The sequence below is a fragment of the Nocardia lijiangensis NBRC 108240 genome, assembly GCF_001613045.1.
GTDB classification, from domain to species: Bacteria; Actinomycetota; Actinomycetes; order Mycobacteriales; family Mycobacteriaceae; genus Nocardia; species Nocardia lijiangensis.
The window spans coordinates 1-51,871 of the sequence record NZ_BDBP01000075.1; the positions used below are offsets into that span (position 1 = coordinate 1).

The 51,871-nt window shown below is 67.4% G+C and carries 32 protein-coding genes; 27 read left to right on the forward strand and 5 right to left on the reverse strand.

Going from position 1 to position 51,871, the window contains the following annotated elements:
- From NL1_RS38245 to NL1_RS25905, 14 genes are all read left to right on the forward strand, one after another.
- Positions 1-698 (forward strand): hypothetical protein (locus NL1_RS38245; protein WP_218024489.1); only part of this gene is annotated, 698 nt, incomplete at its 5' end.
- Positions 698-1,525 (forward strand): ESX secretion-associated protein EspG, encoded by an 828-nt coding sequence (locus NL1_RS25845; protein ID WP_067844521.1) that lies wholly within the window; start codon positions 698-700, stop codon positions 1,523-1,525. The genes NL1_RS38245 and NL1_RS25845, both read left to right, overlap by 1 nt.
- A 54-nt stretch (positions 1,526-1,579) precedes the next feature.
- Complete coding sequence (locus tag NL1_RS25850) at positions 1,580-2,287, forward strand: YbaB/EbfC family nucleoid-associated protein (protein WP_156095048.1); 708 nt, start codon at positions 1,580-1,582, stop codon at positions 2,285-2,287.
- 13 nt (positions 2,288-2,300) lie between these two features.
- On the forward strand, positions 2,301-3,953 hold the full coding sequence (locus NL1_RS25855; protein WP_156095049.1) for a WXG100 family type VII secretion target: 1,653 nt from the start codon (positions 2,301-2,303) through the stop codon (positions 3,951-3,953).
- Entirely contained in the window at positions 3,950-4,735 is a 786-nt protein-coding gene (locus NL1_RS25860) for an ESX secretion-associated protein EspG (protein ID WP_067844526.1), read from the forward strand. Before NL1_RS25855 ends, NL1_RS25860 begins: the two co-directional genes overlap by 4 nt.
- Positions 4,736-4,796: 61 nt before the next feature.
- Positions 4,797-5,186: a hypothetical protein gene (locus NL1_RS25865; protein ID WP_245673528.1), complete on the forward strand. Its 390-nt coding sequence runs from the start codon at positions 4,797-4,799 to the stop codon at positions 5,184-5,186.
- Positions 5,180-5,497 carry a YbaB/EbfC family nucleoid-associated protein gene (locus NL1_RS25870; protein WP_067844527.1) on the forward strand — a complete coding sequence of 106 codons (318 nt, stop codon included), beginning with the start codon at positions 5,180-5,182 and terminating at the stop codon, positions 5,495-5,497. The genes NL1_RS25865 and NL1_RS25870 overlap by 7 nt, the downstream gene beginning before the upstream one ends.
- A gap of 54 nt (positions 5,498-5,551) precedes the next feature.
- Positions 5,552-5,923, forward strand: coding sequence for a type VII secretion target (locus tag NL1_RS25875; protein ID WP_245673529.1), 372 nt, complete (start codon positions 5,552-5,554; stop codon positions 5,921-5,923).
- Complete coding sequence (locus NL1_RS25880) at positions 5,920-7,278, forward strand: hypothetical protein (protein ID WP_067844529.1); 1,359 nt, start codon at positions 5,920-5,922, stop codon at positions 7,276-7,278. Before NL1_RS25875 ends, NL1_RS25880 begins: the two co-directional genes overlap by 4 nt.
- A gap of 14 nt (positions 7,279-7,292) precedes the next feature.
- On the forward strand, positions 7,293-7,598 hold the full coding sequence (locus NL1_RS25885) for a PE domain-containing protein (RefSeq protein ID WP_067844531.1): 306 nt from the start codon (positions 7,293-7,295) through the stop codon (positions 7,596-7,598).
- Positions 7,599-7,602: 4 nt separating this feature from the next.
- Positions 7,603-8,616: a PPE domain-containing protein gene (locus tag NL1_RS25890; RefSeq protein ID WP_067844533.1), complete on the forward strand. Its 1,014-nt coding sequence runs from the start codon at positions 7,603-7,605 to the stop codon at positions 8,614-8,616.
- A complete protein-coding gene (locus NL1_RS25895) occupies positions 8,613-9,398 on the forward strand; it encodes an ESX secretion-associated protein EspG (RefSeq protein WP_067844535.1) in 786 nt (261 codons plus the stop codon). Before NL1_RS25890 ends, NL1_RS25895 begins: the two co-directional genes overlap by 4 nt.
- A 74-nt stretch (positions 9,399-9,472) precedes the next feature.
- A complete protein-coding gene (locus NL1_RS25900) occupies positions 9,473-9,784 on the forward strand; it encodes a WXG100 family type VII secretion target (protein WP_067844537.1) in 312 nt (103 codons plus the stop codon).
- A gap of 41 nt (positions 9,785-9,825) precedes the next feature.
- Positions 9,826-10,119, forward strand: a complete 294-nt coding sequence (locus NL1_RS25905) for a hypothetical protein (protein ID WP_067844539.1) — start codon at positions 9,826-9,828, stop codon at positions 10,117-10,119.
- A 51-nt stretch (positions 10,120-10,170) separates the two neighbouring features.
- Here the strand turns inward: NL1_RS25905 and eccE are convergent, their stop codons facing one another.
- Positions 10,171-11,811, reverse strand: a complete 1,641-nt coding sequence (gene eccE / locus NL1_RS25910) for a type VII secretion protein EccE (protein ID WP_162272770.1) — start codon at positions 11,809-11,811, stop codon at positions 10,171-10,173.
- 177 nt (positions 11,812-11,988) lie between these two features.
- Here eccE and eccB point away from each other — a divergent pair, with 177 nt between their 5' ends.
- The 4 genes from eccB to NL1_RS25930 are packed head-to-tail and all read left to right on the forward strand — an operon-like array spanning position 11,989 to position 15,368.
- The gene (gene eccB / locus NL1_RS25915; RefSeq protein ID WP_067844571.1) at positions 11,989-13,392 is read left to right on the forward strand and encodes a type VII secretion protein EccB; all 1,404 of its coding nucleotides are present in this window, start codon (positions 11,989-11,991) and stop codon (positions 13,390-13,392) included.
- A gap of 30 nt (positions 13,393-13,422) precedes the next feature.
- Entirely contained in the window at positions 13,423-14,514 is a 1,092-nt protein-coding gene (locus NL1_RS25920) for a hypothetical protein (protein WP_156095050.1), read from the forward strand.
- On the forward strand, positions 14,511-14,975 hold the full coding sequence (locus NL1_RS25925; protein WP_067844545.1) for a hypothetical protein: 465 nt from the start codon (positions 14,511-14,513) through the stop codon (positions 14,973-14,975). Before NL1_RS25920 ends, NL1_RS25925 begins: the two co-directional genes overlap by 4 nt.
- Before the next feature lie 36 nt (positions 14,976-15,011).
- Complete coding sequence (locus NL1_RS25930; protein ID WP_156095051.1) at positions 15,012-15,368, forward strand: YbaB/EbfC family nucleoid-associated protein; 357 nt, start codon at positions 15,012-15,014, stop codon at positions 15,366-15,368.
- A gap of 41 nt (positions 15,369-15,409) precedes the next feature.
- Here NL1_RS25930 and NL1_RS25935 read toward each other — a convergent pair whose 3' ends face one another.
- From NL1_RS25935 to NL1_RS25950, 4 genes are all read right to left on the reverse strand, one after another.
- Positions 15,410-16,666, reverse strand: coding sequence for a hypothetical protein (locus NL1_RS25935; protein WP_067844549.1), 1,257 nt, complete (start codon positions 16,664-16,666; stop codon positions 15,410-15,412).
- Positions 16,647-19,502, reverse strand: a complete 2,856-nt coding sequence (locus tag NL1_RS25940; RefSeq protein WP_067844551.1) for a WXG100-like domain-containing protein — start codon at positions 19,500-19,502, stop codon at positions 16,647-16,649. Before NL1_RS25940 ends, NL1_RS25935 begins: the two co-directional genes overlap by 20 nt.
- 9 nt (positions 19,503-19,511) lie before the next feature.
- The gene (locus NL1_RS25945; protein ID WP_156095052.1) at positions 19,512-19,826 is read right to left on the reverse strand and encodes a hypothetical protein; all 315 of its coding nucleotides are present in this window, start codon (positions 19,824-19,826) and stop codon (positions 19,512-19,514) included.
- A 122-nt stretch (positions 19,827-19,948) separates the two neighbouring features.
- Complete coding sequence (locus NL1_RS25950) at positions 19,949-20,695, reverse strand: MerR family transcriptional regulator (protein WP_067844555.1); 747 nt, start codon at positions 20,693-20,695, stop codon at positions 19,949-19,951.
- Positions 20,696-20,895: 200 nt separating this feature from the next.
- Between NL1_RS25950 and NL1_RS25955 the strand changes: the two genes are divergently transcribed.
- The 9 genes from NL1_RS25955 to NL1_RS25995 form a co-directional block, all read left to right on the forward strand.
- Positions 20,896-22,389, forward strand: coding sequence for an amino acid permease (locus tag NL1_RS25955; RefSeq protein WP_067844573.1), 1,494 nt, complete (start codon positions 20,896-20,898; stop codon positions 22,387-22,389).
- Between the two features lie 4 nt (positions 22,390-22,393).
- Complete coding sequence (locus tag NL1_RS25960) at positions 22,394-24,202, forward strand: serine/threonine-protein kinase (protein WP_067844557.1); 1,809 nt, start codon at positions 22,394-22,396, stop codon at positions 24,200-24,202.
- A 37-nt stretch (positions 24,203-24,239) separates the two neighbouring features.
- Positions 24,240-25,673: an aspartate ammonia-lyase gene (locus NL1_RS25965; RefSeq protein WP_067844575.1), complete on the forward strand. Its 1,434-nt coding sequence runs from the start codon at positions 24,240-24,242 to the stop codon at positions 25,671-25,673.
- 48 nt (positions 25,674-25,721) lie between these two features.
- A complete protein-coding gene (locus tag NL1_RS25970; protein ID WP_067844559.1) occupies positions 25,722-27,317 on the forward strand; it encodes an MFS transporter in 1,596 nt (531 codons plus the stop codon).
- A 316-nt stretch (positions 27,318-27,633) separates the two neighbouring features.
- Complete coding sequence (locus NL1_RS25975; RefSeq protein WP_067844561.1) at positions 27,634-27,993, forward strand: hypothetical protein; 360 nt, start codon at positions 27,634-27,636, stop codon at positions 27,991-27,993.
- A gap of 84 nt (positions 27,994-28,077) precedes the next feature.
- Positions 28,078-28,737, forward strand: coding sequence for a response regulator transcription factor (locus NL1_RS25980; RefSeq protein WP_067844577.1), 660 nt, complete (start codon positions 28,078-28,080; stop codon positions 28,735-28,737).
- Between the two features lie 12 nt (positions 28,738-28,749).
- Positions 28,750-30,147, forward strand: coding sequence for a sensor histidine kinase (locus tag NL1_RS25985; protein ID WP_067844563.1), 1,398 nt, complete (start codon positions 28,750-28,752; stop codon positions 30,145-30,147).
- Between the two features lie 199 nt (positions 30,148-30,346).
- The gene (locus NL1_RS25990; protein ID WP_067844565.1) at positions 30,347-31,543 is read left to right on the forward strand and encodes a hypothetical protein; all 1,197 of its coding nucleotides are present in this window, start codon (positions 30,347-30,349) and stop codon (positions 31,541-31,543) included.
- 3 nt (positions 31,544-31,546) lie between these two features.
- Positions 31,547-51,871: WXG100-like domain-containing protein (locus NL1_RS25995; RefSeq protein ID WP_156095053.1), on the forward strand; the 20,325-nt coding region annotated here is incomplete at its 3' end.

The following is a 51,871-nucleotide window of genomic DNA, read 5'->3' on the forward strand; positions in this document are numbered from 1 at the left end:
CCGGTAGCGGTGGTAGTGGTGGCGGCAAGTCCGGCGGTAGCGGAAGCGGCGGTAAAGGTAGCGGCGAGGGGGGTGGATCCGGTAGCGGCGGCGGCAAATCCGGTGGCGGCAGCGGTGGCGGGACCGGTTCCGGCGGCGGCAGTGGTTCCGGTGGCGGCAGTGGTGGCGGCTCGAACCACTCGGGCAATCCGGGGCAGGGCAGCGGCCCGGCGGGTCCGAGCGGTCCCATCGGGATCGGCGGCGGCGGAGCCAGCGGCGGCCGGTCCGGCGCCGACCTGATGAGTCTGTTCTCCGAAGTGCTGCAACTGATCTCGTCGGCGATCCCAACGCTCGTGCAGCTCGGCAATCAGCTCGCCGCCCAGCTCGGTCCCGGTCTGCAGGCGCTGGCGAAGGCCGTGGAGAACGGCACCATGACGGTGAAGCAGGCGCTGGACGAGGCGGCGGAGCGGATCGAGCGGCAGGTCGAAGACATCGAGACGCAGCTGTTCCCGCCCGGGGCGACCGGGCCGGTCGACGTGTCCTTCGCGCTGTTCCCCGGCGGCGGCGCACCGGAGGTGCGGCTCGGGTTCCCCGGCCGGGCCGGAGGCCACCAGCCGGAGGTCTTCCAGGACTTCACGGCTACCAGGTCGACCACCGAGGTGGCAGGCGAAACGGCGACGACCGGGAATCCCGGCAGCACGATGGAGGAGAGACCATAGTGGAACGCACTTGGCGCCTGAGCGGCCTCGAATATCTGGTGCTGCGCGAACGACTCGTCGATCGCAAGCAGAGCTGGCCGTTCACCTACATCACCGATATCCGCGGCTATTACGACTTTCAATTCGCCAAGGCGCGGGTCTGGGGTGAACTGCAGGCCGCGTGGGATCCGGCGCTGGCCGACGTGCTGGTGAAGTCGCTGCAGGCCGATATCCGGATGGTCGTCCGTGCCGAGGACCGCAGTGCCGCGCGACGGATCGACGGGCAAATCGTCATGGTGGGCAAGAAGTTCGGTGACCGGGCGGTACTGATCCAGGGTTTCAGCTCGACCACGACGGAAAGTCACGACGAGCTGGAGATCACCGAGTGTGATGCGGCGTCGCTGACCCGCCTGCTGGTGGACAAACTGCCGCCGATGGAGGCGGGCAGCCAGCCTCGGGTGGAATTGCTGGGTACTGGCGGGGAGCAGGCGGAATTCGATCACTGGCACGGCCGCGGCTCGCTGTACGACGAAGGCGACCGCGATGTCGATGCGCGGTGCAGGCAGTGGCAGGCGGCGCCGAAGGCCACTGTGGGTCAGATCGTGATCACCCAGGGGCACTCGCACTTCGGCCCCCGCGGTCAAGTGACGAAATGGCTTGTCTGGGAGGACCATCCGGGCGACGGCCGCTACGTGATCGGAATGGAACCGCCCCCGGCCGCCGTCGCGGCCGATGCCGCGCGGCTGCGCGCACTGGTCGACCGGCACTGCGACGAACTGATGCTGGTCCGTGACGACGAGTCGCGCGGCGGGCTGGTCAGAGCCAGCGTCTATGACGACGGCCGATGAGACGGAGGCGACGTGCACGGTCGGAATGATCGGCTGAGAACAGAAGTGGCCCAGGTGATCGATGATGTTCACCAGCTCATCTCCGGAATCGCCGAGGCCAAGCGTGTGCACCAGGCGGTGACGGCGTCGGCGACCGCCGAGCGGGAGCGAATTGTCGTGGTGGCGGACGTTTCCGGTGCTCTGACGGAGGTCTACTTCACCGACGATATCGAGCAGCTCGGCTATCACCGGATCGCCCGCGGTGTCGTGCAGGCGGCGCAGCGTGCGGCGTCGGCAGTGAAAAGCAAAGCCGACGACATACTTTCGGCACAGCGGGCCGCGATGCTGCGATTGCCGAAGTTGTCGGATCTGGTCGACTGGATGCCCGACGAGGCGCGCCTTGCGCCACCGCCACCAGCCCTGCTGACGCCACCCGCCGAGCGTGAGCCGGTTGTCGATCCCGGTGAGCAGGCCGACCTGATCGCCCGGCAAGAACACCGGGCCCGGCTGTTCGCCACCGCGTCCGCCGAGGGCCGCCGGGTGGCCGTCACGGTGAACGCCGACGGCGTACTGATCGACCTGCGATTCTCCGGCGCCGTCGGCGACCTCGACTACGAGGAGATCGCCGAGGCCATCACGGCGGCGTCGCGTGCGGCGGTGGCGAGCGTGGCACGCAAGGTCGCCGACCTGTATGCGCCGACCGCCGAGGCCGGCCAGCCGCGCTTTCCCGGCCCGGATGTCGTGCTGGCCGGCCTCGAACGCCTCCGCGATCAACTGCGATGAATCGGAGAAACACATGGCATCTGACCCGAGAGTCTCCAACGGCACGCTCTGGGCCGACCTGCGCGATTCGGCGAACAACGGGCACTTGAAACTCGAGCCCGGCACGGCCCAACAGTGCGCGCAGCGCGTCGCGGACATGCTCGAAGTGGTTGTGGGCGTGCAGAACTGGATCGGCCAGAACACCGCGCTGGCGAGCCCGATAATCGCCGAGTCGGGGTCGGGCAGGCTGCTGTGGACGGTGTTCAGCATGAAGTTCGGCACCGAACTGCGTGAGCGCGTCGACCGGCATCGCCAGATCCTGGTCGATATGGGCAACACCTTCGTGACCGCGGGTAAACGGTACGGCCGCACCGAGGACGAGTCGGCGGCGAGCTTCGAAGACATCTCCTTCACCCCGTCGGGCACTCCGCCGAGCGGCGCCCCGCCCAAGGGCACGGTCCCCGAGCATCCACGCAAACCGGATTCGGTGACGAAGTACGACTCGTTCGGGTTCGGTCCCGAGATGGGTCGCCAGCTGGGGTGGGAAACGCTCTACATAATCTGCAATTCGATGAACCCGCAGGCCGTCGCCGACGCGGGGCAGGCCTGGTACTGGCTGTCCACGACCTTGGAGAACGGTTTCACCACCCTGCGCACCACGATCTCGTCCATCGGCTCTCGGTGGGAGGGCATCGGTTCGCAGTCCGCGATCGCGGCAACGAACGATTACACCGCCGCTTCGAGGCAACTCACCGGCGATATGCAGCGCCTGGGCGACACGCTGATCTTCACCTCGGGCTGGCTGCAGCAGACCAAGCAGAACGCGATGCCGCCGACACCGTCACCGCCACCACCGGGCGACAGCATCAGCCAGCGCATGGCGAACGAGGTCAATCTGATTCGGTACCAGGAGAACTTTCAGCTCTACTACTCCGACAATTACACCCATACGACCACTCGAATCGTGACCTTGCCGACGCCGGACCCGGTGACGGGCCCCCAGGCCTCCGTCGGCAGCGATCCGGTGGGGGCGCCGATGACCGAGCCGGTGTCACTGAAGAACGACGAGATACCCGACCCGGAAAACAATTCCGGGAGCGAGCCACCGACCGAAGGCGGCGGCGAAGAGGGTGGTGGCGAAGGCGGCGGCAGTGGTGGCGGATCCGGCGGGACCAAGCCGCCAGGGGACGGCGGTACCGAAACCGGGACGAAACCGCCGTCCCCCCCGGGATGGTCGGCCAAGACACCGAAGTCGCCTGAGGGAATCGATGAGACTCTGCTGTCGCCATTGAACAAACTGCCGGGTGCCCTCTCCACCGAGCCATCGCGAAACCCGGAAATTCTCGCAAGCGCGGTGCCGCCGGTCGGCTTGCAGACCGGAATTCCACTCGGCACGAGCGGGGGCGGCCCCGGCGGCAAGGGTGTGACCGGCCGCGGCCCGGTGGCACTGGGGACATCGGAGTCCAAGCTGTTCCCCCGCGCGGTCGTGCAGGCGGAGCCGAGGGTGATCGGCCGGGCGGGCCCAGCCGGCGGGGTGCACCCTGGCACGCCGTACGGTGGCGCCCCCGGCCGGCCGAACTCGGACGAGGAGCGGAAGAAGCGTTCGGAATACCTGAATTCCGCCGAGCATCTCGACGAGGCGCTCGGCGAGCACGGTCGCGGCGTCCGGCCGGTACTCGACCGGTGAGCCGCACCTGGCAGCTCACCGACGTGGAGCTCATCGAACTATGGGACAGCATGTTTCAGGATCGGCTGCCCGCTCCGTTGTTCGCGCTCTATCGTGGCGAGAACGCCGAGGAGTGGTCGCGGTTGCGCGCCGAGGCGAGGGCGGGCACGACCGACACCGATGACGGCGGCCTGCGTGCCGCGCTCACCCGGATCGCACATGCCGACGTCCTGGTATCGGCCCACGGCTTCGATCCACGGAACCTGGACGGCCCCGACGGTTTGGTTCGTGTGCTCGGGGGGCGGCAGGGGGTGTCGGCCACGCTGATCACCCAGCTGCCGGGCGAAAGTATCTGGCACAGTGGTGGTTACGTGATCAGCGCCGGTGACGCGGAGCGGCTGGCCGGTGCTGTCGCCGGGGCGCTGCCCGAGCGAGCCGCGGGACGGCTGCCCGATACGCCGCTGGTGACCGCGCCGGGTGACGGCGGCACCGATCACTATTACGGCCGGTCGAAGGTGCGGGAAAGCTATTCCGATGGTGACCGGCTCAGCGCCGAATGGCTGGGGAAGCGGGCCGAGTGCGTCGGTGTCATCGAAATACGGTTGGGTAGCTCCATTTTCGGTCCGAGAGGGATCACCCGCTACCGCATCGAATGGCGCGACCTGGTGGACGACGGCCGTTACGCCGTCACCGAATCGGCCGGGCACGTCGCGACGGCAGTCGACCGGGCCCGGCTGGCGAATCTGATCACCGCCCACATCGCCACCGTGTTGCAGACCCTGGAGGACGAGCGCCGTGCCTGAACACTCCCGAAACACCGGCTTGTACACGGATTCGGTTCACTCGAGCGGATACGACAACCCGGTGTACGCCGATCCCGATCCCGAGCCGGATCCGCCCGCCTCGCTGGACTTCGAAACATATTCGCTCGGCGAAGCGTCGCTGCGCGGTGGAGACATCGTGGTGACCGCAACAGATTCCGGACTCCCGACCATGGTCCGCGTCACGCCGGAACAACTGCGTCGTGACCCAGGCGATCTCGCCGCGGAGGTCCTGCGGCTGTGCCGCCTCGCCGCCGACCGCGCGGGCCTGCGGCGCAGGGAGTACCTGACCGGCCTCGGCCTCGGCGAGGACGCGCTGCGTCTGCTCGACCTGCCCACACCGCAGGCCATCGAGCAGTCCGAACTCGCCGATGAGGCCCAGCACGAATACGAGCCGCGCAGCTGGCTCGAACAGGGCGGGAGCACATGGTGACAGATTTCGCCGCACTCGAAGCGGGCGCGACCGCGCAATTGGACCGGATGCGTCGGCTCGCCGACGACATCGCCGCGATCCGGGGCGAACACACCACCGACGACGGGACGGTCACGGCCGTCGTAGACGCCGCGGGCCGACTCCTCGACCTCCGCCTGGCCGAGGGAATATCCCGGATGTCGCCCGCCGAATTCGACGGGGCGGTAGTGGCCGCGGCGGCCGCCGCCGCGCAGCGGGCACTGGCCGTCCGCGGCGGGCTGGTCGAGGACTTCAACAATCAGGTGAACAACCGACGGCAAGGTGAACAGTAGGGCCCGCGACCCGCGAAGCGGTTGCGAAAGGCCGTGCGCTCATTAGATTTCCGGATGAGCCGCCCAGGTATCGAGTTCGCAGATCAGCACCAGGAGGGTACCGCGATGAATGTTGTGAATGTGCAGCCGCAGGCATTTCGTCAGTATGCCGAAGTTTCCGACGGAATGGCCGCGGCGGTCGCCGTCGCCGGTGCCGTCGATCAGGCCGCGGTCATTTCCGCCGCCATTCCGGTATTCGGGCTGATCGGGCAAGAATTCTTGCTGAGTTTCGCTTATGCGCAGGCCAATCACTTCACCGCACTGGGCGAGCTGGTGGCCAATTACGCCGGGACCGCCCACGCCGCACGCGTCGCCGCGCAGTCCTATGAGTCGACCGACCGAATCAGTGCGGAGTCCTTCGTCCCGCCCGTCGGCGCGCAGGCATGACGGCGCAACATCTCGCCGCGCCACTGTCGCCGACCGTTCTCGACGCGATCCGCAACACCCCGGTCGCGCCCTTCCTCGATCGGCCGACCGAACAGGTGCTGGCACAGATAGGGCTGCCGGCGCTGCCGCAACTGCCCGCGCTACCGCCGCTGCCCGGCCTGCCGCCGCTGCCGACGATCGATCCGGCGGCCCTGATCAAGCCGGTCACCGACCTGTTCAGCGGCTTCGGGAACGGCGACCTGGGCGCCAACGGTGCGCACGACCCGCAGGCGGTACTGCAGAAGGTCAGCCAATCGATCGGTACCGCACTGCAATTGGCGACGACCGGTCTCCAGCTGTTGCAGTCGATGCAGAGCGCGGGTAGCCGGGCCGCGACCACGGCCGCGGTGGAGACGGCCGCGACGTCGACCGCGATCTCGGGGCAAGCGACGCAGATGAACGCGATCACGGCGGGCGCCGCAGGCACGGTGGCCACCGGGTACCTGCAAATGGCCGCGGTGGCAACCCGATTCGCGCTGACCACCGCCGCGCTCGGCCCGACCCTGGTGACCCCGGCCGGGCAGGGCGCCCTGCTGGCCACGGCGATCGAAGCGGGCGCCGAGGCGGTGGCGATCACCGCGCACACCAAGGCACAGCTGGCCGGGCAGTCCGCGCAGATGACTCGAGCGGGGACGCCGGTGTCGGTGCGCAAGCCGACCATCCCGAAGCCGGCCGGTCTGGGTAAGGCGCCGCAGTCGCTGGCCAAGGGCCTGATATCGGGGAAGCCGAGCCCGGTCACCCCGGGGCATGCCCCGGGCGGGCTGTCGGCGAAATCCGCGCCGACCGCTACGACGAAATCCGCCGACTCGAGCCAGCAGGTCATCCAGCAATTGGTGCAGCTGGTACAGCCACTGATCACGGCGGCGCGCCAGATGGGCCACCAGGTCACCGCACAGGTGCCGGCGAAACCGGCGACGGACACCACCGCACCGGTTCCGAACCGGACCGGAACCGGTGGCGTAGTGGGCCCGCCGAGCGGGCATCTGGTTGCTGCCGCGCCGGTCGCCAGCGCGGCGGCGCCGCTGGGTGGCTGGCAGACGGAGAGCGTCGTCGCCACCACCTCACCGGGAACGTCATCGGGTCCGGCCACCGTGGCCACCGCCAGGGTGACGGGAGAGGTGCTGCCGCCCCTCGTGCCCGGCACGGGGGCGCTGGCAACCGCGAGTGCGCGGTCGAGGGCGATCGACGCAGAGGTGAACGCGATGGTGGACGCCTGCCACGTCGACGAGCTCGTCGACGGCTCGCCCGCCGAGACCACGGCTCCGGTCATCGGCGTGGCGCCGTCCAGCACAAAAGACAACCCATACAGCTTGTAGCAGAGGAGATTTCGATGGGTCAGATCACATTCGACGGTGAACTCGCCCGGCTGGCGGCGAGCCGCCTCGATAGCTTGGCGGACGGCCTGGAGGGCACGCTGCGCAGGCGCGGTGACGCGCTCGGCCCGGCCGCGGCGGGCCTCGACCCGGTGTCGCGGCAGACGGCGCAGACCATGGGCGCAGTCGGCGGATCGTTCCAGGAGTCGTACCTGAGCGGGGTCGGCGAACTGCGCAAGATCGCCGCCAACTTGCGCTCGCACGCCGACTTCGCCGTCGTGGCCGACGACGACGTGGTCGATTCGTTCAAACCACTGATGTAGCGCGATGGTCGAGCCACCGCAGGCCGGGTTCACCGGCACGAACTGGGAAGCCGTTCCCGCCGAGCAGTTGGCGCACGAGCTGACCACCGGCCCCGGCGGGGCCCCGATGGCCGACGCCGGGGCGGCCTACGCCGAGTTCGCCGCCGGACTCGGCGCGGCCGGCGTCGAATTTCGCGCCATCCTGTCGATCGTGGGTGGCGCATGGGGATCCGATTCCAGCGAGGACGGCCTGGCGCAGTTGGCCGGGTTGTCCACGTGGTTCGACGCCATCACCGCCGCGGCGACGGACAATGCCGCTGTCGCCGCCCAGCAGGCGGCGTCGTACGAGCTGGCGAGACTCGGCATGCCGCCCGTGGGTGAGCTGAGCGCGGCCGTGCGATCGGCCGAAGATCTGCTGTGCGGCAGCCTGCTCGGCGCACCGCTGGCCGGGCTGCTCGACCTGGCCGAACGCCAAGTCGACTCGCTGCGCGAGCAGGCCGCCCAGGTGATGCGCACCTACGAGGCGGCAGGGGAGAGACTGGCGGTGCCGTGGGTACAGCAGCCTGCGCCGGCGGTGTCGGCGGGCGCCAACCTGCTCGCCGAACAGAAACGCAGCCGCGCCGCACCGGAGCCCCCCGCGGCGGTGCCGGTGCCTGCCGAGGTCGTGCAGGCACCGGCCGTGACGGTCGATCTGTCCGCGCTCGACCTCACGCCACCGCCGACGGTGCCGGTCGGCGCCGAATCGCTGGTGCTCAGCCCGCTACCGCAGCCCGGTTCGATCATCGCGCCGTTACCCGCGCCAGCCGCGATGCCGGTCACCACGGCCCACACGGCGCCGTCCGCACCGCCGGTCGTGCCGCCCCCCGCGCCGCAGGCCACTTCGCCCGCGCCGCAGGCGGGAGCACGCGCCGGGGCCGCCGATGCGAGCGACATCGGCGAGCGGATCGTGGTCGACGCCGGATTCGCCACCGCGCCTGCGGTATTGGGTGGCAGTGCCACAGTGCAGGGCAGTGCGATCCCGGGTGCGGAGGGCCGATGATCTCCTTGACCACCGACGGCGCGCTCGTCATCGCGGAGGCGCTCGGAGTGCAGACTCTCCCTTCGGTACTCGCGCTGCGCTCACGTCATATCGACCACGAGGACGCGGCCATGGCTCGCTCGGCCGCGGCGCTCGATCTGCGTGAGCGCGGTGTGCTCGACCACGACGGGGACGTCCGCGACGACGAGCTCGCCGCCGCACTACTCGCGCTCGCGCGGCCGGAGCGCGAGCTGGTCTTGCGGATCCGGCGCGGTGCGGCGTTGCACCGTGTGTGCCTGGTGCGACGTGGGCTCCACCATGCCGTCGCGGTCCGCGTCGGCGATGCCCTCGACATCCGCACCGTGTGGGGTGACGAGGATCCGGAATTGCTGGCCCGGCCGCTGCTCGACGCACTCGGGCCGGCACAGCCCGCCGACATACCGGCTTTCCGTGCGCCCACCGACGAGTTGTGCGAGCGACTCGATGATGCGGGAACTAGTGCGACGAACGCCGTCTACCAGCTCGGTATGCCGGAGGCGGAGGCGATCACACTGGGGCTGGCCCTGCGGCAATGGACTTCGCTCGCCGAGCTGGTCTGCTATGCCCACGCCGACGGGACAGCCGTTCGTTCGCCTGCCACCGCCGCCGTATACGACACGGCGGCGGGCCGCATTATCGCCGGCGGCAGTATCGCCGCTGACGGACGTGCCTGGACCACCCTCGCCGCCGGCAGCGACCGCAGGCTGGCCCATGTGGTCGCGGCCCAGATCGAAGCGCTGCCGCAGAGCCGCTGGATGCCGTAGCCACCGATTTCCCGATCGTCCGGAGTGATCGCTCCGGCAGTTTCAACAGATCCATTCATCCGAGAGGACATGTCATGGCCGGTGCACTCCACCTTGATTTCGCCACATTCCAGAAGTACGCGAACGAATATGCCGCAACAATCCCCCCGATCGACAAGACCGTCGACAATCTGGGTGTCGCGGTGGAAAGCGCGAAAAGTGGCTGGGAAGGCGAGGCGTACGCCGCCTTCAACAAGTTCGCCACCGAACTTCAGGGAAAGATCCGGGCGGTGAACGTCGATCTGGGCCTGGTTTCCGAAGCGCTCAATACCGGTGAGAAGAAGGTGGCGTCAGCGGAGGACGAGAGCATGTCCGGATTCACCACGCTGAACACCAATTACCTCTGAATCACCCCGAATACCACTACAGAGAACGGGACTCCACCACCATGCTGTACGACCCCGCCAAAATCAACGCGCTGATAACGGACCTGGAATCGTACCAGACGGCTATCACCACGGAACGGAACAATGCCGACGACGCGTCGAAAAGGCTGCTCGGCCAGGCGTGGCAGAGCGGCGACGCGGGGGCTTCCGCGGCGTTCAGTCAGAAGCACAAGACCCTGATGACGGATATGGACGATCTGCTGCATATCCTCGGCAAGGGCATCAACAATGTTCGGGTGGCGCTGGAGAAGGCGCAGGCGACCGACCAGAATGTCGCCGACGATTTCGTCTGGTAACCAGCTGATCCGGGAGGGGCCCGCCGCCGACGACGGCGACGGGCCCCTTACTCATGCTGTCGGAACCAGCGCTCGCGCTTCTGCCGCGGTGGCGCCGAGATACTCGAACTCCTCCGAGATGGAGACCAGTCGAACAGTCAGGTCATCGCCCGCGGTGCGCAGCACCACCCGGCCGGGGGAATCGGCGGATTCGATGAGCACCACGTCGGCGTCGAGGACGGCGGCTTGGCCCTCCTCCGGTTCGCGGACATAGACCGCGGTCGCGTCCGATACCTGGCCGGCGGAGGTCACGCCGTCGTAGATGATCATCGTGGCCGCCGCCGCATGGTGCGAGCCACCCGCCGACGATATTGATAGCGCGGCGGGGGCACCGACCTCGTCGACCAGGTGCTCCCACGCCGCGGGCCGGACGCTGTGCACGATCACCTTGGCTCCGACCGCCACCGAGCGCAGCACCATCAGCTGGGTGAATCGCAGCGATCCGATGATCTCCACTCGGCGGACGAAGGAGCCGAACAGTGGAACGGCGACGCCTGAGCCGTCTTCCGTCGCGCCGATCACCTGACCGCACCCGCCGACCGGCACGGTGAACCGGGCCATCGCCGCGGGCGGCCCGCTCAGCGCGGCGGATGGATCGAGGTGACCGCCGTCGAGCAGCAACCGCCGCTGGTTGCCGGGCAGCGGAAGCAGGCCGAGATCGGCAGTGGCGGAGTCGGGTTCGATGTCGTCCCTTCCCGTGATGTCCCGGCGGACCAGTGCGGTCACGGCCACCGCGCTACCGCGGCGCCCAGGTATCTTCGATTCCGGCTCCAGGGTCAGGCGCAGCCTCGTGAGCACGGAGGTGCCCGGCAGCGCCCAGACCGCCGAGAGGACACCGGAATCGAGCCTGTCCGAGGGAATCGCGTAGCCGGCCAGTTCGATGCTGTTGCTGCGCAGTACGCGCCAGTCCTCGGACCACTGCTCCATATCGGTGTCGTGCAAAGCGGCTGCCTCCGCCGCGGCCAGCTCCTCGGCGGCCAGCACCGAAACGCGGACCCGGCGTGTGGTGAGGCGGCTCGCGACGCGGCGCGTGGCGACGAGCGCCGTCCGGATCATGCCCTCCTGGCCGCCGCCCCGGTTGTCGATGGCGCCGGCGTTGTCCAGTGGATCGAAGCGCAGGACCAGCCAGACCGTTCGCGATGCCGCGGCGGGCAACGGGCCGAGCAGCTTCGCGTAGGGGCCGACCACATTGTGCGGGCCCTGGGTGCGGACCCCGAGGGTGATCACGTCGACCGACGCCAGCCGGATGTCGAACTGGGCGAGGCAGCGCGCCACGTCGGCAAGGGATACCCCCGAGCTCGAGCGGATGCCGGCCGTATCGAGCAGGGTGGGCGTCACCTCGGTGCGATCGAGCGCCAGCATGGTGATCAGGTGGCTTCCGTCCCAGCGCATTCCGCATCGGCCGCCGGATTCGGGCATCGGGACATCGAACGGTTCGGTATGTGACGGGCCAGCATGCTCGCCGCGATTGCGCCACCACAGCGCGACGCGCAGACCCAGAATTCGCCAAATGTTCGTTCTCCGCGCCCTGGCCGCGCCGAGCGCGGATACGGCGATACCCGCTCCCGTCGTCGCCCATAGCGGTGCGTCCAGCGCGATCGCCGAGGTCGCGGCGACGGCGCCCGCCGCGGCGCACGGCAAAACGATGGTCAACGGCACTATGTCGAATGGCGTGCGCCGCCGCCGAGCCGGTGCCGGAATTGTGGCCGCATCCGATGCGGTATGTCCTGGAATTTGTTCGCTATTCACTCGGCCTGTCTCCATTCAGCACAAACCCTCCATGATGCGCTAGCGTCTCACACGTCGGCCGGAATTGCGTAAGGAGTTGTGGTGCCTGCCCAGTTGACTACCCGCGCGCAGGTGAATGGGTATCGATTTCTGCTGCAGCGTTATGGGCATGCGATAGTGCGCCGTGATGTGCGCATGTTGCACGATCCCATGCGTATTCAATTCCGGTCGTTGATCACCGGTGTCGTGCTCGCGGTATTGGTCACCGCGGGCTGCGCAATATTGTCGTTTCTGCGTCCGCAAGGGCAGGTCGGCGACGCCAAAATCGTGATGGGCTCCGGCAGTGGCGCCCTGTACGCGGTGGTGGACGGAACCCTGCACCCTGCACTCAATCTCGCATCGGCCCGGCTGATCACCGGCAGCGGCGAATCGCCCACCTCGGTCAAGGACGGGAAGCTGTCGTCGCTGCCCCGCGGACCGCTGCTCGGCATTCCCGGCGCACCGGCGGCGCTCCCTGGCCCGGCGGACAGCGGCCGCTCGGAGTGGACGCTGTGTGAGGATGCGACCGCCGGGCTGCGCAGCACTGTGCTGGCCGGTGCCGCGCGGCTCGGGCCGCAGGTGCGCCCCGCGGCGCGGGGCGAAGCGGTGCTGGCCACCCACGACGGTGCGACGTACCTGATCTACGACGGCAAGCACGCGCGGGTGGACAAGAACAACGAGGCGATCGTGTCGGCGCTTCCGCAGCTGCGTGCCCTGCGCCCGCGACCGATCGGGACGGGTCTGCTCAACGCCAGCGTGGCCGCCCCCGACATCGCGGTGCCGGTGATCCCGAGGGCGGGAGAGCCGAGTGCGGTGCGCGGTGGGGAGTTCGCCATCGGTTCGGTGATCAGGGTCCAGGGCGCCGACGGTTCGACTTCGTACGTGGTACTCGCCGACGGCGTGCAGCAGATCTCAGAGTTCACCACGCAGGTGCTGCGCACCTCGAATTCCATGGGGCTGACGTCGATTCCGACGCTCTCACCGGACGCGATCAGGGGTATTCCGGTGGTCGATACCTTGCCGGTCGACGAATTTCCCGACGGTGACCTGACCGTCGTCTCCGCCGACACCGATCCGGTGGCGTGCGTCTCGTGGGCACGCGGGGACGGTGATCAGACCGCGCGATTGCAGGTGCTGCTCGGCAGCGGGCTGCCGCTGGCCGACGGGGTCGCGCCGATGAAGTTCGTGGCGAGCACAGGCGCCGATGCCGCCTACGTCCCGGCGTCCACCGGTGAATTCATTCAGGTGACCGGGATAGAGCCGGACAGCACCCGGCGTGATGCGCTGTTCTACGTCACCGATACCGGCGTCCGGTTCGGCATCCCCGACACCGCGACGGCCACCGTTCTCGGACTCACGAAGCCGAAATTGGCGCCGTGGCAGATCGTCAGCCGGCTGCCGGGAGGGCCGATGCTCGACCGGCAGTCGGCCTTGATCGCCAGGGACATCGTCGCCACTGGGCGATAGCAGGTGCGGAAAAAGGGAAGGGAAGTGCTGATGCCGCGGATTGTGGGCAGGCATGCCGATGGTGCGGTGGTGGTAGCGGTCGGCGGGGTCTGTGTGCTCGTCGGGCCGGACATGGTCGATGACACCGGCTACTGTGTGACGGCGCCGGAGGACTTACGGGTGACCCTGGTGAGTGCTGCCGCGGAGGACGCCGGGTTCGCCGCCGCCGACGAGCCGATGCCGGATGGACTGCTGTCGGCGGATCAGATCGCGGCGATGCTGCAGTGGGAGGTCGGGTACGTCGACGGCGTGCAGGGGGACGATGACCGCCCTGGTCTCAGCGGTGCCGAGGTCGAGCTGTATCTGCGCTATCGGCCCGACACCGGTGACGCCTACCCCGGCGGTGCCGCTCCGGCCAGGGTGGACCGCCCGTTCTCACTGGACAGCCTCACCATCGACCAGCACGGTCCAGAGTCCGAGATCGGCGGGGACACGCCTGAGTTCGACGAGGAGCCGGCCGAGCCGCAGCTGGTCGTCCAGCTCTGCGCGTCCATGGCGCACGTGGACGATCTGTCCGGTGCGGAGATCGTCGCCGACGCGGCAACGGATCTGATCGACCGGATCAGCTATATCGAGACAGTGGACGAGTTCTATCCAGCGCTGGCGCAGGCCGTCGCGGCGGAAACGGTGCCCGAGCTGGCGATCGATCTCGCCGGCGGGTTCCCTGAGGAGCAGATCCTGGACTTCCTTCGACGTCTGGTCGCCGAGCTCGACCGGCGCAGGCCGTGGCCCGGCCCCGCGCTGGTGCCGGTGGATCCGCGGACTTGGCCCTCGATCGGGTCCAGCGTGCCGATCGGCTGGGTCGACAGCGACATCTCCGACCTGGAGTGGGCGGTGAAAGCTGGCTTCGCCGACGTGCCCGAGGGAGACAACCCGCTGCTGGTGCTACGGATGCGCGGCGGGCAACTGGTCGCCCTGGTCGGCGACGAGGAACCGAACCCGACCCGGTTCCTGGTGCTGCTGCCCGATGCGGATGATCAGCAAGACCCCGCGGAGGTGACCGACTATCTGATGCGCTACGCGGGGTTGCGGGTGGAATCGGAGGGAATGGCGGAAGCGATGGCGGAGGTGATGCAGGCATGATCCGACCGGAGAACCGCCGCGCCGCAGGCGAAGCGGCCGATCTGATCGACGCCGTCGCCGGGGCGCTGGGCAAGCTGACCGAAATGCGCTCCGCCCGTGACGCGTTGACCGCGTCGGCGACGGTGGAGCACGGCCGGATCACCGTGGTCGTCAACGCGTCCGGGTCCATTGTGGAGACGCTGTACGCCGACGGAATCGATGAACTCAGCTACGGGCAGATCGCCCGCGCCACCGTGCAGGCAGCCCAGGCGGCGGCCGCGGAGGTCGAGCGCAAGAAGAAGGCGCTGCTGGGTCCGCTCGAGGCGTTGCGGTTGGGTATGCCATCGGCACAGGAGCTACCGGAGGAGCTGGCCACCCTCCGCGCCCAGCTGCCCGAACCGATGCGGGCGCCGCTGACACCCCCCGCGGACCGTGCCGGGGGTAAACCGCGCCGTGCAGGCAACCGAATCCTGGACCGTTGAGCAACGCTCGGGCCGCGTGTGGAAGGAACCTCTTCGATGGATGACGAATTCGCCAGTGCCGTAGCCGGATTCCAGGCCAGAATGGCGCAGGTGGCGCAGGTGCAGGCCGAATGCGCGCAGCTGGTCGCCACCGGCTGGGCGCAACGCCGCCGGGTCCGCGTGACGGTGAATGCCGACGGCATCGCTGTCGACATCAAGTTCGGCGGGAGCGTCAGCGAGCTGAGTTACGACGAGATCGCGGCCGCCGTCACCGAGGCATCACAGCAGGCGGTGCGCGAGATCGCCGAGCGGACGAGGGAATTGGTCGCTCCCATCGCGATCGATCGCGGTGCGGCTCCCAGTCCGGCCGACATGCTCCGCGCGGTCGATTCACTGCGGGAGCATCTGCGCTGAGCTGAAATGTCCGTGCTGAGCTCAGCGTGTCAGTGCTGAGCTCAGCGCGTCAGCCCGGCCACCGCCAGCTGGGACCACGCGCCCGGTACGTCGGTGTCCTCGTCCGTTGTGAAAGCCGCGGTTGCCAGCTCGCGTGTCACCGAACCGGATTCGGCGGCGGCGACCAGATCGGCGACCGCAGGGCGGGACGCCGACGCGCCGAGCACACCGCACACGATGTCGACCACCGTCGCCGGTGTCCACAAGCCGGGGATCGCCGCGCCGATGGTGATCGGCGCCGGTGACTGCCCGCTCGACCAGCCCGTGCCATCCCACCAGTAACAGAACGACAGCTGCGCCGTGAACGCGCGGTGGTTCAGCGCCGCGCCGTCGAGCCAATCCGGGGCGCCCGCGTAGTACTCCGGGACTGGTGCGCCGTCGTTGTAGGCCGCGGCCAGTTCCGGATCGTCCCACAGCCCGCCGGACAGCACCGCCCGGCCGCGGGGCAGCAGGTGCAGCGTCGAGCCGCTTCCGTCGGCTCCCTCGAAGGCCGCGGTGGAACCGAGGATCCGAGGCCCCCACTCGGTGCCGATCGCCACCGCCGCGGCGGCCACCGTCGCCCACCGCGCCCACACCGTCGGCGCCGTGAGAAACGGGACGGGCATCGCGGGTGCGCGGTCGAGCTGGGCACGGGCCAGCACCCGAGGCAACTGCTGCCCATCGTGGTCGACCCTGAGCCGCCCAGCCAGCCACACGGGCAGCCGCTCGCGGGAAAAGTGCTCGAGATCCGCCCGGTAGGCCGCGGTAGGCAAGAGCCGCTCGACCGGAAACGCGACGTCGCCGTAGCCGAATTCGCAAGTGGGTGTGCCCGTTCGATCGCGCACCACGGTGACATGCCACCACGCCCACCCGTCCGGACGCACCGTCACCATTCGCAGCGCCTGGACCAGTTCCACTGCCGCCGTGGGTATTTCGGCGGCGAGAGGCTCGCCGTGGACCAGGAACACCGCATCGCCGGATACCGCTGCCACCGTCACCGAGAACCCCATCCGCAACTGCTGCCAGTCCGGCGGGGCCGTGGGCAACAGCAGGTCGGTGATGGCGGTGACGAGTTCGTCAGCGGACCGGCGCATTTCGGCTGCGCGATCCTCGGCTGTGTGATCGTCGTCTGCCGTCGGAGAGGCAGACTCGGGGGCGGGCGTGGATGCCGATGCGGCTGTGCCGATACCGAATTCCGTGGTCAATGTGAAGGCCACATCGGGGCTGTCCGGCTCGCCTTGCGCCGCGTCGAGCGCACGGTCATGGTTGTCGAGGCTCATCGTCGTCGCCTAGTTCGCGGGGATCGCCCGAAACTTCGGGCTCGCAGTCATCTTCGGGTTCCGGCGCCGGATGTTCAGATGTTCCCCCTGGCAGCCAGAAGTCGTAGGTGGGTGGTAGCAGCGCGGTGAACGGGTCGGGCATGCCATGCGCGAGCGGGAGTTTCCTGGACTTGGGCTTTCCGCTCATATAGCCGCCGTCGAGCAGCGTTCGTTCGGTGCGGATGCTGGCCTCGAAGTCGGTGAGTTGCCGCTGTAGTCGCCGCTCGGCCGCCCCGGACGACTGCTCGAGTTCTTCGTGGTCGGCGTGCGACCGTTCGACCTCGATACGGCGCTGGCCGATCTCGCGCCGTAGCTGCTCCTCGTGGGCGAAGGGGTGCGTGGTACCGCCACGGCCTTGGTCAGCGGAATGCGCGGCGCTCGCCGCTGCCGCGCGCCCGGCGTCCCCGAGGTCCGCCATTGCCCTGCGCACGTCGGCCATGGCGCGCTCGCGGACGCCGATCGCCACGTCGAGCTCGCTGCTGGTTCTGGTGAGCTGCCGGTCGATGACGGCCAGGTGAGCGGTCTCGTCCTCGATCGTGCGGTCCTGCGCGTTCAGACTGCTCTCCAGCTCGGCGATCCGTTGCCGTTGCCCGTCGGGGGTGTCGCCGTGGGCGGTCCGCGCCCGATCCAAGTCCGCCTTGGTCGCTTCCCTGGCCGTCTTCGCGTCGGCCAGGGCTTCTCGATGCATGGTGCGTTGTTCGACGAGATCGTTGAGTCCCCGCCCTACCGCGCGCTTGTACGCACTGGTGACCTGTATGTCCGCGTCCCGCAGAGTGTTGATGCGCGCATCCGCCACGGCCAGGCTGCTCCGGAGTGTCGCCACCGTCGGGTCCTCGGCCTGCTGGGCAGGGCCGGGACGAGGCTGCTGCTGCCCGCCGCTGTGCTCATTGTCGTTGCGCGAGGGCACGTTACCGGTCGAGTCGGTGGTCGAAGGCGTGCGGCCGTGCCCGGATGCGGTGGGCGATGCCGTCGTGATCTCGGATTCGCCGACCTGCGTCCGCACGCCAGGGTTCTGCGCCTGGTTCTCGGCCGAGCTGCTGCCGCCGGAGTTCTGCGCTCGGCTCCCCGCCGAGGTCGCGTTGTCGATGTTGTCGCTATCGGGTTTCGGCAGTGGTGGTAGTGGTTTTTCTTCAGGCAGTGGCGGTAGTGGTTTTTCGCGGTCGGGGTGTGGCCTCGGCGGCGTGGTCGCGGCCAGGTCGCTGTGCCGGTCGACCGCTTCCAGTCGGCTCTGGATGCGCGCCTGCGTCGCGGCGTCGGCATCGATGGCCTCGTCCAGCCGTTGCCGGGTCCGGACAACGGCATCGTGCGCGGCCGGATCGTCCGGCGCCGCGGCCGCGCGGTCGCGTGCCCGAACGTTCGCCAGTTCGGCATCGAGTACCGCCCGGCGCGCGTCGGCGACTTCCTTGATCCGGCTGCGCTGTTCGTTGACGAACGCATCGCGGTGCGCCCGCCGATCGACGGGTCCGCTGTCCGGTGTGCGCTCGGCCTCGCGGACCGCCGCCCGATCCTGGGCGCGCGCCGCCTGGTATCCGTGATCGTCGCGCGCTCGGATCTTGGAGATCAGTTCGTTCGAGGACTCGAGCGCAAGCCGGCGGCCATGGCCCGCGGCCGGAGCATCGGCAGCAGCTCCGAGGCCCGCCGGCGCCGTATTGTGCTGTGCCGCATCGTCGGCCCTGGTCGCCACCGGTTCCTGCCCCCGCATGCCGATATAGCCGCGCTGCGCGCCGATCAGTGAATTGCTCGACAGCGCGCCGATGAGCCCGACCGTGGGGTCGAACGATCCGGTGAACCCCATGGCGATGCCGCCACCGACCAGGGTGGAGACGACCGTCGGCACTGTGCCGGACACCAGGCCGAGGCCGGCGCCCCACATCCCCGCGGTCGGGTCCTTGCCCCGGCTCGTCAATAGCCTGCCGCCGTATTTGCTCAGGTTGGTCGCGACGAGCGCACCCGCGTACCAGCCGCCGGTCGACGCGGCGACCGACATCCCGAATTGGGTGGCGTCGAACTCGTCGCGATGGCCCTTCGATATCTGTATTCCCTGGATCGTGGAGTCGAGGCCGCCTGCCCAGATGAGGTTGTTCACCGCCTTCGAGATGAGGAATTGCACTGTGTCGGCGGGGAGTTCGGCGAGCGTGCGCGCGGTGGTCGCCCGGAAGCCGGCGTCGACGAAGGTCTTGAAGAGTCCAGGGGTCGCTTTCGCGGTGAGCGCCGTCGGGTGTTTGGCGACCAGCCCGGCGATGCGCCCCGGTTCGTCCGTCAACCGGGGCAGATACCTGAGCGTCTTCACCAGGTATTCACCCACATGCGGGATATTGCCGAGCGCGGCGAGCGTGCGATTGCTCACCCGGTACAGCGTGGCGCGAGTGGCGCCGATCGCCGCGGCCTCGACGGCGGGTGCGGTCGGCGGCCAGAGCCACGCACCCGCGATCTGCGCGGCCAGCATCGTGACCGCGAAGATCGTCATCAGTTTGGTGGCTTCCAGCGTGGTCGCCGCGTTGCGGGTCGAGGTGCCGACCTGACGGAAGTCCTCGACCAGCTGTTGGACCGAATGGTCGCCGGTCTGCAGCTGATGGAGCGCCGCCGCTATCCGGTCGCGGCCCGCACCGGATTCGTAGCCGCTCAGGGCGCGGCCCTCGGCCATCTGGATGGCCGGAAGGACCTGCCGCTCCAGGTCTTCGGCGGCGGCCAGCCAGGCTTGGGCCATGGCGAACATGCGATCCTCGTCGCCGTCCGGCCACACTTGGCCGACCACATAGGTCAGAAAACGCAGTTCTTCCGGCCAATGCAATGACATCGGCGTCCGTCAGAACGCGCTGGAATTGCCGAACTCGGCGGACTCGGAGGTCTTCGCGGCCTGGATCAATCCGTTCCCGAAATCCTCGACAGTTTTCACCATTTCCCGGCCGCCGCTCAGCAGGTTGTTCCGGGAACTGCGGTAGCCGTTCTCGCCGTCGGCGAATTCCTTGCCGTAGGAGTCCTTACCCCACGTTTCCGTACCGTAGGAGTCGATGGCTTCCGACAGGATATTCACCGTGGTCTCGAATGCGGTCTTCGCCGCGATCAATTCCGTGCCGCCCGCGCGCACATCTTCGGGGGTGACAATGATTGTTTCCGACAAGTTACCCACCTTGTCTTGATTGGGACCGGGTTCGGCGAAATGCCGGTGCCGGTGGGTGATCTCCTTTGTGTATATCACGGTTTCGTTGGGCGGAAAAGGGATTCGGCGGGAAGTGCGCCGGATCAGGCGCCGGACGGGAACACGCCGGGGAACTCGCGAGTGACCACCGAGCCGACGTAGCGCTCGACGAATCGGCCGACCACCGTCGCGGTGATCGCGCCAGGCCGGGTACGTACCGAGTCCAGTTGTGCCGTGAGGGTCTCCACATCCCGTTCGCCGCGATCCGAGCGCTGGAACTCTCGGACCGCGGTGCGCACGAAGATGTCGGTGAACTGCCGCGCGATATGGTCACAGTCGATGCGCAGCTGGTCGATCTCATCGAGCGCGCGATCGATCGTCACCCCGGCGTCGAGCAGCTGGTCGAACACCTCGACGAGCGCGGGCTCGGCCACTCGGTAGGTGGCTTGATCGACCGGTTCGTACAGCCCGGCCGCCACGGCCCTGGCAAGCCCGTCGGGGACGGCTTCGAACCGTTCGGCGAGGTCGGCGGCAGGAACGAGTGCTCCCGGCGTCGCGCCCTGCGGCGGCGGGGGAGTGGGAGTCGCGGCAACGCCGAGCACATCGGCGAGATCCTCGCCCCGGTCCCAGGCTTCCAGCAGCCTGCGTACTCCGTTCAGGGTGATCCCGCGCTCGAGCAGCCGCTCCACGATCTGGATCCGATTGAGGTGCTCCTCGCCGTAGAAACCGGTGCGGCCCTTCATCTTCGGCGGAGGTAGCAGGCCGCGCTCGTTGTAGTCGCGCAGCGTCCGCACCGTCATCCCCGATCGCTCGGCCAGATCGCTGATCGTCAGCTCCACTTCCATCGCCATGCCTCCAGGAAACCACAGGTGAACAGTTCGGCCGGCGCTGCGGTCTCCCCTGCCAACAGGGCTGGTGACTGGTTCAATCACCGCCACATCGAGATCGGCAGGGTCACACCGGGTCACATCACCGCTCTTGTTTACGCCATCGGTTGACGGTATGTTCCATCAACTAACGGCATGATCCGATGGAGAAGGAAGGCCACATCATGACTACCGTTAGGCCGCAAGGCATTTCGACGTCCCACGAGACACCGGAAGACGAGGACGCCGGCTATCACAAGGCGCTACGTCCGCGCCAGCTGCAGATGATCGCCATCGGCGGCGCCATCGGCACCGGCCTCTTCCTCGGCGCGGGCAGCCGGTTGAGGGAGGCCGGCGCCGGCCTGTTCATCGTCTACGCGGTCTGCGGCGTTTTCGTCTTCTTCATCCTTCGCGCGCTCGGCGAGCTGGTGCTGCACCGCCCGTCGTCGGGGTCGTTCGTCTCCTACGCTCGCGAGTTCTACGGGGAGAAGCTGGCCTTCGGTGTCGGCTGGATGTACTTCTTCCACTGGTGTATGACCGGCATCGTCGACATCACGGCGATCGCCACCTATGTGCACTACTGGGGCGCGACCAAGGTGGTCCCCCAGTGGACGATCGCGCTGGCCGCGTTGGTGATCGTCGTGCTGATCAACATGGTCTCGGTGAAGTGGTTCGGCGAGATGGAGTTCTGGGCCGCGCTGATCAAGGTGGTCGCGCTGGTCGGCTTCCTGGTGATCGGCATGGTGTTCCTGCTCGGCCGGTTCCCCATCGAGGGTTCGGACACCGGGCCCAGCGTTATTACCAACAGCGGCGGGCTGTTCCCGAGTGGTGTCCTGCCGCTGGTGCTCACCATCACCGGCGTCGTATTCGCTTATGCGGCAGTGGAACTCGTCGGAACCGCCGCGGGTGAGGCGGAGAGTCCGGAGAAGATCATGCCCCGGGCGATCAACTCGGTCATCGCCCGCATCGCCCTCTTCTATGTCGGCTCGCTGGTCTTGCTGGCGCTGCTGTTGCCCTACGACGCTTTCCAGAAGGGCACCAGCCCGTTCGTGACCTTCTTCGCCAAGCTTGGCGTCGGTGGCGCCGGTTCGGTGATGAATTTGATCGTGCTCACCGCGGCGTTCTCCAGCCTCAACGCCGGTCTGTACTCGACCGGGCGCATCCTGCGTTCGATGTCGGTGAACGGCAGCGCTCCCGCCATCGCGGCACGCATGTCCAAGAACGGCGTGCCGTACGTGGGTATTCTCGCCACCGCCGTCGTCGCGCTCGCCGGAGTCGGTCTCAACGCGGCCGTTCCGGAGCAGGCATTCGAGATCGTGCTGAACATGTCCGCCCTCGGCACCATCGCCGCCTGGGCCGCGATCCTGATGTGCCAGCTGAAATTGTGGGGATGGGCGCGGGAAGGCCGGATACAGCGACCCGCGTTCCGACTGATCGGCGCGCCGTACACGAGCATCGCGGCGCTGGTGTTCCTGGCCGGTGTCGTCGCGATCATGCTCTTCGGTCCCGACCCGACCCAGCGCGGCGCGGTCATCGCGATGGGTGTGGTCGTGCTGCCGCTGATGTGCGGTGGCTGGTTGCTGGTCCGCAAGCGCGTGTCAGCCATCGCCGCGCTGCGTGACGGGCACACCGGGCAGTTCCCGGTGCTCGCCGAACGACCGCTGGAACACCGCGGCTAGTGCCATGACGAACGACGTGCAGGGCGGGGCAACGGTGCCACCGAACGAACCGGACGTGCCGGTGCTGAAGATCCGAGAAGTGCCGGAGGACAAGCGTTTCTGCTGGAAGTGCCATCGCCCGGTCGGGCGCGGCGATGAGCATGGACCCGGCTCGCTGCGGGGCGCCTGCGGGCAGTGCGGCGCACCGTTCAACTTCCGCGCCGCCCTGCGCGAAGGCGACGTGATCGCCGACCAGTACGAGATCACCGGTTGCCTGGCCTACGGCGGTGTCGGCTGGGTGTTCCTGGCCAGGGACCGCCACGTGGCCGGACGCTGGGTGGTGCTGAAGGGCCTGCAGAATCCGCAGGACATCGATGCCCACTTGACGGCACTGGTGGAACGGCAGTTCCTATCCGAGCTCGCGCACCCGAGCATCGTCGCCATCTACAACTTCGTCACCCACCGCAGCGGCGACGGCACCACCAGCGGCTACATCGTCATGGAGTACGTCGTCGGCAGGTCCCTGGATGTGGTGCTGGAACAGCGTGCGCCCGAACCGCTTCCGGTCGCCGATGCGATCTCCTACGTGCTGGAGATCCTGCCCGCACTCGGCTACATCCATACGCGCAGACTCGCCTACAACGACCTCAAGCCGGCCAACATCATGGTCGGACGGGACGAGGTGCGGCTGATCGATCTGGGCGCGGTATCCGCGCTGCAGTCGGGCGGGAGCCTGTACGGAACGCCCGGGTATCAGGCGCCGGAAGTGACCTCGACCGGGCCGACGGTGGCATCCGATATCTACACCGTCGGGCGGACACTGGCGGTGCTCACTCTGCCCGGCCGGTGCGTCGGCTCGCTACCGGAGGACGCGCCGGTGCTGCGCCAGTACCCCGCTTTCGCGAAACTGCTCTACCGGGCGACTGCCGAGGACCCCGCCCGCCGATTTCCCTCGGTGGCGGCGCTGTCCGATCAGCTCCGCGGTGTGCTGCGGATGGTGTGTTCCCGCGACGGCGGTGGCTCCGATCCGCACATCTCGACGGTCTTCGGGTCTGTTCGCAGCGACTTCTGCACCAACGACGGGTTCGACGCAGCCGAGCTCGCCGCCGCACTGCCGATCCCGCTGATCGATTCGGACGATTCCGGGTGGCGGATCGACTGGTACGACGGGATAACGGCGCTGACGACCGGACGACTCGCGCTGGCGTATGTGCGGTTCGACCATGTGAGCGCCATGGTGCCAGGTGAGTTCGCTCCACTGCTCGCGCTCGCGGCGACGGCGGAACTACGCGCCGCCGACGCAGCCGACCAAGGGCAGCGGCAGCACTGGTACCGGCGTGCCACCGACCACTACCGCACGGTGTGGCAGGCCGACCACACGGTGGTCGCCGCGGCCTTCGGGCTGGCCAGGCAGCAGCTGCGCGACGGGGACACGGTCGCGGCGATCAATGTCGTGCGGCAGGTGCGAAAGGCAGTGCCGCACAACGACCTCGCGACCCGGATCTTCGGGCAGCTGGTCGCCGTACTGCCACTCACCGACCTCACCCAGGGACTGCTGGACGAGGCGGCGGCCGGTCTCGCGGCCCTGCCCGCCGGACCGCACGTCCTGGAACTGCGTGTCGTGGTGCTGCAGCGCGCGCTCGACTGGTGGTGCGCGGGCGGCGAGCCCGGCTCATGCGACGACGCGATCTTCGGCCATCCCTATACCGAGCGCGGCCTGCGCTGCGGCCTCGAAGCGGCCCTGCGCGAGCTCGCCTTCGCGACGCCGGACCGGCTGACCCGGTTCGCCCTGGTGGATCGGGCCAATGCCGTGCGCGTCCGCACCCGGTGGTGAACGACCGATGAACAGCGACAACAACTGGAGGTATTCGATGTCTGCCGAAACGCGCATCGAGAAGGACTCGCTCGGCGAGCTCAGCGTGCCCGCCGCGGCGTACTACGGCGTCCATACGGCACGGGCGATGGCGAACTTCCGGGTCACCGGACAGGCGATGAGCACCTATCCCGCGCTGATCGCCGCGCTGGCCACGGTGAAACAGGCCGCGTGCCAGGCCAATCGCGATCTCGGCCTGCTCGACGAGCGCCGAGCCGATGCCATCGTGGCCGCCTGCACCGAACTGCGGCGCGGGCGATTGCTGTCCCAATTCCCGATCGACATGCTCCAGGGCGGGGCGGGTACCTCGTCGAATATGAACGCCAACGAGGTGATCGCCAACCGGGCGCTGGAGATCCTCGGCTTCGAACGCGGGAACTACACCGAGCTCGATCCGCTGGCGCACGTGAATCTCGGCCAATCCACCAACGATGTCTACCCGACCGCGATCAAGCTGTGCCTGGTGACCCATATCCGGATCCTGAGCGCGGCGCTCGGTGGTCTGGCCGTGCAATTCGACCGCAAGGCAACCGAATTCGCCGACGTGATCAAGATGGGGCGCACCCAGCTGCAGGACGCGGTGCCGATGACCCTCGGTCAGGAGTTCGGCGCCTACGCCACCATGGTGCGCGAGGACCGCGCCCGGCTCGCCGAAGGCGCGCTGCTGCTGCTGGAATGCCATCTCGGAGGCACCGCCATCGGCACCGGGATCAACGGGCACCCCGACTATCCGGAGCTGGCCTGCCGTTACCTGGCCGAGCTGTCCGGTGAACCGGTCGTCCAAGCGGCCGACCCGATCGAGGCGACCCAGGACTGCGGCGGCTTCGTGCAGGTATCGGGCATTCTCAAGCGGGTCGCGGTGAAGCTGTCCAAGATCTGCAACGATCTGCGGCTCGTCTCCTCCGGTCCGGTGGCAGGCCTGCGCGAGATCAATCTGCCTGCCGTGCAGGCCGGTTCGTCGATCATGCCGGGAAAGGTGAACCCGGTGATCCCCGAACTGGTCAACCAGGTGGCGTTCGAGGCGATCGGCAACGACCTGACGGTCACCATGGCGGCCGAGGCCGGGCAGCTCCAGCTCAACGCGTTCGAACCGGTCATCATCTACAGCATGCTCCGGTCACTGACCCACCTCAGCGCCGCTATCGATACCTTGGCCACCGACTGCGTCGCGGGCATCACCGCCAATCGCGGGCATCTCGCCGAGGGCGTGCACAACTCGATCGGTGTGGTCACCGCGCTGTCACCGCGCTTGGGCTACAAGGCATGTGCGCGGGTGGCCGAAAAGGCCCTTGCCACTGGCGAATCGATCGCCGACATCGTGGTTGCCGAAGGCGTGTTGAGCCGGGAGCAGGTCGACGAGTTGCTCTCGATCCGCCGGCTGGCGGGTTTGCCGCCGGTCCCCGACCGCGGTACGCCGGACCGGGTAATTTGATGTCCACGGTCGGACATGTGATGTCTGGAATTGGACAAAGGGCACGTGATGACACTCGAGATGGACCCGCTCGCGCACACCGCCGACACGGCGAGCACGCGGGCCGAGCCGATGTGCCTGGGTCGCTGGCGTCGTCGCCTTGTGCTGCTGACCCTATGTGCAGCCGCGTTCATGATCAGCTGGGACACCGCGATGCACAGCATCGCGGTACAGACCCTGCTGCGGCAGCTGGGGGACCGGCCCAATATAGCGATATCGCAGTGGCTTCCGGCTGCGCATGTGCTGACGTACGTCGGGCTCCTGCTGGTCGGCGGCGCGCTCGCCGACCGGCTCGGAGCCAAGCGGGTCATGGTCGGCGGCTACCTGGTGTATCTCGTCGGCACCGCGATCCATCTGGCTGTTCCGGAAACTCCGATCGCCTTGCTAATCGGGCGAGTGGCCATCGGCGCGGGCTCCGCGGCCGTCCTGCCCGCGACGCTGGCGATGGTTGTGCTCGTCTACGGCGAAGGAAGCCGCAGGGCGCGCGCCGTCACGGCGTGGGCAGGCTGCTCCGCGGCGGGCGTGATGCTGACTCTGCTGATCACCGCAGTGGTGCTGAACCAGGTGTATTGGCCGAACGCGATGGCGGGGTTGACGGTAGTAAATCTTCTGGTGCTGTTCGGGGTGCTCGCGATCGTCCCGGCCGTCCCGGCCGACCCGGCGAGTCCGGTCGACTGGCCCGCGGTCGTCACCATGACGCTGTCCGGTGGATTCCTCGCGCTCGCGCTGTACCAGGCGCCCAAGTGGGGCTGGACGTCTCCTGGATTCGCGATCGCGCTTGGCATCGGGGCGGTGCTCGCGGTCGTGGCGGCGGCTATTCGGCGCGGTGGTTCGCTGCCGCACGACTGGCTGCTGAGTGCCGAGCCGCGCGTGCGGCTCGTGATGCTCGCGCTCGGGACGGCGATCGTGGCGATGTTCGGCATGGTGTTCCTGGTCATTCAGTACCTCCAGGTGCTCGGGGGCCGAGTGCCGGTGGTCGCGGGCCTCGCCCTATTCCTACCCGCATGCCTCGCCACCGCGATCGGTGCGAAGCTGGGTGCGGCACTGCAGCGCGCGGGTTGGGTGGTCGCCGCGGTGATCATCGGTTCGACCGCGATCATGGACGGGCTCGCCATCGGCCTGACCGCGGGTGAGCCGGGTGACCTCGCCCCGCTCGTCGTCATGGTGACGGTGACGGGCCTGGGTTGCGCCCTCGTGCTCGGCATCGCGCTGGAGGTGGTGAGCGCGGTGCACCCGGCATCGCGCACCGGCATTCCGTGGGCAGCGCAGCTGATGCTCGTGCAGCTCAGCGGTCTGCTCGGGGCCGCGATCGTCGGTGGCCTCGTCGAGCGCGGCTATCAAGCGCGCTTCGTTGTCCCGGCCGATGTGCTGGCCATCGGCGGTGCGGGCATCGGTCGCGATCCGGTCGGAGACGGGGTGCGGGCAGTCGCCCTCGCGGACGATCAACTCGGTGCGCCGCTCGGCGTCGCCGTCCGTAACGCGTTCGTCTCCGGCTATCGCGACGGGCTGCTCGCCATCATCGCGGTCGTCGCCGCTGTCGTGGTCGTCATGCTCGTCGCCAGCGTGCTGGCGCGGAAATCGAACGCAGCACCGCAAAACCGGTAGCGCGCACTGATGAATTCCCGGACGCGGCGGCCGGGGTAGGAGACTTCTTTCCAACACTCATTGATCGTGGGTGGCTGCTGCGTTGAGTAATGTTCAAAATTCGGGCCCTTTCGCCTTGTGGCGAGAGTGTCTGCCCAGGTAGATGTCCTGTTTTCGAGTCAGATCAAGAATCTGATCAATCCTCAAGAAGTTCTAAAGATTCTTCGCAATTTCTATGCGATGCATAAGCCGATGTAAATTCCAGAAGATCGATTGACGAATTCGGAATTGTGCGCATAATTGTGTCCGGAGACTTACCGAAAGGCCGGGATCTGCCATGCGGAATACCGAACCCACTTCTCTCGCACGTCGCGCCGACGGTCGTGCGGGCGGGGCGCGACGTGCCTCGTCCCGTTCGTCGGCCGAGGAGGCGCTGACGCGGTTGCGAGCCGAGCGGGCACAGCTCGAGCAAGGGCGGCTGTTCTGGGGGAATCTCGTGGAGGAAGCCGAGCAGCTGCACGAGGAGATCGGCGCGCTGCACGAGGAGCTCCGTGAGATCTACCGGCAGCTGGGCGGACTGCGCAGGCGGTTCCCCAGCTTGCCTCCTGCGCCGCGGCTTTCCGGACACCTGCCGGTGGCTTTCGCGCCATTGCCGGCGAGCGGCCCCCGGCCCACTGCGCCGCAAGCCACAGCATGACTGTAGGCATGACGTAGCCGGGTTATCTTGCACCTGCGGTAATCTCACCTACCGGTTGTCAGGTTGCGGGAAAGGGCCGGGGTGCTGCGTGTGGTGGTAGTGGAGGACGATGCTGGGATGGCCGAGGCCGTCATCGACGGACTGCGGGAGCATGGTTTCGGCGCTGTCGACCATCTGACCCACGGGCTCGATCTGCTGACCTCGCGCACCGCCTACGACGCGGTCATCCTCGACCTCGGCTTGCCCGACATCAACGGCTACCTCGTGCTGCGCCAGTTACGCAAGGTGAGCGACGTTCCCGTCATCGTCCTCACCGCCGAAGGCGACGAGTTCGCCGTCGTATCCTGCCTGCGGGCTGGCGCGGACGACTACATGGTCAAACCGCCGCGGGTCGGCGAGCTGGCCGCGCGACTCGAATCGGTCGTGCGGCGCTCGCGGGCCACCGAACCGGACCCGTCGGCCGTGGTCACCGGAGATGTCGAGGTGGACTTGGCCGCGCGCTCCGTCGAGGTGGCCGGGGAGCCGATATCGCTGACGCAGAAGGAATTCGCCGTCACCCGGGTGTTGGTCGAGCACGCCGGCGTCGCGGTGGGGCGTGACAAGATCATGACCGAGGTCTGGGGCAAGACAACCCCGGCGACCTCCCGTTCACTCGATGTCCATATCGGTGCGCTGCGGGCCAAGCTGAACCGGCCGGGGCTGATCAGCACGATCCACGGCTTCGGCTATCGCTGGTCGCGCTGAGAGGACCGCGGCGTGCGCGCTCGGCTGGTAACAGCGTTCACCGCGTTGGCGGCGCTCTGCATGATCTGCTTCGCAGTCGGCATCGCCGACGAACTGGCCACGAGCCGGACCCGCGGCCTGGTGATCGACCGGGTGCAGGACGCCAACCGATTCGGGGTGCTGGCCGGAACCGCCTCAGCCGACCTGTGCGACGAAGCGCAGAGCTACCGCGACAGCACCAGTAATGGGGTCCTCGTGCTCGGGGCCGACGGTGCGGTGCTGTGTGCCATCGGAGTGGACCGAGCCGACGAGCGGGTGCGTGCGGCTATCCGCGATCGCCACTGGCTCGAGATGCCGCGACCGCTGTATCCGTGGAACGCCGAGCCGATACTGGTCGCCCAGCCGATAGGGACTCCACCGCAGGTGGGTGGCGTGGTGGTGATCGCCGTCTCGACATCGGTGCCCCGCGCCGAGATCGTGGTCCGGTGGACTCAGCTGGCCTGCGTCACCGCGACGGCGCTGCTGGTGTTCTCCGGGCTGGCGCTGCTGGTGTCGGGCTGGATTCTGCGCCCGGTGTCCGGGCTGCTGCGCGCGGTCGACGCGCTCACCTCGACCCTGCCCGCGCAATGCGTCTCGCCCCGGCGGCCGCCGATGAGCGAAGGTCCGCCCGAGATCCTGCAGTTGGCGGCCGGTGTCGAGTCGGTGACGCGGGCGGTGGCCGCCTTGGCCGCCGCTGAGCGCCGACATGTGGTCGATACCGCCCATTCGCTGCGCAATCCGCTTGCGGCGCTCGCGGTTCGACTACAGGCGCTACAGCCCATGCTCGCCGCTGACGTGGCCGCCGCCACCTTCGTGAGCGTGGTGAGCGAAGTGGACCGGCTGACCGAGCTGCTCGACGGGTTGCTCACCTCCGCGGTCGCCGACGCCGAGGAGGGCAAGCAGGTCGGCCCGCCCGCCGCCGGGTGCGATGCGGTCGGGGTGGCCGCGGACCGGGTCGGCGCCTGGCACGACGCCTTCGTCCGCGCGGATATCACCCTGACATTCGAGCCGCTGGTCACGGCTGCGGAAACGAGCGTTCCCAGCAGTGTGCTCACGCAGATTCTCGATGTGGCGCTGAGCAATTCGGCGCGCTACGCCGGGGCGGGCGTGAGCGCCACGGTCACCGTCGATCGAGAAGCGGAGTCGGTCGTGGTGTCGGTGGCCGACACGGGGGTCGGCGTGTCGGCGGATGAGATCGACCTGCTCACAACAAGATTCTTCCGTGGCGCGCGGGCCGCGGCCGGTGGGTCGGGGCTCGGTCTGCAGATCGCCGCCACCTTGGCGGCGCAGCACGACGGCCTGCTGTTCATCGAATCGGCGCAGCCGCACGGGCTGGTGGTGATGGTGAGTCTGCCCGCCGTCACCGATCCGGCCGACCTTACATTTGGGTGAACTGCTGAAGAGACGGTGAACACTCCCGTTCTGGCACACGACCTCGGGGGCGCTCGCACGACGATAGGTGGGTGGCGCGCGGGCGATCCCCTCTTCAACACTCCTGCGCGACCGCCTCGTCAACCCTAAGGGCCGCGACGGCAAGTCGTGGTCCCAAGAGGGTTCAGCGCCGCCCCAGGACAAACAGTAAGGAATCGTGATGGCACCGCAGCCGAACAACGGCCACACGGTTCGGGTCGACCCCGACGCCCTGATCGACAAGGGCAAGAAGCTGGCGGAGTTGCCGAGCGCGCCGAACGGGCTGTTCGAGATTCTCACCAAACTGAGCGACAACCTGCAGCGCCTCGGGCAGCCATGGGGCGAGGACAAACTGGGTAAGCAGTTCTCCGAGGGCGCCGAGGGCTATCTGTCGGCGAAGGACTCGGTGGTCGGCAATGCCAGTACCGGGTCCGACGCGTCGGGTGCGGTGCCCGTCTACGGGCAGTTACTGGTGAACTACGGCCGCACGCTCGAGGAGGCGGGCAAGGTGTTCGCCAGCGGCGAGGACCTCTTTGCCGAGTGGATACTGAAGAACTACATCGACGAGGACGCCAAGGGTGATCCGGGACCGTACAAGGGGCCGCTCAGTTCCGATCCGAACTATGGCAAGAAGGATGAAGACAGCGGGAAAAACGGTCCTTCGGGACCACCGCCGCCTCCGCCTGGCGGGTATCAGGGGCCGGGTGATGGTGGTCCGGAGATCAAGATGCCCAGTGGTGGCGATACCGGCCCAGGCGCCTACGGGGCGGGACCCGGCACTGGTGGCACGAACGCCGGTGATCTCAGCGGTCCGCCGGTCGCGAACTACTCGACCGCGGGCATGTCCGGCCCCAACTCGCCACTCACCCTGAATACCGGTCCGGGGCAAGGCAATTCCGGCGACCTGTATGGCGGAACCGGCGCGTTGCCGAGTACGAAGGGCACTTCGCTGAATCCCGATTTCCCCGGGGGCGTGCCAGGCGTACTCGGGCCGAATGCGTACAAGCCGGCAATCGATCCGGTTACCGGTGCACCGCTGGACAAGTCGGGCGGTCAAGGCGGCGGCAAGGGCGGCGGTCTCGGCGGGACCATGGGTAGCCCGTCGCTCCGTGCGGCCGGGGCGTTCGACGGTGAGAAACTGGCGAACAAGAACGGGCAGAATGGCACCCAGGCCCGTGCGGCCGTGCCGGGCACCGGGATGATGCCGGGGGTGCCCGGCGGCGGGATGCCGCCCGGCAATCAAGGCGGCGCTGCGGGCGAAGGCAAAGAGAAGCGGCGCGACCGGCGCAAGGCTTCGCCGCAGGTGGACGAACAGGCGGACACTTCGGATTCGGGCGATCCGTGGCAGCGCTCTGGCTGGCGCACCGGTGATCGGTAGCGGATGTCGGTTCCTGACGCGATCGCCAAGTCCGATATCCAGCTGCCCGAGGAACTGCACTGGCTGAGTTTCGTCGCCGGTGGGGAATGGCCCGATGGCAGCGAAAACGGCATGTTCGCCCTCGCGGACGCGTGGTCGGACGCCGCGGGCGAATTGTCGGCGCTGGTGACCGGCGTCGAGGACGCGATCAAGGACGTTCTCGCGGCGTATCCGTCGGCGGATGAATTGAATTCGCAGATGGTGCAGACGCTGAAGAGTCTCATCGAGGAATCGGACAACGCGTCGTTGCAGGCGATCGCGAAATCGATGACGCAGCTGTCCAAATCGTGCGACAAGGTCGGTTGCGCGATTCAGGAAAACAAGATCATGATCATCATCGGCCTCGTGCAGCTGGTGTGGGAGATCGCGCTCGCCTGGTTGTCCCCGGTCACCGCGCCCGCGCAGCAAGTGGTGCTGATCTCCTGGTATCAGATGGTCTTCCAATGGCTCAAGCACACGATGATGCAAATGGTGATCGCCGCACTCAATGCCATGGGGCAGCAGGTGATCCTCAATATCCTGCTTCAGCTTGGTCAGATGGCTGCGGGGCATCGGGAGAATTTCGACGGCAAGTCGCTCGGTCAGTACGCGCTCGGCGGTGCGCTGGGTGGCGCGTTCGGTTCGCTGTTCGGCAAGATCGGTGCGGATCTTTTCAAATTCGCGGGCGGCAAGATCACCCGCTCGGAATTCGACAAACGGTGGCAGCAGCTACTCACGGGTATGGTGCAAGGTGGCGCCGGTGGTGTCGGCGGTATGGTCGGCGGTGGTGTCGCCAACCAGATCATCAATGGCGGCCCGTTCGAGCTGGATCCGCGCATGCTCGGCGCGGGTGCCGCCGGTGCGTTCGCCGGCGGCGCGCGCGGATGGCGCAATTCCGGTGCGTCGCCGCATATCGATGCGCCGAAGACGGGGGATCTGACGACGGTGCTCCCACCGGCGCATGCGCCCGTGGGAACGGGAGATGGTCCGCCCGGCAAACCGTCCTCGTCCGACCAGCTTTCGAGCGGGAAGCCGCCCAGCGACGGGCAGTCCGGTGCACCGTCGAGCCATGATGGGGCTTCGGGTACGAAGCCGGGGTCGCAGGACGGGAGTTCGGTCAACAGCAACGGATCGTCTTCGGCCGCTGATACTTCCGGGAATCGGTCGGCGGCAAACGAGGGCTCCGCGCACGCCGCGGCGAACGACGACGGCTCCGTGCCGGCGCCGAAAAACGATGGCGCATCGCAGGTATCCGCTGGGGACCGGGATTCGTCGAGTCCGCGTGGTGACCGTACGGAAGGGGGCGATAGCCGGTCGAATATCTCCACCGATCGTCCGGAATCGTCCACTACCTCCACGAGCCAGGACCACCGACAGCCGGTGGACCAGAGCGTGCAGTCGCAGGGTCCGGCGGCCGTGTCCGCGCAGAACGGGGCCGGACAGAACGCGGCCGGGCAGAACGGGGCCGGGCACCAGGGAGCAACGCCCAAGGCGGATGCGGCGAGCTCCGCGGCGCCGCAGCCCAAGGTAGAGCAGCCGGCCGCCAAGCCGGCGCAGGGCGCCACCCCGCAGACATCGCAGGGGTCGTCCTCGACGACCGGCGGTGCGACTCCGCCACGGTCGGGTGCGTTGTCCGGCAGCGGCGATCACGTTCCGGGTGTGCAGACGAAGCAGTTCGACACCGCCGCATCGCAATCCGGCAATCGCTCGGCGGCGGCGTCCGATCAGCACGTCCAATCGGTGGCGCCGCAGCCGAAGACGGGCACACCGGATCCGCAGACGACGGTGCCCCGGCCGAAATCGGTTGCCGGGCAATCCGTCGGTGGCGACCGCACACCATCGGTCAGCGACAAGACACCGTCGACCGGAGACAAGACTGCGCCGGTCGAGGAATCGACGCGGAACACGTCCGACACGAACGCCCCGCTCAGTAACGCCGCTGGACGTCGCGACGGCAACGACAGTTCTTCCACCGCGTCGCGCAGTTCTCGCGGGGGCGGTGACGACAGTTCGTCCACCACGTCGCGCAGCTCCGGGCGCGGTGGTGACGACAGTTCGACCACCAGCGGGTCGCGCTCCGGGAAGTCGAGCGATTCGCTCACCGAACCAGGGGTGGCCGCTCAGTCCAGTGTGCGCTGGCGCCGGGTCGATCCCAGTCTGCTCGGCCCGGTGTGGCCGGGCGGCGAGTCGTTCCTGCGGCAGATCCTCGGCTTTCAGCAGACGATCGAGTTGTTCAAGGGCAACAAGTCGCCGCACGAGGGTCGTGAGCCTTTCCGGCAGCACGTGGGCAGCGACCTGCCGTTGCGTTCCGGATTCGGACAGAAGCCGCCCTCCGGTGATCAGGACGGCGCCGACGGCGGCAAATCGGTGCGCGGCTACGACGAGCCGCTCTCGCGCGGCATGTACCGGCTCACCGAGGACGAACGGGCCGAACATCGCTTCACGGTGTCGGACGACGGTCACTGGACGAAGGATCCCAGCGCCCCCGCGCCGAAGTCGAAGGACTCCGGCGATTCGTCCTCGGGGTCGGGCAAGCTGAAAGCCGAATCCGGCGACTCGTCGAAGTCGGAGGAGTCCCCGGCGCAGGGCAAGCCCGGGAAGAATGTGGTGGGCGAGGACGGCCCGACGACCATCGGGGTACCGCGGCGCGGGCCGCTGCTCAATCGCTGGGCCGAGAGCCAGGCCCCGGTGATGCGGACCGTGGTCGGCGACCACCACGGCCGCTGGTACGTCAGCGAACTGCCGCACGAGGCGTTCCACAACGCCGGTGTGTACGTGGCGTTCAAGGCCCGATTCGAGGACGGGAAGCTGACCGCGGTCTTCGACTGGGCGGGCTCCTACCATCCGGCCCCGGCCCGGGTGAAGGCCGCGCTCGGCGACCTCTACGCCGGCCTCGATCACTTCGACCAGCACGGCCGCAAGTACACGCCGGACGAGCAGGACGGCTGGCCACCGGCTGCCGAACCGACTCCGCATGCGAAAAAGCCTGCCGCAGAAGACGATGACAGCAGTAAGACCGAGGACAGCGAGCTCCGGGCCGCGTACGAGAAGGCGGTGCAGGACGATCAGCCGGCCCGGGACAACGTCGACAAGCTCATAGCGGACGCCGGCAAGGTCGGTGGGGAGAAGTGGGATGCCTACGAGGCCAAGGCTTTCGAACAAGCCGCTGACAAGCGGTACCAGGCGGTCAAGGCGGCGGCCGAGGCACTGAGGGAGCATTACCAAACCCTCGCGGGACCGGACGGGTCGGGTCCGTTGGCAAAGCTCAGCGGAGCAGACCTGGCGGAGCTGATCAAGAATGGCTCGGAGACGGATTCCCGTGTGGCCCTTATGGAACTGATACGCCGGGGTACCGGAGGCGCGGCCGGCGGTCCCGGTGGCAAGGTGTTGCGGCCGACGCAGCTCGCGACGGAAATGCTGCTGGAGCGCGGCCCGGTCGAGATGGACACCGGTGAGGGCAAGGAGCTGACCGTCATCGCGAGGGCGACGCGTAGCGCCATGAAGAACGACATCATCCACGTGATGACCAGTAGTGATCCGTTGGTCCTGCACATGCAGCACGAGTTCTTGAATCTTGTCGCCGGTGAGAAACACGGCCTCGATATCGAGGTTCGCCGCATGGATTCCGATGCGCCGTTCGAGCCACCGCGGGAAGGCAAGAAGCTCATCGTCGTCGGCACGGCGCAGGACTACGGCTTCCGTGTGGTCAAAGAAGCGCAGACGATGATCGACAAGCTGAAAGCAAGTGGCATGTCGGATGCGCGCGTGGCAGAGCTCAAAGCGGCATTGGAGGAAGCGTCGACGCTGCACAAATACAAGCAGGTGCTCGACGATGCGGCGGATGAAGTGGGTTCCGATGCTCGTTTCGAGCCGTTCCGGCGGGGTGAGGTGATCATCGATGAGATGGATGATCAATTGGTCGATGTGCAGTCCCAGTATGTGCTGACGCCCTTCGCTGCGAAGGATGCCGATTCCGAGAACAACGGATTCGACGAATACAAAAGGCAGGCGGAGGATACCTGGAACAGTTTCCGGGAAGCCGTGGAAAAGCAGATCCTGCGTCCGGAGCACTTCGGCAAGGATCCGGACCATCGGGGAATATTCGACTCCCGGCTGAGCCCGGAGGGCAAGGCGGAGCTGGAAGCGCACCTGAACAAAAAGCTCACGGACGAGGAGGAGGCGGAGTACGCCCACGCCGCACAGGCATGGTGGGGGCCCGAGCGTGCTTCCGACTATCACGTCAGTGAGAAAGGTGATGGGACACCAGGAAAGATCAAGATCATCTCGTCCGCGACCAACGATCAGTTGCTGGACGACCCGGAGAAGCAGAGTTCCAGCAGATGGTCTGGATTCGCCAAATATCTGGAACTGAAGGAGGGCCTGGAAGTCGCCTCCGATTCGAAACATTCGATCAGTGTCACCGGTCGTCAGCTCTTCAGTTATTTCAGCAGGCTCACCGGCACATCGGGCACCCTGCTCACGAGCTCGGAGGGCAACCCGCGCGGTGTCGAGCGCGTCCTGCACGAGGAGCATGAAACCGGTCCGATAACAAGGGTGGAAAGGTACTTCAAATCGCAGTTGGAACTCGGTGATGCCAAGTATTTCGGCAGTAAGGACGAAAAGTTCTCGGCCATGGCCGACGATATCCTCGACACGGCATTCGTGGAGCGCGATGGGCAATGGCGGCAGGAGGGGCGCCCGCAGCTCGTCGTCGCCATGGACAACGTCGATGTCGCGCGGTTGGCCCAGGCGTTGCGAGATGCGGCCGGCGCACGCAATCTCGAGGTCGCCTTCGACACGATCGATGTCGCTTGGGTAGACCGGCACAACGACAAGGGCCTGGCGTATCGGAACCTGACCGAGCTCACCGATGCCGCCGGTGGGCTGGGCAAGATCCTGATCGGCAACAAGCTCCTCGGCCGCGGAACCGACATCACCCCGGTCAAGGCCGCTATCGAGAACGGCGGACTCCAGGTCAAGATCAGCGGCGGCCCGGCCTATTCGGAACGAGTGAACCATCAGGTCGAGAACCGCACCGCACGCAGCGGCGATCCGACCAAGGGCTGGGAAGACGGCGGCACACCGGGTGAGGCCCGGCACTACATCTCACCCGAGGACTTCCGCAGCCGGGCGCCGCACAAGAACGTCAAGGTGATCGTCACGAGGTATGAGCAGGCGTCGGCCGAGTACAAAGACGCCTCCGAGGCACATAAGAGAGATCAATCGACAGAAAACAAGGCGAAGCTCGACAACGCGGGGAGCGAGCTGAAGGCGGCCGAGGACCAACTGCGCAACATCGCGACTCCACAACAGAAGGCCGCGGTCGAACAGCACATTCTGAGTTCGCGGAATCCGGGCGTCTACTCGGCGAACGCGCCTCCGCTCACCGGCAGTACGTCGCAACCCGACTCGCCGCCGCCGATACCGACTCCCCGAGCCTCCGCAAGCTCGGATTCCACTGAGCGCGCCGCCGATTCGTCGAACGAGGCGGCCGCACCGCCGACGACACCGAGGGCGAGGACGTACCCGAGTTGGGATGACGAGCGCATCTCGCGGCTCCTCGGGGAGAATCCGACGCCATTGACCGCACGGGCTTTCGGCAAGAGCAGCTCGGTGCAGGCCGCCGTGATGGTGTTGGGAGACGAGGAGCAGGCTCGCTTCATCTGGACCCCAGGTGACGGTGTGCTGGATCTCGCGGGCGCAGGCGCCGCAGCCGAATGGTCGTCCGGCACCCTCGACGATCTGACCCGTCTCTTCGAGCAGGAGGGGATGACCCGGGCGCTGTTCACGGACCGAATCCCGGAATCGTCGTCGTCACCCGACAGCCGAACTCGCGCCGCCGCATCGGATCACACCGAGCCGGCACGCCACGGAGCAGGGCCGGTGAACGACTCGGCCAACCCGGGGCATCCGTCGTCGGCCGGCCGGGCCGGCGCCGTGGCATACGGATTCACCACCCCGAGCGACCCGGTGCAGGCATCGCGACGGATCGACTCGACCAGCAAGGCCGGTGATCGGTCACCTTCGGCGAACCCGGCCGTCGGCACACGCACCGCACCGAACCGTGCCCTCCTCGACATCGAATTCGCTGCCCGCTGGTTGCTTTCCGACCGTGCGGACGATTCGCTCGACGCGACCGAGTGGAAGGAGATGGTCGAACACTACGGGTCGGGTTCGGTCGACGATCGGATGAGTTCGCTGGCTCGACTGATGGGTGTGCCGGACGAACAGCCGTTCACGGCGGACACCATGCCCTCGGACTGGAATGCCGTTGTTCGACCGGGCGTGCGGTTGGTGTACCGGGCTGCCGATGGCCACGTGACTGCGATATCGGTCGGCACGAACGAAGTGCTGTGGTACGACCCGACGACCGGAGATGTCCCGGACGCCATGGGATTTCACATGGCCGTCCGCCTTCTCGAGGAGAACGGTCCCACTCATCTCGTGGTCGATTCCCGGCACGCTTCCGTGACCGATGATCACCTCAGCCAGCGCGATCAGCCGATCCGGCAGGCACTCGGCGCGGACGACATGACTTCGGTGCCCCAGCCCATGCCACCGGATTGGCTGCCGGTGCCCGGTGTCACCGACCCGTTGTGTACGGCGCTCGCGGTAACTTTCAACCTCGGCAACTCGCCCGCCCTGCGTATCGCGGTCGCTCGTCGGCTCGAGGAGAATTTCCAGTACTACCGTCAAAGGTTCATCCCCGAACAGCTGAACGTTTCGTGGGCGCACGAGAGCTCCCGCCGGCAGACCTACGACGCGACCTACTCGGCCGACCCGGCGGGAATCCCGCTGGAGGAACAAGGAATTCGACAGAACTACGACAACTGGTACTGGCAGCAGGTCGACGACAGATTGCATCGGGCGATCGTGAATCTGCGGGATTTCCGGATCGATTTCGACTCGCGTCATGTGCCCGAGGGTGGCCTCACGAAGCAGGAACTGCTGACCCTGGCGGGTGCGCTGTTTCGTGCGAATCTCATTCTGCACGAGCCGAATCGGGCGGCCATCAGCTCGTTGGAGGACCACTATTACAACCCGACCCTGCAGCTGCGGCAGTCGCCGAGCGGTCACTACGAAATCGGACTGAACGCCGACGGTTCGCTCTGGGCAGCGGTGCACCCGATCGAACCAGCGGCGGCACCGATACCGGGGGCGATACTGCCTGAGCAGATTCCGCCCGCGTTCGATCGTGTGCTGGCGTCCCGGCAAGTACCGCTGCTCGACGGTGCGGTCCTGGGCAGGCACTACACCGGTGAGAACCGGCCACTGCGCTACCTGACGACGCTCGACCTGGATGAGTCGACTGTGATCGACCGCAGCAGGCTCGAGATCAGATCGGGGATGGTCAACACACCGACCCATTACATGACCCCAGAGGAACGTGAACAGCATCGGCTGTTCGTTGGCCCGGACGGCAGGTTGTATCAAGCGCGCGACGGTGCTCCGTTCCGTACTGCGGGCTCGAAGTTCGTCATGGACGAGTTCGGCAATCTGTACTCGGGTGAAACGTCGGTAGTGAGTTTCCACTCCTCGTTTCTCGGGGGGCGAACGGTCACCGCCGCCGGCTATCTCGTAGTCGATGATGGCCGGGTCCGGGTGATGACCGACCACAGCGGGCATTACCACCCCAACCCGCAGGTGAACGACTATGCCTTCGATCTCCTTCGCCGCCAGGGTCTCGTGCCCGCGAGCAATTTTCAGCGCAAGGAATACGACCCCACCATCCCGCCCACGGGCCTGCTGGGTCCTGTCCGCGAACGCGTCGGCGAACTGGAACGGCAAACCGCCGAGACCGCCAGGTTGCGGCGGTGGCTGCACGCGCGTGATCGGGTGTTGCGCGGCCGGGAGCAGAGCCCGGATAACGGGCAGGTGCGCCAGCAGTTGCGGGCGGAACGCCGCCGACTGGCCGAGCAGCAGAAGGATCTCGGCAACTGGGACCAGTTGCTCACGACCGGGCAGGTACGCCCGTCCCATCGGCTGGATCTGTGGGCACACCCGGATCCGGTCGATGAGAACGACCGGATCGTGCCGCCCGGCTTCCCGGCCGAAGTCGGTGCCGACGGCACCGCGCCGATGCGTCCTGACCAGGCCCAGAAGCTGGCGACCTGGTGGAACGAGCACGGTCGCCAGTGGTGGAGCAGTCTGCATTTCGCCGATCTGTCGCCGGAATACCAGCGCCGACTGACCATCGATTTCCCCCGCTTGCGCAATTCCGACGAGATTCCCCTCGCCGTTCGCAATGCACTCAACCGGGCATACCTGGAAGCGGAATTGCGGACGTCGGCCACAGACTCCGCATCACCGCGCGGGCAGTACGCGATGGGTACGTTGATCAAGCTGGCCGACGCGGAACTCGAGGCCCGGCTCGACGCCATCCGAGCGGGAACGGCCGCTGCGCCGGTGCATATGCTGAAATTCGATCCGGACGAATTCAGCGATTCGGTCTTCCACGTCGAGGCGATACCGCTCGCGAACGAGGCGCAGCCGGTGCCGGCCGACGTTCGCGAAGGCGCGTCCGCAACCGATGTGCCGGTGCAGGCGGCGGCCGGGCAGCAGGCCACGCCCGGGCGGCGAACCCGTGATGTGGTCGGCGATTTCGTCGGCATGGCGCTGCGGCGGCGTCGTCCGGCGACGAGCCCGACAGCCATCCAGCCGACCGGATGGTGGCGCGGACACAGCGGGCGGGCCAGGGAATTCCTGCGGCGCTTCGGACGGAATGAGGCTGTCCGCGTTGGCAACCCGAGCGTCGCCGAGTACCGAGTGCCCACCCCGGTGAGCGAGCGGTCACAGTCCCGGCCCGAGCAGGCCGGTGGGTCCGTCTTCCGAGGCGGCGTGGACGAGGCGGAAGTAGCGGGAACGCTGAATCCGGTGGTCGAGGGGGTTTCCGCGCCGGAGGGTGGGGTGTGGAAGTCGATGCCGGGTGAGGGGAATTGTTTGTTCCATGCCCTGGCGGAGCTGCTGCCCCGGGATCATCGGGGCGATCCGATTACGCACGAGGAGTTGCGGCCGCAGGTTGTGGAGGCGCTGTATCAGCGGGCGGCCGGTGAATGGGATGGTTTCTTCGACGGTTTCATGAACGGCGAGCCGGAACAGCGGCGGCGGAGCGAGTTCCAGCGGCAGTTGGAGGATCTGCTGCTGGATGGGCGGTTCCGGGATGACGCGGCCGAGCTCTTCTTGCCGTATGCGGTGCGGCAGCTCGGGTTGAATGTGGACATTGCTCGCCCGAGTGGCGTGACCACACCTCTACGTCATGGCCTGAATGGGCCGGTGTACACGTTGTTGCGGGCGACCGGTGACGGTGATGGGCACTACCACGTCGCGGTCGACGGCAACGGTGTAGTGCTGGGCGAGCCGGATCCTGGGCATGTCGATACCGACGGCGTTCGCCGGTTCGATACCAACGAAGACGGCGGCGCGTACCGTGCGGGCGGGCAGAGTCAGTCCACTGGCCGGACCGCCGCATCGGCGAACGGTGGGCCCGAGACCGAGCGGACGATCGGCAGCGTGCGCGAGCGGGCTCGGCGTCTGCTGCAGCGGCATCGGTCCGAGGTCGATCCGAACGACACCCAGCGTGACCAGTTGCAGGGGTCGGGCTGGGATATCGCGCCGCAAGCGCGGCCCGAAAGCATGCGCAACGCCTTGGCCCGCGCGCTGAGCCAGCCGTTCTTCTATGCCGTCGACGGGGCCAACAGCTGGTTGCCTCCGATGCGGCAGCACGAGTTCGCCGAGTACTTGGCGCGGTTGCGCGCCGCCCGTCCGGATGCGGGAGCGCTGGACCGGTTCGCATCGCTGCTCGGCGTGACCGTTCGTGTGCTCACCCACCAGGGCACTGTGTCAGAGCACGGCGACATCGATCCGGCGATCTCACGGCGGGTGGTCACGATCGTCGAGGTCGGCGAGGGACGCTATGTGCCCGCGCGGCAGGGCGCTCGTCCGACCTACCTCCAGAGTCACGGACACAGGCTGGCGGAGTCCGGCCCGCCGCCGGAATACGGCACCCGGGTACTGCCGGTCCCTGAGCAGACCCGTGAGGTGTATCTCTACCGCGCTGCCGATGATCGGTTGACGATCGGCCCCGAGATACCGGAGAACACAGAGGTTTTGGCTCGATCGGGTCCGGCGCAGTCGTTGTCCTGGCTGATCGGCGGTGAATCGGTCGTCTCGAACTTCGCCGAGATGAACGACGCGCAATGGGATGGCCTGATCGAGTTGATGCTCGAGCAGCACGCGGCTGAGCTGACCCCCGAGGGGCATGTGGCAGCCGATCGTTTCGACCGCTGGGCGACCTTCGCTGTGGGAATGCTGGGTCGGCAGGGTTTCCGGGATCTCGCGGTGGTCCGGCTGCCTCAGGAACTCTCGCCGGAGTTTCTGACCGATCGGATCAGGGCTGACCGGCGGTTGTGGATCGCGGGCGGCGGCAATGCGATTGCGGCGATCGCATCCTGGCGCGGGGATGAGCTTCGGTTCTCCGTCTTCGACCCACGCGAGTCCCGCACTCCGATGCAGATGTCCTCGGCGGAGGTCATACAGCACCTTGCAGGCCGCGGCTTCGACAGCGTGGTCGCGGCGCCATTCGAGCCGGAGCATGTTCTGCTCACCGAGCAGCAGCGAAATCTCCTGCGGGACACCGAGTTCCGGTTGATTGACGCGCCCGCCGTTCCTCTCATCGACGAAGAGCTGCTGGCGGCGACGATAGACGGACGATCCACCATTCATGTACTCGAGCGCGACGGCCTGATCAGGGTTTACGCCCGCAACGAGGTTATGTGGACTTCGGTCGAGGCCGGTGGCTTCGACTTCCCCGAGACGATCTACGTGGAATCGGACCGGCCCGATCAATATCTGCGGACGCAGCGCATCGACGTCGACCAGTTGCCGATAGCCGATCCGGCGCACGTACCCGCGAACGACGGTGCTCGTGACGACCGGTTGATGGAGGTCGCCACCCTCGATGGTGCGCGGCGGAAGGTGTGGTTGGTTCAGCCGCGGGAGCGGGCGAACGAGTTGTACCTGTATCGCGATGGCGACCGGGGGTTGACGGTTGCGGCGCAGGTGCCGGCGGGATCGGAGATCCTGGCCCGGTCGAGCGACACCTGGGCGCTGGCCTCGCTGATCGGCCACCGCCATCTCATCGGGCCCTTCGACCGTCTGGGAGAACGGCAGTCCGCGCTGATCGGCCTGATGGTCGATCAACACACTGCCCCGCACAGTGTCGCCGGGCGGACAGCGGTCGCCCGCAGCTTCATGGACCGTGCGGGCTATCGGACCGAGACCGAGTTCAGGACGCGGCAAGCGTTCCTGACCGCACTCGAGGCGGGACATTTCGACGGTGTCCGCCAGCTGTGGATCGCCCGCGGCGGGCATGCTGTCACGGCAGTCATCAGTAACCGCAGTCGGACGTTCCATGTCTTCCACCACGACTCCCCGGACTCCAGCGCCGCCCCTGACAGTCCCCGCGAGATGACCCGCGGGGACTTCGTAACGTTCCTCGCGACAACCGAGTTGTACCGCGTCCTGGTGGCGGAGTCACGGCTGTCCCCCGTGCAGCATTCGATCCTGTCGGATGCGGGGTTGCTGCTCACCGGCGCCGCGGACGGCGCAGGATTGGCCGTGCCCCACAGTCGAATTCGGGAATTGGCGGCGGCGGGGTTCCAGGTCCGGGTTATCGGCCGGAGCGGAATCGTCGACAACCACGCGGCGGGCAGTATTCTGCAGGGCCGAATCCCCGCCGGACATGCCCTGAACTACCGAGACGGCGATGTCGTGCTGGTGATGCTGGCGACCGGCAACTATCTGCTCGCTCACCCGCCATCCGGCCTGCCGCCTGCCTATGACACCGATCGAGGTGGCCTCTTACCCGGCATCTTGCCACCCGTGGAGGTGCCTCGGCACGATGCCGAGACGACACTCACGGTGTCGGTGTCCATGTTGGACGAATCGCCGTCACAGGTGCGGGTCAGCTGGTCGCAGCAACGGCCGTACGCGCAGGCGTTTCTGTACGTCGCGAGCGATTCGCCGTTCGTAGTCGCACCCGAGGTCCCTGCGGACGCCGACCCAGTCGCCGCATCCGACAACGTGCTCACGCTGACCTGGCTGACCGATCAGGGCCTGCGTCCTTTTGTTCCGGGCTTCTTCCAGCAGGACAGTCGATCCCAGGCCGCACTCATCCGGTTGATGTACGCCCAGTGGGAGGCGGGCGAGGATCAAGTGCGATTCGCGACCGAACACCTCGCTCAGGCAGGGTTCCCGATCCTTGCCGTACATCAGTCACGCAGGAGGTTCTGGGCCGGTGTGGTGTCCGTCGCGGAACGCAGGCGGTACTGGATCAGCAACGGCGACCACGTGATCGGTGCGATCGGCGGCAGGCGCCACGACGGGCGTGTCGAGTTCAACGTGTACGACTCCCGCACACCCGGGTGGGGGACCGTGATGGACAGCACCACCTTCGACAGATATCTCGCGGAGGAAGGATTCGATACCTTCATCGCGGCATCACTGCGGCCCACACCGTGGCCCGCGGAATCGACCGGACCGCAGCGACGGGTGCTGGACCAGCTCGGGCTGCTCGCGTCGGAGCCGCGCAGTGGGAGCTCTGCCCAGCTCCAGGCGGTTCGGCGGGCCGCTGCCGCGGATCCGGAGTTCCCCGCGCGGATTCGGGGCGTGCTCGACCGCCTGAACGGGCGTATCGCGGCTCGCTGGGACTCAGCGGAGTTGGCTCAGCGGACCGGAATACGTTTGCGGGCCGTCCATCCAGACGGAAGCTCGACCATCGATGGCGAGTCCGGGCCGGAGGTGACCGTGTTGATCGGGTGGGACCGGTCGCTGCGGGCCGCGGTCCCCGCGCTGGGTTCCGAGGCGCTGACGAACTACGTGCGCGCAATGGGTTTGCGCGTTGTCGATGTGCCTGCCGACGAGGATGGGTTCTTCCGGGCGGCTGTGCACGCGGGTGGTCTGCTGCTGAGTCACGGAGCGGAGCGCGACGATGCGACTGCTGCCGAACTGCTGCGTGATCGGCTGGCACAACAGTTCGCCGGGGGGTCCCAACGCTTCGACATCCTCAGCGTCGCTGAGGATTTGCGGACTCGCGGCAGCTGGGCCGAGCCGATGGCGGAAATCGCGCCGCAGTTGCTCGCCGATGTTTCCGGTGCCTCCGTGCGGGTGGCGTCTGACGGTGCGGCGGAGGGCGTACGCGAGCAGTGGTTCTTCCCGCAACAGTCGACGGCGGACACTCCGACCATCACCCTGCTCCACCATGGCGGGAGCGCCTACCAGGCGACCGTTCCGGAGTTCGCGCACCGGCCGCCCGCGGCGACTGTGCCGCCATCGGAACGCACACTGACGCCGACACAGGAGAGTTACCTCGCGCAGTGGTCCTACCGGCTCGATCCCAGCGATGCGGGCAGTCGCACCGTGGCGGGCGCCGTCATCCGGGCGCTCGGCGCTCGGGTGCACGAGTGGTACCGCGATGAGCAGACACTCATCGAATATCTTTGGCGCCAGCGGCCACTGCAGCTGCTGCCCTTCGAGCGCGACGACCTCGGCGCCGCGGAGCTCATTCGCCTCGACGCCGATCTGGTCCAGCGGAGTATGGGCGTGCAGGTGACGATCGTCGACAGCGATAGCGTGCACACCACGAGCTCGGACGAACAATCCTCGGCGCCGCAGCGGGTGGTGCTGGCCCGCACCGTCGACCATCGACTGATCGTGGCCGACGAGATCACCGATCCGGTGCCGGAGTGGGTTCCCAGGGTGGTCGCCCCGACGGAGCCCGCCTATCCGACCGAGCAGCAGTTGGCCGTGCTCGACGAGGGTACGACGGTGTCGGATCCCCTGCCGTTTCTTCCGATGCGTGCGGCGATACTGCGTGCGGCATCCCCGGATGGCGCGGTTTCACCGGAGTTCTTGCGGGCGTTGGCAAATGAGTTCGCTCTCCCGGCGGGTGAGGACCAGTCGCAGTGGTTCGCGCGGCGGACCGACCCCGCGGCCTTCGCGCAATGGGCCGGCATCCGGGTGCGGGTGATCGCGGAGGATGGGAGTGAGCGCACCCATGGGCCGGAGGGCCTGACGCGGCTTACGGTGCTTGCGGGCCGAGGCGGCATCGTGCGCGTGGCGTTGCCGACGCGGCTGAGCGACGCGCAGTCGAACTTCGTGGCGGACCGGCAGATGTTCGCGATCGATGTGTCCAACGACGGCGATTGCTTCTTCCAGGCCGCCATCCAGGCGGGCGGGGGATGGTTGAGCCGCACCGTGGGATACGAGGGTGTCGACGCCGTCGACCAGTTGCGCGATCGGCTGTCGCGCAGGCTGCACTACGGTATCGACCGGTATCGCTCGTTCCTCACCGCGCCCACCGAGCAGCACATCTCGGAATTGGTAGCGGGCTTGAGCACTCGCGGACACTGGGCTTCCGAGGCGGGTGATCTGGCTCCGCGACTGCTCGCCGACTCGACCGGTGCGGTGGTGGTCGTGGTACCGGAGACCGGACAGCCTCAGGAATTCGTTCCGGAGAATCGTGACCCGGCGGCGCCGATCATCCACCTGATGCGGGTGGACGGTAACCACTACCAATACGCTGCCGTGCCGAACGCCCGAGCGAGTGTGCCCGGTAGTCCGTCGTTGACCGCTGGCGCGGACGAGTCGACGGTAGCGGGCGCGGTGAACGTGCAGGTCGAGGGTGTCTGGGCGCCCGTAGGCGGGGCATGGAAGTCGATGCCGGGGGAGGGCAACTGTCTGTTCCATGCCCTGGCGGAGTTGCTGAGTACGAATGATCGTGCCCTGCACGAGGATTTGCGTGCCGAGGTGGTGGCGGGGTTGCGTGCGAAGGCGGCTCGCGAATGGGATGACTCGTTCGGCGACTTCCTGCCGGGGGTCCATGAGGACATCCGGCAGGAAGTGTTCCAGCGGCAGTTGGACACCTTGCTGGAGGGCGGGAGGTTCATGGATCCCGTGGCTGAACAGTTCCTGCCATTCTTTGTCCGCGAGCTCGGGCTGAATGTCGATATCGATGATCCGACCGGCGTGACCACACATCTGCACTATGGGCCCGGGTTGCCGGTGTACACGTTGCTGCGGGCGACCGGTGATGGTCGCGGCCACTTTCACGTCGCGGTCGATGAGAACGGAGTGGTGCTGAATCGTCCACTCCCCGAGGCGTCGCGCGCCGGTGCTTGGCTGGAGCCGACGGAGCATCGTGGGCCGGATCTCGAGGATGGCCCGCTGCGAGCGGTAAACGGTTGGGGGCCAGGATATTTCGAGGTTCATCCGAGCGGCGGCGAGCCGTGGATCGATGACGAGTTGGTGAACCTGTTCTCGGAATCCGACATTCAGGAAGCCGGCATTCGGTCCGCCGGATCGGTTGCCGTCGCCGCTGCGCCGGTAGCGGGCAGCGCGGATGCGGGCTCGCCCGCGGCTGCGGTGCTCCGACCGGAGTGGGCCCCTGCCACCGAGCCGCCGGATCAACCGGCGGTGATGCCCGCAGCTGCCGTGCACGGCATTTCGGGCGAATATCTTCTGGTTCCCGTCGTCGGCGACGACCGATTTGTTGCGTTCGACGAGGGCAGCTCGTGTCGCGTCGTCATCGACTCGGACGGTCGCTACATCATTGATGAACCCAGCGATGAATTGGTGGTTCTGGAACGGGATCTGGTCGAAAAATACTTCGTGCGAGCAGCAGCCGACGACGGTACGGTGACGATGAATCCGCGCGTCCTCGGCAGGATCTACCGGGATCTCAGGGGCGAACTGCTGTGGCTGGCACCGGGTGTGGCCGCCGCGCGGCGTACCGGCGACGCCGCGGTGATCGAGGTCTACCACGCCGCGGAACGCCGGTGGCAGCGGATGGCTTCGCAGCCGCTCCCCCTGCGAGCCGAACCCATCACCGGTCCGCTGTGGCCACTGGGCGAAAACGGCGAGCTGTTGCCGCCGCGCCCCGCGGACTTCGCTCAGGGCGGTCTTGGTACGTGCTACCAGATAGCGAACTTCGTCGCCATGGTGCACTCCTATCCGCACCTACTCGACAGGCTGATCCGCTGGCATCCTGAGGACAACACCTACAGTGTGCTGTTCTTCGCCGGTGACTGGGAGTTGTGGATACGGGTCGACAACGTCTTCTACGTCGATCGCGACGGTGAACTGCTCTACGCCGGGGGGCGCAGCAAGCCCTTGGCCATCGCGGTGTGGGAGAAGGCATGGGCGGCTTTCCAGGGCGGCGCATTCGGCTACGCCGGCGTTATCGGCGGGGACCCGGCAATGGCGGCGACGAGCCTGCTGCCACGCACGGCACCGGGGTGGCGCGCGCCGCAGTCTCGCCGCGGTACCTCGGAATTGATTCTGGCAGATCCAACACTGCTGGATCGCGACACGTTGGCCGAGCTCTTGACATCGGATGGCGCACCGGGCGACGGTCTCGCTCAATTGATTCTGGAGTGGTCGCCGCACGATTGGCCGGACGACCCGATAGTGGATTCCCATCGGGACAACGGTCGCGCCGATTTCGTGAACTTCGTGCATTTCGTGCTGCTGCCCGAGGTCCGGTGGCAGATCGGCGAACAGATGCGCATCGCCGCGTCCAGCCCGGCGCACCTCGCGGAGATGGACCGCCACGAATTGGTGGAACTGTTCGGAAGTACGGGCCTCGCGCAGGTGATCGAGGACTTGCGGCCGATCATCGAGCAGCAGCGCGGCGCGCACAACCCCGCGTTCGACATGTCGGACCCGTTGGCGTTCTCGGGGTTCGTGCACGGCCACTTGAAACGTGCGCTCGATCGCATGCAAACGCATCTGCGGCAGTGGGATTCGGGCGACCCCCTGTCCGACACCCGCGTCGCCGAGTGGTTGGCCGGTAGATGCCACGAGCTCCGTTCCCGGGGTGATCTGGTGGTTCTGGGGACCCGCACGCGCGCCGATGGCAGCGAGGAGCACCCGCGTACCGGCTTGGCTCACAACCACTCATACGCCCTCGACCACGTTCAGTGGGAATCGGGCAGGGCCACCGGCGTGCAGGTACGTGATCCGCACAGGCCGGCCGAGCTGATCTTCGTGCCGCTGTCCGAGTTGCACCAGTTCAACTGGCTCAACACATTCGGAGTCGGCAGCGGGTGGGTATTCGGGTCGGGGGAGTCGAGCCACTTCTCGGCGGCGACCTCGAGATCGGAGACCGCGGCAGCCGGGCACGAGGGCAGGGGCATGAACGCGCATGCCGAACGTGGGCGTCCCGCCCCGCCGGAACCGAGGCCGTCCTCGTTCGTCTCCGAATACACGCTGGTGACACCGCATTCGGCCGAATCCATTGCCGCCATGTCTGCTGAGGAGAGGCTGCGCTCGGGACCCTTTGCCACGCGCGATATGTGGAACGTGGAGAAAGGGCAGGTCTCAGACGATGGCACTGCGCTCTCCTTTCCGCGCTTCCGTGTGGCTCGGCCGGTGGTTGTGGATCAGCACCCGATGTTGCGGGTATCGGGTGATGGTTCGATCGCGCTGACTCAGGCCAGTCGCTTCGCAAAGGATTTCTACGCCATCCCGGAGGTCGTCGAGCAGGCGTCGAAGGCCTTGGCGCAGGCGGGTAGCAACATGCGCCTGACGCTGGACGAAGAGACGTACGTCGAGTTCGTTCACAACGGGCAGAAGAAGCGGCTCCTCCGGGTCACACCGGCATTCCGCACCAGGCCAACGGACGTATGCCGCGACTTCTCCGAGCAGGTTCTGGGTGGATCACATACGCACATGGTTCTCTTCGACACTCGTTCCGAGGCGCTGGGCGGCACCGGGGCGGTGGCGATCGCGCCGATCGATATCAAGTCCGGCCGTGAGGTGGCCGGTACGCATCATCTGGCGGAGTATCTGGTCAGGGCAGCGGACGATCCCGAGCTCGACTCCGTGATCCCGGAATCGGCGGTCATCGCGGTTTCGCGCGCCGACGACGAGCCCGAGTCCGCGTGGCCCGCCCCCGGGCAGTCGTACCGCAGTGCAGGCGACCCCTTCGTGAATCGGCAGCGGAATCAGGCACTCGAGGCGGCCGAGTCGGCGTTGGGTGTGAACGCCAAGGCGTTCGCCAAGCCAATGGAGGCGTATCTCCGCCAGTCGATCGCATCGTCGCAAGACAGTGCAGGCTCGCGGAATATTCCAGGCTCTTACGGCTACCATTTCGCGCCGGTCGTGCTGGAAAGCCAGGACGGGCAGCATCAGATCACCATCGAGAACCTCAACATACGTTCCTCGCACGGCAAGAATCTCGACGATGTGCTCGACCTGAACCTGGAGTACTACCGCCATCGAGTGGACGACCTGCGAACGTGGCTGGCCGCTGCCGGAAACGATCTCGGCCCGGGGAACCCCAGGTTCGAGCTCATCGAGAGCATGCGGAAGATCCGAGACGCGGAGGAGCGGCTCGCGGTATCGAAGGCCACGGCGAGCATTTCGCCTGTCACCGATGAGATGCAGAGGGAGCGCGCCAGCGGGGCGTTGGCCGCGGCACGTGGTGATGCGAAACGGAGCCTGGCCGCCATCTTCGGCAAGGAACTGGGTTCCGGCGGCGACATGTGGACCTTCGCAATGTACGGGCGTGCTCGCGGCGAATCGTTCTTCGAGGTCGTCGACCCGACGACCGATCGGATTGCCGTGGTGCTGATCGCCGACCACGGCAACCAACGTCGGGAGTTGGAGTTCGCCCCGGGGAGCGCAGCACTCGACTCACTCCAGCTGGCGACGTTGGACCGAATGGCTGCCAGGTTGGCGAAGGTCGTGGCGTGGCGGCAGAACGAAGGCATGCAACTGCCCCACATGGATTTGACGGTCGAGTCCATGCCGAACGAGCAGGAATTGGCCGCCGCTCGCGGCGATGTCGTCGAGCGCTATTTCCTGGGTCGCCTTCAGACCCATCTGGCCGAGTTGGACCGGCGGTTCTCGGCCGCGGATCTCCAGGTGACTCTGCGCCGGAGAGAGCGTAATTCGCAGCGGGCGGGCATGATCGGCGATGGTGCGACACAGGTCCGGTCCAGAGTTGTGCTGAGCTACTTCACCGGGGTCGATCCGGCCGAGAAGGTCAACCTCACGGGTGCGGAACTGGCACAGTTGGCCCGGGATATCGGGGTACATCGGGAACGCGGGTTCGCCGGCCACGCGCGGGCCTGGTACACCGGCGTCCGCTTGCCGGAGATCGTACGCACCGACGACATCGTCCGCCGCACCACGGACATCGTCCGCGCTGCGCAATACCTCGACGGGACCACCCAGCCGACAATCGGCCGATTGACCGACATCCGCCGCGCCGCAGACATCCTGATCCGCGAATACCACCACACCGGGCCGTTCCGGCTGGAACACCTCGACCCGCTGGTATGCGATGTACTCGGCCTGGCTCCCTACGCTCTGGTCGACAACGGACAGCGCAACGACCTGGTGGAGCTCGTGCGGGCTGCCAAGATGAGCCACCGGCCGGTCACCCGGGCCGACCTCGACGCCGCCCGTGATCGCCTGCTGTCGCGCGAAAGTCTTTCGCTCCCAGCGTCTGCCGCGATGAGCGCGGCAATTCAGGTGGCCGGTCCCGTTGCCGATTCGCGCCACGCGTCCGAAGTGGCGCCGTATGCACAGGTCGCGGCGCCTGCGCCGGTGGTAGCTCGCCGACACGCGAACAGCGCTGCGCCGCACGCGCCCTCGTCGCCGGGGTCGGTGGACGAGACGGTCGGTCACAGTGCCCGAGCCTTGCTGAGCTCGCTGCGCCAGTCGCGCAGAGCGGGCAGGGTGTTCGAATCCGTCCTGCCCCTGGACGAAGCCACCGTCGCACTCGCCGAGCTGGTCCACTCCTACCCCAGCGAGACCCGCGATGCGGGTCACGAGGCTCCGTCGGCAGTGCCGCAGGCGGCGGCCCAACCGCAATCCGAGCATGCTCCGCACATGATGCCGGGCCTGGCGGACAAGGTGCGAAAGGTGTTGCGGGAGGACCCGACCGCCACCGAATTCGTGCCCCGGCCCGAGGATGTCCCGCGGTTGGTGCCGGGCACGCGGTTGTGGTTGTTCGACGAACGGGGGCGGCATTACGTCGTGAACGTGGTCGGGAGGAGCCAGCGGCGCGCCGAGCGGGACGGCGACTACTCGCCGAGGTTCCATGTGATTTCCCCGGCGGGGAACACCCGTGTACTGACTTCGGCGAGGTTCGTCGGATTGCTCGGCCGGGTTGTGCACGGTCTGATCGCGCGGCCGCATTCCGACACCGGTCGCGTTGGCCACAATCCCGTGGTGGCGCGGCGTGACCGCGAACTCGACGCTACCGCCGATCCCGCCGGTTCGAACGCTGTGCGGTTGCGCGGT

Coding starts and splice junctions, on each gene's coding strand:
- NL1_RS25875 (WP_245673529.1), top strand. CDS start 5,552: ATGAGCCGCCCAGGTATCGAGTTCGCAGATCAGCACCAGGAGGGTACC.
- NL1_RS25960 (WP_067844557.1), top strand. CDS start 22,394: ATGACGAACGACGTGCAGGGCGGGGCAACGGTGCCACCGAACGAACCG.
- NL1_RS25870 (WP_067844527.1), top strand. CDS start 5,180: ATGGTGACAGATTTCGCCGCACTCGAAGCGGGCGCGACCGCGCAATTG.
- NL1_RS25895 (WP_067844535.1), top strand. CDS start 8,613: ATGATCTCCTTGACCACCGACGGCGCGCTCGTCATCGCGGAGGCGCTC.
- NL1_RS25935 (WP_067844549.1), bottom strand. CDS start 16,666: ATGAGCCTCGACAACCATGACCGTGCGCTCGACGCGGCGCAAGGCGAG.
- NL1_RS25920 (WP_156095050.1), top strand. CDS start 13,423: ATGCCGCGGATTGTGGGCAGGCATGCCGATGGTGCGGTGGTGGTAGCG.
- NL1_RS25925 (WP_067844545.1), top strand. CDS start 14,511: ATGATCCGACCGGAGAACCGCCGCGCCGCAGGCGAAGCGGCCGATCTG.
- NL1_RS25880 (WP_067844529.1), top strand. CDS start 5,920: ATGACGGCGCAACATCTCGCCGCGCCACTGTCGCCGACCGTTCTCGAC.
- NL1_RS25975 (WP_067844561.1), top strand. CDS start 27,634: ATGCGGAATACCGAACCCACTTCTCTCGCACGTCGCGCCGACGGTCGT.
- NL1_RS25855 (WP_156095049.1), top strand. CDS start 2,301: ATGGCATCTGACCCGAGAGTCTCCAACGGCACGCTCTGGGCCGACCTG.
- NL1_RS25930 (WP_156095051.1), top strand. CDS start 15,012: ATGGATGACGAATTCGCCAGTGCCGTAGCCGGATTCCAGGCCAGAATG.
- NL1_RS25890 (WP_067844533.1), top strand. CDS start 7,603: ATGGTCGAGCCACCGCAGGCCGGGTTCACCGGCACGAACTGGGAAGCC.
- NL1_RS25950 (WP_067844555.1), bottom strand. CDS start 20,695: ATGGCGATGGAAGTGGAGCTGACGATCAGCGATCTGGCCGAGCGATCG.
- NL1_RS25955 (WP_067844573.1), top strand. CDS start 20,896: ATGACTACCGTTAGGCCGCAAGGCATTTCGACGTCCCACGAGACACCG.
- NL1_RS25970 (WP_067844559.1), top strand. CDS start 25,722: ATGACACTCGAGATGGACCCGCTCGCGCACACCGCCGACACGGCGAGC.
- NL1_RS25900 (WP_067844537.1), top strand. CDS start 9,473: ATGGCCGGTGCACTCCACCTTGATTTCGCCACATTCCAGAAGTACGCG.
- NL1_RS25940 (WP_067844551.1), bottom strand. CDS start 19,502: ATGTCATTGCATTGGCCGGAAGAACTGCGTTTTCTGACCTATGTGGTC.
- NL1_RS25990 (WP_067844565.1), top strand. CDS start 30,347: ATGGCACCGCAGCCGAACAACGGCCACACGGTTCGGGTCGACCCCGAC.
- NL1_RS25965 (WP_067844575.1), top strand. CDS start 24,240: ATGTCTGCCGAAACGCGCATCGAGAAGGACTCGCTCGGCGAGCTCAGC.
- NL1_RS25885 (WP_067844531.1), top strand. CDS start 7,293: ATGGGTCAGATCACATTCGACGGTGAACTCGCCCGGCTGGCGGCGAGC.
- NL1_RS25905 (WP_067844539.1), top strand. CDS start 9,826: ATGCTGTACGACCCCGCCAAAATCAACGCGCTGATAACGGACCTGGAA.